The organism is Ruegeria sp. N4, from assembly GCF_056531425.1.
Genome location: NZ_JBQFLT010000001.1, coordinates 898,433 through 954,178, shown reverse-complemented (window position 1 = coordinate 954,178; position 55,746 = coordinate 898,433). Strand labels below are relative to the sequence as shown.

General features: G+C 61.5%; 53 protein-coding genes, 1 tRNA gene, 1 pseudogene and 1 riboswitch (2 of these 56 only partly in view). Of the genes and pseudogenes, 17 read left to right on the top strand and 38 right to left on the bottom strand.

Annotated features, from left to right (window positions below; translation table 11 throughout):
* Positions 1 to 353, top strand: the 3' portion of a protein-coding gene (locus ACR0LW_RS04765; RefSeq protein ID WP_480881723.1) for an SOS response-associated peptidase. Its footprint begins 313 nt before the window's first position; 353 of the gene's 666 nt are visible here — the last part of the coding sequence; the start codon falls outside the window, past its left edge; its stop codon occupies positions 351 to 353.
* A gap of 47 nt (positions 354 to 400) precedes the next feature.
* Positions 401 to 1,453, top strand: a complete 1,053-nt coding sequence (mnmH, locus tag ACR0LW_RS04760) for a tRNA 2-selenouridine(34) synthase MnmH (protein WP_480580495.1) — start codon at positions 401 to 403, stop codon at positions 1,451 to 1,453.
* On the opposite strand, the gene selD is transcribed toward mnmH, so the two are convergent.
* From selD to ACR0LW_RS04725, 7 genes are read right to left on the bottom strand one after another with little or no spacing between them, the layout of a single operon-like run.
* Complete coding sequence (selD, locus tag ACR0LW_RS04755) at positions 1,444 to 3,603, bottom strand: selenide, water dikinase SelD (RefSeq protein ID WP_480881722.1); 2,160 nt, start codon at positions 3,601 to 3,603, stop codon at positions 1,444 to 1,446. The two genes, mnmH and selD, sit on opposite strands and share 10 nt — an antisense overlap.
* 5 nt (positions 3,604 to 3,608) lie before the next feature.
* Positions 3,609 to 3,995: a Na+/H+ antiporter subunit G gene (locus ACR0LW_RS04750; protein WP_170524815.1), complete on the bottom strand. Its 387-nt coding sequence runs from the start codon at positions 3,993 to 3,995 to the stop codon at positions 3,609 to 3,611.
* Between the two features lie 7 nt (positions 3,996 to 4,002).
* Positions 4,003 to 4,272: a K+/H+ antiporter subunit F gene (locus ACR0LW_RS04745; RefSeq protein ID WP_170524812.1), complete on the bottom strand. Its 270-nt coding sequence runs from the start codon at positions 4,270 to 4,272 to the stop codon at positions 4,003 to 4,005.
* Positions 4,269 to 4,766: a Na+/H+ antiporter subunit E gene (locus ACR0LW_RS04740; RefSeq protein ID WP_170630878.1), complete on the bottom strand. Its 498-nt coding sequence runs from the start codon at positions 4,764 to 4,766 to the stop codon at positions 4,269 to 4,271. Before ACR0LW_RS04740 ends, ACR0LW_RS04745 begins: the two co-directional genes overlap by 4 nt.
* Positions 4,766 to 6,289 (bottom strand): monovalent cation/H+ antiporter subunit D, encoded by a 1,524-nt coding sequence (locus ACR0LW_RS04735; RefSeq protein ID WP_480881721.1) that lies wholly within the window; start codon positions 6,287 to 6,289, stop codon positions 4,766 to 4,768. Before ACR0LW_RS04735 ends, ACR0LW_RS04740 begins: the two co-directional genes overlap by 1 nt.
* On the bottom strand, positions 6,286 to 6,645 hold the full coding sequence (locus ACR0LW_RS04730) for a Na+/H+ antiporter subunit C (protein ID WP_170449386.1): 360 nt from the start codon (positions 6,643 to 6,645) through the stop codon (positions 6,286 to 6,288). Before ACR0LW_RS04730 ends, ACR0LW_RS04735 begins: the two co-directional genes overlap by 4 nt.
* Positions 6,645 to 9,515 carry a monovalent cation/H+ antiporter subunit A gene (locus ACR0LW_RS04725; RefSeq protein ID WP_480881720.1) on the bottom strand — a complete coding sequence of 957 codons (2,871 nt, stop codon included), beginning with the start codon at positions 9,513 to 9,515 and terminating at the stop codon, positions 6,645 to 6,647. Before ACR0LW_RS04725 ends, ACR0LW_RS04730 begins: the two co-directional genes overlap by 1 nt.
* A 220-nt stretch (positions 9,516 to 9,735) precedes the next feature.
* On the opposite strand from ACR0LW_RS04725, the gene ACR0LW_RS04720 reads away from it, so the two are divergent.
* Positions 9,736 to 10,206 (top strand): rhodanese-like domain-containing protein, encoded by a 471-nt coding sequence (locus tag ACR0LW_RS04720; RefSeq protein ID WP_170524806.1) that lies wholly within the window; start codon positions 9,736 to 9,738, stop codon positions 10,204 to 10,206.
* Positions 10,206 to 11,030: an alpha/beta fold hydrolase gene (locus ACR0LW_RS04715; protein WP_170524803.1), complete on the top strand. Its 825-nt coding sequence runs from the start codon at positions 10,206 to 10,208 to the stop codon at positions 11,028 to 11,030. Before ACR0LW_RS04720 ends, ACR0LW_RS04715 begins: the two co-directional genes overlap by 1 nt.
* Here the strand turns inward: ACR0LW_RS04715 and mdoH are convergent, their stop codons facing one another.
* The 13 genes from mdoH to cbiE all read right to left on the bottom strand — a co-directional run bounded on the left by mdoH (position 11,031) and on the right by cbiE (position 25,724).
* Positions 11,031 to 12,899, bottom strand: coding sequence for a glucans biosynthesis glucosyltransferase MdoH (gene mdoH / locus ACR0LW_RS04710; RefSeq protein WP_480872261.1), 1,869 nt, complete (start codon positions 12,897 to 12,899; stop codon positions 11,031 to 11,033). It lies immediately after the preceding gene.
* Positions 12,896 to 14,395 carry a glucan biosynthesis protein G gene (locus ACR0LW_RS04705; protein ID WP_170622067.1) on the bottom strand — a complete coding sequence of 500 codons (1,500 nt, stop codon included), beginning with the start codon at positions 14,393 to 14,395 and terminating at the stop codon, positions 12,896 to 12,898. Before ACR0LW_RS04705 ends, mdoH begins: the two co-directional genes overlap by 4 nt.
* Positions 14,392 to 15,609 (bottom strand): OpgC family protein, encoded by a 1,218-nt coding sequence (locus ACR0LW_RS04700; protein ID WP_480881719.1) that lies wholly within the window; start codon positions 15,607 to 15,609, stop codon positions 14,392 to 14,394. The genes ACR0LW_RS04705 and ACR0LW_RS04700 overlap by 4 nt, the downstream gene beginning before the upstream one ends.
* Before the next feature lie 28 nt (positions 15,610 to 15,637).
* Positions 15,638 to 17,008: a tetratricopeptide repeat protein gene (locus ACR0LW_RS04695; RefSeq protein ID WP_170524795.1), complete on the bottom strand. Its 1,371-nt coding sequence runs from the start codon at positions 17,006 to 17,008 to the stop codon at positions 15,638 to 15,640.
* Positions 17,009 to 17,187: 179 nt separating this feature from the next.
* Entirely contained in the window at positions 17,188 to 18,372 is a 1,185-nt protein-coding gene (locus ACR0LW_RS04690; protein WP_480881718.1) for a CaiB/BaiF CoA transferase family protein, read from the bottom strand.
* On the bottom strand, positions 18,359 to 19,978 hold the full coding sequence (locus ACR0LW_RS04685; protein WP_480881717.1) for a thiamine pyrophosphate-binding protein: 1,620 nt from the start codon (positions 19,976 to 19,978) through the stop codon (positions 18,359 to 18,361). Before ACR0LW_RS04685 ends, ACR0LW_RS04690 begins: the two co-directional genes overlap by 14 nt.
* Positions 19,979 to 20,057: 79 nt before the next feature.
* Positions 20,058 to 20,516, bottom strand: coding sequence for a DUF302 domain-containing protein (locus tag ACR0LW_RS04680; protein ID WP_170449407.1), 459 nt, complete (start codon positions 20,514 to 20,516; stop codon positions 20,058 to 20,060).
* An 82-nt stretch (positions 20,517 to 20,598) separates the two neighbouring features.
* Positions 20,599 to 21,342, bottom strand: a complete 744-nt coding sequence (cobF, locus tag ACR0LW_RS04675; RefSeq protein ID WP_480881716.1) for a precorrin-6A synthase (deacetylating) — start codon at positions 21,340 to 21,342, stop codon at positions 20,599 to 20,601.
* Entirely contained in the window at positions 21,335 to 22,063 is a 729-nt protein-coding gene (cobA, locus tag ACR0LW_RS04670; RefSeq protein WP_480881715.1) for a uroporphyrinogen-III C-methyltransferase, read from the bottom strand. The genes cobF and cobA overlap by 8 nt, the downstream gene beginning before the upstream one ends.
* Positions 22,060 to 23,382, bottom strand: coding sequence for a cobyrinic acid a,c-diamide synthase CobB (locus ACR0LW_RS04665; protein ID WP_480881757.1), 1,323 nt, complete (start codon positions 23,380 to 23,382; stop codon positions 22,060 to 22,062). Before ACR0LW_RS04665 ends, cobA begins: the two co-directional genes overlap by 4 nt.
* On the bottom strand, positions 23,369 to 24,163 hold the full coding sequence (gene cobM / locus ACR0LW_RS04660) for a precorrin-4 C(11)-methyltransferase (protein ID WP_480881714.1): 795 nt from the start codon (positions 24,161 to 24,163) through the stop codon (positions 23,369 to 23,371). The genes ACR0LW_RS04665 and cobM overlap by 14 nt, the downstream gene beginning before the upstream one ends.
* Complete coding sequence (locus ACR0LW_RS04655) at positions 24,160 to 24,528, bottom strand: cobalamin biosynthesis protein (RefSeq protein ID WP_480580525.1); 369 nt, start codon at positions 24,526 to 24,528, stop codon at positions 24,160 to 24,162. Before ACR0LW_RS04655 ends, cobM begins: the two co-directional genes overlap by 4 nt.
* Positions 24,525 to 25,724 (bottom strand): precorrin-6y C5,15-methyltransferase (decarboxylating) subunit CbiE, encoded by a 1,200-nt coding sequence (gene cbiE, locus ACR0LW_RS04650; protein WP_480580527.1) that lies wholly within the window; start codon positions 25,722 to 25,724, stop codon positions 24,525 to 24,527. Before cbiE ends, ACR0LW_RS04655 begins: the two co-directional genes overlap by 4 nt.
* Between cbiE and ACR0LW_RS04645 the strand changes: the two genes are divergently transcribed.
* A complete protein-coding gene (locus ACR0LW_RS04645; protein ID WP_480580529.1) occupies positions 25,723 to 26,454 on the top strand; it encodes a cobalt-precorrin-6A reductase in 732 nt (243 codons plus the stop codon). The two genes, cbiE and ACR0LW_RS04645, sit on opposite strands and share 2 nt — an antisense overlap.
* Here ACR0LW_RS04645 and cobJ read toward each other — a convergent pair.
* The 7 genes from cobJ to ACR0LW_RS04610 are packed head-to-tail and all read right to left on the bottom strand — an operon-like array spanning position 26,445 to position 34,491.
* A complete protein-coding gene (gene cobJ, locus ACR0LW_RS04640; RefSeq protein WP_480580531.1) occupies positions 26,445 to 27,209 on the bottom strand; it encodes a precorrin-3B C(17)-methyltransferase in 765 nt (254 codons plus the stop codon). The genes ACR0LW_RS04645 and cobJ overlap by 10 nt on opposite strands.
* Positions 27,206 to 27,934, bottom strand: coding sequence for a precorrin-2 C(20)-methyltransferase (locus ACR0LW_RS04635; RefSeq protein ID WP_480881713.1), 729 nt, complete (start codon positions 27,932 to 27,934; stop codon positions 27,206 to 27,208). The genes cobJ and ACR0LW_RS04635 overlap by 4 nt, the downstream gene beginning before the upstream one ends.
* Entirely contained in the window at positions 27,931 to 28,560 is a 630-nt protein-coding gene (locus ACR0LW_RS04630; RefSeq protein WP_480580533.1) for a precorrin-8X methylmutase, read from the bottom strand. Before ACR0LW_RS04630 ends, ACR0LW_RS04635 begins: the two co-directional genes overlap by 4 nt.
* Entirely contained in the window at positions 28,560 to 29,681 is a 1,122-nt protein-coding gene (locus ACR0LW_RS04625; RefSeq protein ID WP_480881712.1) for a cobalamin biosynthesis protein CobG, read from the bottom strand. Before ACR0LW_RS04625 ends, ACR0LW_RS04630 begins: the two co-directional genes overlap by 1 nt.
* Positions 29,678 to 33,055: a cobaltochelatase subunit CobN gene (gene cobN / locus ACR0LW_RS04620; protein WP_480881711.1), complete on the bottom strand. Its 3,378-nt coding sequence runs from the start codon at positions 33,053 to 33,055 to the stop codon at positions 29,678 to 29,680. Before cobN ends, ACR0LW_RS04625 begins: the two co-directional genes overlap by 4 nt.
* Before the next feature lie 3 nt (positions 33,056 to 33,058).
* Complete coding sequence (gene cobW / locus ACR0LW_RS04615) at positions 33,059 to 34,114, bottom strand: cobalamin biosynthesis protein CobW (protein WP_480881710.1); 1,056 nt, start codon at positions 34,112 to 34,114, stop codon at positions 33,059 to 33,061.
* A complete protein-coding gene (locus ACR0LW_RS04610) occupies positions 34,111 to 34,491 on the bottom strand; it encodes a DUF1636 domain-containing protein (protein WP_170735228.1) in 381 nt (126 codons plus the stop codon). The genes cobW and ACR0LW_RS04610 overlap by 4 nt, the downstream gene beginning before the upstream one ends.
* A 93-nt stretch (positions 34,492 to 34,584) precedes the next feature.
* Positions 34,585 to 34,804: riboswitch (cobalamin riboswitch) on the bottom strand.
* 103 nt (positions 34,805 to 34,907) lie between these two features.
* Here ACR0LW_RS04610 and ACR0LW_RS04605 point away from each other — a divergent pair.
* A complete protein-coding gene (locus tag ACR0LW_RS04605) occupies positions 34,908 to 35,900 on the top strand; it encodes an NAD(P)-dependent oxidoreductase (protein ID WP_480881708.1) in 993 nt (330 codons plus the stop codon).
* Between the two features lie 50 nt (positions 35,901 to 35,950).
* Here the strand turns inward: ACR0LW_RS04605 and ACR0LW_RS04600 are convergent.
* Positions 35,951 to 36,024: transfer RNA gene (locus tag ACR0LW_RS04600), tRNA-Cys, on the bottom strand.
* A 228-nt stretch (positions 36,025 to 36,252) separates the two neighbouring features.
* On the opposite strand from ACR0LW_RS04600, the gene ACR0LW_RS04595 reads away from it, so the two are divergent.
* From ACR0LW_RS04595 to ACR0LW_RS04585, 3 genes are all read left to right on the top strand, one after another.
* Positions 36,253 to 36,906, top strand: coding sequence for a protein-L-isoaspartate O-methyltransferase family protein (locus tag ACR0LW_RS04595; protein WP_170449561.1), 654 nt, complete (start codon positions 36,253 to 36,255; stop codon positions 36,904 to 36,906).
* Positions 36,907 to 37,001: 95 nt separating this feature from the next.
* Positions 37,002 to 38,420 (top strand): TolC family outer membrane protein, encoded by a 1,419-nt coding sequence (locus ACR0LW_RS04590; protein WP_170449564.1) that lies wholly within the window; start codon positions 37,002 to 37,004, stop codon positions 38,418 to 38,420.
* Positions 38,421 to 38,494: 74 nt separating this feature from the next.
* The gene (locus ACR0LW_RS04585) at positions 38,495 to 39,283 is read left to right on the top strand and encodes a hypothetical protein (RefSeq protein ID WP_480881706.1); all 789 of its coding nucleotides are present in this window, start codon (positions 38,495 to 38,497) and stop codon (positions 39,281 to 39,283) included.
* 4 nt (positions 39,284 to 39,287) lie between these two features.
* On the opposite strand, the gene ACR0LW_RS04580 is transcribed toward ACR0LW_RS04585, so the two are convergent.
* Positions 39,288 to 40,745 (bottom strand): cobyric acid synthase, encoded by a 1,458-nt coding sequence (locus tag ACR0LW_RS04580; RefSeq protein WP_480881704.1) that lies wholly within the window; start codon positions 40,743 to 40,745, stop codon positions 39,288 to 39,290.
* 61 nt (positions 40,746 to 40,806) lie between these two features.
* On the opposite strand from ACR0LW_RS04580, the gene ACR0LW_RS04575 reads away from it, so the two are divergent.
* Positions 40,807 to 41,376: a cobalamin biosynthesis protein CobQ gene (locus ACR0LW_RS04575; protein ID WP_480872283.1), complete on the top strand. Its 570-nt coding sequence runs from the start codon at positions 40,807 to 40,809 to the stop codon at positions 41,374 to 41,376.
* A 66-nt stretch (positions 41,377 to 41,442) separates the two neighbouring features.
* Here the strand turns inward: ACR0LW_RS04575 and ACR0LW_RS04570 are convergent, their stop codons facing one another.
* Entirely contained in the window at positions 41,443 to 41,763 is a 321-nt protein-coding gene (locus ACR0LW_RS04570) for a DUF6280 family protein (RefSeq protein ID WP_037310273.1), read from the bottom strand.
* A gap of 218 nt (positions 41,764 to 41,981) precedes the next feature.
* Here ACR0LW_RS04570 and efp point away from each other — a divergent pair, with 218 nt between their 5' ends.
* A complete protein-coding gene (gene efp / locus ACR0LW_RS04565; RefSeq protein WP_170449576.1) occupies positions 41,982 to 42,545 on the top strand; it encodes an elongation factor P in 564 nt (187 codons plus the stop codon).
* A gap of 51 nt (positions 42,546 to 42,596) precedes the next feature.
* On the opposite strand, the gene ACR0LW_RS04560 is transcribed toward efp, so the two are convergent.
* Together ACR0LW_RS04560 and ygfZ are read right to left on the bottom strand one after the other, a co-directional pair.
* Positions 42,597 to 43,538, bottom strand: coding sequence for an ABC transporter transmembrane domain-containing protein (locus tag ACR0LW_RS04560; protein WP_170735215.1), 942 nt, complete (start codon positions 43,536 to 43,538; stop codon positions 42,597 to 42,599).
* Between the two features lie 111 nt (positions 43,539 to 43,649).
* Positions 43,650 to 44,387 carry a CAF17-like 4Fe-4S cluster assembly/insertion protein YgfZ gene (ygfZ, locus tag ACR0LW_RS04555; protein ID WP_480881756.1) on the bottom strand — a complete coding sequence of 246 codons (738 nt, stop codon included), beginning with the start codon at positions 44,385 to 44,387 and terminating at the stop codon, positions 43,650 to 43,652.
* Between the two features lie 73 nt (positions 44,388 to 44,460).
* Here ygfZ and ACR0LW_RS04550 point away from each other — a divergent pair, with 73 nt between their 5' ends.
* Positions 44,461 to 45,135 carry a TIGR04283 family arsenosugar biosynthesis glycosyltransferase gene (locus ACR0LW_RS04550; protein WP_170628447.1) on the top strand — a complete coding sequence of 225 codons (675 nt, stop codon included), beginning with the start codon at positions 44,461 to 44,463 and terminating at the stop codon, positions 45,133 to 45,135.
* 7 nt (positions 45,136 to 45,142) lie between these two features.
* Here the strand turns inward: ACR0LW_RS04550 and ACR0LW_RS04545 are convergent.
* Positions 45,143 to 45,889 (bottom strand): annotated as a pseudogene (locus tag ACR0LW_RS04545) (hypothetical protein); the annotation flags it as partial.
* Positions 45,890 to 45,993: 104 nt separating this feature from the next.
* On the opposite strand from ACR0LW_RS04545, the gene ACR0LW_RS04540 reads away from it, so the two are divergent.
* On the top strand, positions 45,994 to 46,764 hold the full coding sequence (locus ACR0LW_RS04540) for an alpha/beta hydrolase (RefSeq protein WP_480881701.1): 771 nt from the start codon (positions 45,994 to 45,996) through the stop codon (positions 46,762 to 46,764).
* A gap of 91 nt (positions 46,765 to 46,855) precedes the next feature.
* Entirely contained in the window at positions 46,856 to 47,695 is an 840-nt protein-coding gene (locus tag ACR0LW_RS04535; protein ID WP_480881699.1) for an EamA family transporter, read from the top strand.
* 6 nt (positions 47,696 to 47,701) lie between these two features.
* On the opposite strand, the gene ACR0LW_RS04530 is transcribed toward ACR0LW_RS04535, so the two are convergent.
* The 4 genes from ACR0LW_RS04530 to ACR0LW_RS04515 form a co-directional block, all read right to left on the bottom strand.
* Positions 47,702 to 47,983, bottom strand: coding sequence for a hypothetical protein (locus tag ACR0LW_RS04530; RefSeq protein WP_170519658.1), 282 nt, complete (start codon positions 47,981 to 47,983; stop codon positions 47,702 to 47,704).
* Positions 47,984 to 48,302: 319 nt separating this feature from the next.
* Complete coding sequence (locus ACR0LW_RS04525) at positions 48,303 to 49,073, bottom strand: hypothetical protein (protein WP_480881696.1); 771 nt, start codon at positions 49,071 to 49,073, stop codon at positions 48,303 to 48,305.
* 39 nt (positions 49,074 to 49,112) lie between these two features.
* The gene (gene parE / locus ACR0LW_RS04520; RefSeq protein ID WP_480881694.1) at positions 49,113 to 51,071 is read right to left on the bottom strand and encodes a DNA topoisomerase IV subunit B; all 1,959 of its coding nucleotides are present in this window, start codon (positions 51,069 to 51,071) and stop codon (positions 49,113 to 49,115) included.
* A 139-nt stretch (positions 51,072 to 51,210) separates the two neighbouring features.
* Positions 51,211 to 52,203, bottom strand: a complete 993-nt coding sequence (locus ACR0LW_RS04515) for a Hint domain-containing protein (RefSeq protein ID WP_480881692.1) — start codon at positions 52,201 to 52,203, stop codon at positions 51,211 to 51,213.
* A 198-nt stretch (positions 52,204 to 52,401) separates the two neighbouring features.
* On the opposite strand from ACR0LW_RS04515, the gene ACR0LW_RS04510 reads away from it, so the two are divergent.
* Positions 52,402 to 53,010 carry a peroxidase-related enzyme gene (locus ACR0LW_RS04510; RefSeq protein ID WP_170628458.1) on the top strand — a complete coding sequence of 203 codons (609 nt, stop codon included), beginning with the start codon at positions 52,402 to 52,404 and terminating at the stop codon, positions 53,008 to 53,010.
* Between the two features lie 3 nt (positions 53,011 to 53,013).
* On the opposite strand, the gene ACR0LW_RS04505 is transcribed toward ACR0LW_RS04510, so the two are convergent.
* Complete coding sequence (locus ACR0LW_RS04505) at positions 53,014 to 53,895, bottom strand: alpha/beta fold hydrolase (RefSeq protein WP_480881691.1); 882 nt, start codon at positions 53,893 to 53,895, stop codon at positions 53,014 to 53,016.
* Positions 53,896 to 54,015: 120 nt separating this feature from the next.
* Here ACR0LW_RS04505 and ppk2 point away from each other — a divergent pair, with 120 nt between their 5' ends.
* Both ppk2 and ACR0LW_RS04495 read left to right on the top strand, forming a co-directional pair.
* Entirely contained in the window at positions 54,016 to 54,939 is a 924-nt protein-coding gene (gene ppk2, locus ACR0LW_RS04500) for a polyphosphate kinase 2 (protein ID WP_170449603.1), read from the top strand.
* A 115-nt stretch (positions 54,940 to 55,054) separates the two neighbouring features.
* A protein-coding gene (locus ACR0LW_RS04495) for an MATE family efflux transporter (RefSeq protein WP_170452993.1) crosses the window boundary here: on the top strand, positions 55,055 to 55,746 show its 5' portion. 673 nt of this gene lie beyond the right edge of the window; 692 of the gene's 1,365 nt are visible here — the first part of the coding sequence; the start codon lies at positions 55,055 to 55,057; its stop codon lies beyond the right edge, outside the window.

Genomic DNA, 55,746 nt, shown 5'->3' with positions numbered 1-55,746 from the left:
AATGGACCAAGACGGAACAGGGCACCCGTCTGCCCTGGTATATTCATCGCAAAGATGGGGCTCCCATCGCGTTTGCAGGGGTCTGGCAGGATTGGGGCCCTGATGACGCCCGGCAATCCACCTGCGCCATCGTCACCACGCAGGCAAACCAAAACCTGTCGGCCATTCACCACCGGATGCCCTTGATCCTTGAACCAGACGATTGGTCCTTGTGGTTGGGTGAGGCAGGCAAAGGTGCCGCGCGGCTGATGACGCCCGGAGCCGAGGATGTGTTGGAGTTTCACCGGGTCGACCCGGCCGTCAATTCCAACCGCGCGTCCGGCCCCGAATTGATCGAGGCAATCGAAGAATGAGCGCTGACAGGCTTTCCATAGGTCGCGCGGACAGCTAGATCGTTGCCATGGCTTTGAAATTCTCTGATCTCACACAGCTTTATACGCATGGGTTCGACACCGTGATCGACGTGCGCAGCCCGGCAGAGTTTGCCGAAGATCACCTGCCCGGTGCGATCAACCTGCCTGTTTTGGACAATGAAGAACGCGCGCGGGTGGGAACGATCTACAAACAGCAAAGCCCGTTTCTGGCCCGCAAGCTTGGGGCCGCGTTGGTGTTTCGGAACGCGGCCAATCACATCGAACACAGGCTCAGCCATCATGAGGGCAACTGGCGTCCACTGGTCTATTGCTGGCGCGGCGGTCAGCGCTCGGGCTCATTCACATGGACATTGCAGCAGATCGGGTGGCGGGCCGAAGTGGTAGAGGGCGGGTATCGCACCTATCGCCGTTTGGTGAATGCCTATCTGTATGACCAACCGCTGCCGTTTCGGCTGGTGGCGTTGGATGGATATACCGGGACCGCCAAAACCGACCTGTTGCATTGTCTGAACCAGCGAGGTGTTCAGGTCGTCGATCTGGAAGGTCTGGCCAATCATCGCGGGTCTTTGCTGGGGGAAAGGCCGGGCGGGCAGCCCAGCCAGAAGGCTTTTGAATCCGCTCTCTCTGCCGCTTTCTGCGCTTTGGACCCGGCACGCCCGGTTGTGGTCGAGGCGGAGTCGTCCAAAATCGGAGAGCGCATATTGCCGCCCAGCGTCTGGACCGCGATGTGCAACGCGCCGCGCATTCACGTCAGCGCCCCGATTGAGGCTCGCGCTGCCTATCTCGCCCGCGCATATGACGACATCCTGTCGGACACCGAACGTCTGCGCGACCGGCTGTCACCGCTGCGCCTCCATCGTGGGCACGAGGTTGTTGATGGGTGGTTGCACCTGATCAATGCCGGGGACAAACCGGCCTTGACCCGCGCCCTGATGGAGCAGCATTACGATCCCGCCTACACCAAGTCCCGACGGTCTTTTGCGACCGACACACTGGCGCAGATCGAGGTCGCGCGCTTAGATGAGCCGGGCTTGAATGCGGCAGCCGCCCGGATCGAACGGGCTCTGGATCAGCTTTGAAGCCGCAGGCCCGATGCTTCGGTCAAGTAACCGATGCGCACCGCCGGATAACCGGCGTTTTGCAGGTCTTCCAACACCGCGTCGGCATCGTCAGGCGCGATGGCTGCCAGCAACCCACCTGCGGTTTGAGGGTCGAACAACAGCGCCGCCTTGCCGTCCGAGGGAAGTTCGGGCGCGATTGATCTGTTATCCGCGAACAAGGTGGAATGCATACCGCTGTCGCTCAGGTCCAAGGCCCCGGGCATTGCAGGAACAGCCTCCAGATCCAGAACCGCGCCACAGCCCGAGGCGTCGCACATGCCCTTCAGGTGACCCGCCAAACCGAATCCGGTGACGTCGGTCATAGCATGAGCGTCGGCCAGAATATGCGACGCAGCGCCCTGCGGTTGCGTCATGATCTCGTAGGCTTTTGCCACGCTGGCACCATCGGCGCGCTGCGCCATTTCCGCAGCCATCATGACGCCGCTGCCAATAGGCTTGGTCAGGATCAGCACATCCCCCGGTCGGCCACCGGCCAGAGTGATCGGCGTATCCCGGCACAAACCCGTCAGCGTAAACCCAATCGTCATCTCATCGCCCATCGAAGAGTGACCGCCGACAATCTCGGCCCCGGCCTTTCGCATGACCTCGTTGGCGGTGGTCATGATCTCGCTCAGGGTGCGTTCCTGTAATGCTGCGGACATGCGGGGCAGGATCAGTGTCGCCGTCGCAGCCTGCGGTTCGGCCCCCATGGCCCAAATATCCCCCAAAGCATGCACCGCCGCGATACACGTCATCAGCACCGGGTCATTGGTCATGCTGCGCAAATGGTCTGAGGTCATGACCTGCCGCACCCCACCCGTCGTCAAAAGCGCAGCGTCGTCTCCGGGCAGGGGCGTCACGTCGGTCCGGGTTGGATCAGGCAAAGCCGCCAGCGCCTGTTGCAATGCACCGCGCCCAACCTTGGCCCCGCAGCCGCCGCACATGGGTTTGTCGCCCAGTGCCTCCGTTACTCCTGCCGCATGATCGCGCGGCAGTTCCGGGGCTTGCATCGCGGGAAGATCGCGGAACTTATTCATAAAACTCTGATCGATGTGGTTCTTCCACCGCCACATCAATGCGCCGCTGAACGAGGTGCCCAGCCGCTCGCCCAATGCGGATTTGCCGCCCAGAGAGATCAGTTTCAGGTAATCCTTTTGCGGCATATAGCGCCGCATCGTCCCGGCCCCCAGCGCCGCCCGCAGGTTGTGAAACAGAACCGGGGCTTCACGCACCGCATAAACGCCCGCCTTGGGGCGTGGGTTTTCCGTCAGATGGGCACAGTCCCCAGCGGCGAAAACGGCCGGATGGCTGGATTGAAGGTGGCCGTTCACCCGTATGAACCCGTCCTGCAGGTCCAGCCCGGTGCGGGTGATCCAGTCATAGGGGCGGGCCCCTGCGGCTCCGGTTACGAACTGGGCCTCGATCTGGCGACCATCCTGCAACGCCACATGATCGGCGGCGATTTCCTTGATCGCGGTCTGTTCCAGCACCTCGACGCCAAGCCCGGCCATTGCCCGGCGGATCGTCGCGGCGGCTTTGGGTCCGGTCGCTGTCAGGGCCGAGGCATTGTCGATCAGCGTCACCTGCGCCGCGCGCTTGCGGGATTTCAAGGCATGGGCCATGGCCATGGCCAGCTCGACACCCGCAACCCCTCCGCCGATCACGGCAACCGATGCGGGGCCGCTGCCATCCAGATACGCAGCCCAACGGGCGGCGAAAGGGCCCAAGGGTTTGGCAGGCACCGCGTGTTCGGCAAAGCCGGGCAGGGCGGGCATGTCCGAGGTAATCCCGACGTTGACCGAGGCCACGTCGAACGCCACCGGCGGACGCCCCGGTACATGAACGCAGCGCTGTGTGGTATCGATGCCATCGACCGCCCCCAGAATGACCCGCGCACCGGCAAATCGGGCCAGTTTTACAAGGTCGATATCCAGTTCCCACCGGGCATAGTGCCCCGCGACATAGCCGGGCAGTATCCCGGAATAAGGCGCGGTCGGGCCAGGGTTGATTACTGTCACCCGTGCACCGGGCAGCGGGTTCATCCCCCATTTGCGCAGCAACAGCGCGTGGGTGTGGCCTCCGCCAATCAGAACCAGATCACGGGTCAGGGGCAGCGGAGGTCTATTCATCAGGATCAGTTCGTACTGTGGTCAGGGACGTCTTCGACCTGCTCGACCGCGTGGGTGGCCCAAAGCTCATCCTCACCCGCGTCCGGCAGATCCTCGGGCTTTTCATGGCGATGTATGTGCCATTTGGCAATGAACAGGGCCGTGATCGGGGCGGTCAGGAACAGAAACAGGGTGATTAGCAACTCGTGCAGGGAAAGTTTGCCTTCCAACAAGACAGAATGCGCGATCGAGGCCAGCAGCACGCCGCCAACCCCCAGCGTGGTCGCTTTGGTGGGTGCGTGCAGACGCGACATCGGGTCCTTCAGTTTGATCATCCCGAAAGAGCCCACAAAGCCGAAGATGCCAGACATGATCAGGAAGGCTGCAATCAGAAGTTCGACGAGAAAAGTCATGCCGCCCTCACTCGATAATATTGCCGCGCAGCATAAAGCGCGCGTAGGCCACGGTTGAAACAAAGCCCAGCATGGCAATGATCATGGCGGCTTCGAAAAAGATCTCGGTACCCTGATCCAGACCGTAAAGGATCATCAGGGCGATGGTGTTGATCACCATCGTGTCCAGTGCCAGAACGCGAGTGCCGACGCCATCGGCGGTGATGATCCGCCACAGGCACATCATGATTGCTGCTCCGAAACAGGCGAAGGCAAACCAGATCGCATAGTCAATCATTCGAAAATCTCCTTCAGGCGGCGCTCGTAGCGGTGCTTGATCTGGTCGCGGACCGCGTCGGGGTCGGGCGCGTCGAGGCAGTGCACCAGCAGGTTATGCCCCTGCGCTGACAGATCGCAACTGACGGTGCCGGGCGTCATGGTGATGGTGCCGGCCAGAACGGTGATCGCCTCGGGCGTGCGCAGTTCCAGCGGGATACAGACCCAGTTGGGCTGGCGGTCCCCGTCGCGCTTGAACAGGATGATCCGGGCCACGGTGATGTTGGCCATCACGATGTCCCACAGAACGACCAGCATGTATTCAACGACCATCGGCCAGTTGCGCAGCTTTGGGCGGTCGGGCCAGTAGGGTTGAGTAATAAAGGGAATGATGATCCCCAGAATCAGCCCGAAGACCAACGAGTTCAGCGACGGTTTGTTGGCCAGCAGCATCCAAACCACCGTCAGCAGGAAGGTCAGGTGCGGGTGCGGGAATACGCGGCGTAGCAGCTTGATCATTCTTCCCCTCCCAACACGGCCGAGATGTAGTGCTCGGGCGTGAACAGTTGTTCAGCGGTTTTGCTGGTGTAGGTCAGTGCGGGCCCGGCAAATATAGTCAGCAGGATCAGCCCGGCGACCAGACCGCAGACGGATGTAAAGGCCAGTCCGGGTTGCGGCTCGGGCGCGGTTTTGGGGGTGTCGTCATCTTCCGGTGTTGATGCATCGTGGCTTTTCCAGAATATCAACGAGCCTGCGCGCGCCAGTCCGACGATGGTGACGAAGGACCCGATCAGGATCACGGCCCAGACCCATCTCGCATCCGGCGCCCCGCGCGAGGCATCCAGCACCAGCAGCTTACCGACAAAGCCCGACAGCGGCGGCATACCGGCCATGGCAATGGCCCCGACAAAGAACAAGGCCGAGATCAGCCCGGTCTGCGCCATCGGTGCTTTGGGCATGATCGCGCCGCCCCGTCGTTCCATCACCAGATCGGCGACAAGGAACAGCAGCGCCGTGGCGAGCGTCGAATGGAACACGTAATACAGTGCGGCGGCGCTGGCCTGAGGCGCGAACAGCGAGATTGCGATCAGCAGCGTCCCCATCGAAGCAATAGCGCAGAAGGCCACCATCCGCGCGATATGCTGCGATCCCAGAATGCCGATAGCCCCGACCGCAAGCGTGATCAGCGCGGCGGGTTGCAGCCAGTCGCCGACCAGCCCTTGGGTCGCCTCGACCTCGGGACCGAAGGCCAGCGTATACATCCGGATGATCGAGTAGGCGCCGACCTTGGTCATGATCGCAAACAGCGCGGCCACCGGCAGCGGCGCGTTGGCATAGCTGGCTGGAAGCCAGAAATGCAGCGGCAAAACGGCGGCCTTGATGCAGAAGACCAGCAGCAGCAGCACCGCACCGACGCGCAGCAGAGCGGTGTCTTCGGGCGGGATCTCGGCCACGCGCAGGGCGATATCGGCCATGTTCAGTGTGCCGGTCACACCGTAAAGCGTGCCCAGAGCAAACAAGAACAGGGTCGAGCCCAGCAAGTTGTAGGCCACATATTGCACACCGGATTTCAGCCGCACGGACCCGCCGCCATGGGTCATCAGACCGTATGAGGCGATCAGCAGAACCTCGAAGAACACAAACAGGTTGAAGGCGTCACCGGTCAGGAAGGCGCCGCAAACGCCCATAAGCTGGAAATGGAACAGGGCGTGGAAGTGTTTCCCCCGTTCATCCCAGCCCGAAGCGATAGCGTAGAGCACAATGGGCAACGCCAGCAAAGCGGTCAGCAGAACCATCATCGCCGAAAGCCGGTCCAGCACCATGACGATGCCGAACGGCGCGGGCCAGTTGCCAAGCTCATAGACCTGAATCTCCCCTCCCGCTGCCTGGGCGGTGACGGTCAGGGCAATGCCCAGCAAGGCAACGACGCCCGAGACCGAGAAGATGCGTTGCAGGTCCAGATGATAGCGCAGGACCATGATAATGAACGGGGCCAGGATCGCGGGAAGGACGATCGGCGCAACGATCCAGTGGTTCATGCGTCTTCCTCCGGCGCGTCCACGCTGTCGCTTGCGCTCATGTCGATATGGTCATCTTTCGAGGACAGATAGGCCGACAGGGCGATCATCACGATCACCGCCGTCATCCCGAACGAGATCACGATGGCCGTCAGCACCAGGGCCTGGGGCAGCGGGTCGGTATAGGGGACGTCTTCGTATTTGTTCAGAACCGCAGGCGCATTCAGGGCCAAACGTCCGGTGGCAAACAGGAACACGTTCACCGCATAGGTGATCAGCGACAGGCCAAGAATGACCGGGAATGTCCGTCGGCGCAGGATCAGGAAGATCCCGGCGGCGGTCAGAATGCCTACGGCAGAGGCAACCAGCGCTTCCATCAGGCCTGCTCCTTCTCTTCTACTTCGTCCTGTGGGGCATCCCGCAGCGGGTTGATATCCATCGGGAATTCCTGCGCCATGCCTGGTCGCCAAGCAAAGCGCGACAGGCTGTCCAGTGCCAGCATCACGGCCCCCAGAACGGCCAGGAACACGCCCACGTCAAACAGCATGGCGGTGGCCCATTCGAACTCTTCCAGCGGGGGCCAGTTGATGTAGCCGAAGTCGCTGGTTAGGAAAGGACGCTCGTTGAACCAGGCCCCCAGACCGGTGGCGGCGGCGATCAGCACGCCCCAGCCGATGGTGCCGTGATAGTAGAACCTTTGCCGTTCAATCGCCCAGGTATAGCCGCTGGCCATGTATTGCATCAGGAACGCAATCGCGACGATCAGACCCGCAATGAAGCCGCCCCCGGGCTGGTTGTGCCCCCGGAAGAAGATATAGGCCCCGACCATCAGCGCGATGGGCATCATCACGCGGGTGACGACCACCATCATCAGCGGGTGTGAATCCCCCGATTGCGGCCAGTGCGGTTTGCGGTTCAGCAAGTAGCCGCGCACATTGGTGCCCAGAACCGCCTCGGTCAGGGCAAAGATGATCAGCGCGGCAATGCCCAGAACAATGATCTCACCAAAGGTATCAAAGCCCCGGAAGTCGACCAGAATGACGTTCACCACATTGGTGCCGCCACCGCCTTTGTACGAGTTCGCCAGATGGAACTCGGAAATCGTCGGGAAGGCGAAGTCGCGCAGCATGATCGCATAGATCAGCGCCCCGGTTCCTACGCCAGCAACCACGGAAATCGCCGCATCCCGCCAGCGCCGCGCGGCGGAACTGTCCCATGGCGTTTCTGTCGGCAGGAAGTTCAGCGACAAAAGCAGCAGGATCATCGTCACCACTTCGACCGAGATCTGGGTCAGCGCCAGATCCGGTGCCGACAGATAGTTGAAGGCAACCGAAACGATCAGGCCAACAACGCCGATCAACACCAGCGAGAGCAGACGGTTGCGATGGAACCACATGATGCCCAGCGTCGCGCCGACCAGACAGATCCAACCAATGATGGGAATGATCTGCGCGGGAATCGGAACACGGGTTTCGACACCAATGGTTCCCGTCGAATAGGCGTAATAGCCAAGCCCCACGGTGAAGGCGACGAAAATGATGGCGTAACGGCTCAGGACCCCATTGTGCAGCTCATCCGTCATCCACTGGCTGAGGCGCGTGAAGGCGTTGATGACGGCCTCGAAAATCACCTTGGCCTCGGGGCGGGGCAGAGCGTTCCATACATACTCGCCCCGTTTGTGCAGCGCCAACAGGAACAGACCGCCCAGCGTGGCCACGACCGACATATACAGCGCCGGAGTAAACCCGTGCCACAGTTTCAGTGAGTAATAGGGCAGTTTCTCGCCCCCGATCACAGCACTGGACACGACGGCCACCAATGGGCCGACGATAGCGGCGGAATAGAAGCCGATCAGCACAACCAGAACCACAAGGAACGCCGGGGCAATCCACAGCCCGACAGGCGGATCATGCGGATGCGCGGGGTAATCATCGCGCTGCGGTCCAAGGAACACATGGCTGACGAAGCGGAAGGAATAGGCGGCAGAGAACAACGCCGCCAACAGGGCCAGACCCGGCACCAGATAATGCGAGTTCAGCCATGTGGTGTGTACGGTTTCCTCCAACATCATCTCTTTCGAAAGGAACCCGTTCAGCGGCGGCAGGCCAGCCATCGACAGCGCGGCGATGGTGCCGATTGTGAAGGTGATTGGCATCAGGTGGCGCAGACCGCCCAGCCGTTTGACGTCGCGCGTGCCGGTTTCGTGATCGACGATACCGGCGGTCATAAACAGGGCGGCTTTGAAGGTCGCGTGGTTGATGATGTGGAACACGGCGGCCACGGCGGCGAACTTAGTGCCAAAGCCCAGCAGCATGGTGATCAGGCCCAGGTGCGAAACGGTTGAAAACGCCAGCAGCGCCTTCAGGTCATCCTTGAACAGCGCAATCACCGCCCCCAGCAGCATGGTCACCAGACCGGTGGTCGCGACGATGTAGAACCACGCATCGGTGCCCGATAAAACCGGCCACATCCGGGCCATCAGAAACAGGCCTGCTTTTACCATCGTCGCCGAGTGCAGATAGGCCGAAACCGGCGTCGGTGCGGCCATCGCGTGCGGCAACCAGAAATGGAACGGGAACTGTGCCGACTTGGTGAAACAGCCCAGCAGGATCAGGATCAGCGCGGGCATGTAATAGGGCGAGGCCTGTATCAGTTCCTTGTTCTGCAGAATCACACTCAGATCGTAGGACCCCACGATATTGCCCAGGATCAGCATCCCGGCGATCATCGCCAACCCGCCGCCACCGGTGACAGCCAGCGCCATTCGCGCGCCCTGACGGCCTTCGGGCAGGTGTTTCCAATAGCCGATCAGCAGGAAGGAACTCAACGAGGTCAACTCCCAGAAGATCAACAAAAGCAGGATGTTGTCGGACAGAACGATCCCGACCATCGCGCCCTGAAACAGCAGCAGATAGGTATAGAACTGCCCCATCGGATCTTCGCGCGACAAGTAAAACCGCGCATATAGGATGATCAGCAGACCGATGCCCAAGATCAGCAGGGCAAACAGAAAACCAAGCCCGTCCAGCATGAAGTTCGCGTTCAGCCCCAGGCCCGGTATCCAGTCGTACCGGGCGGTCACGACCTCACCTCGCATGACCGAGGGGATGTGGATCAACAACCCCATCAGGGCCAGGAAGGTGGTCAACCCAGCGGCCGAGGCGGCTGCGTTTCGTCCCGCCCGGATCAGGAGGGCTGGAAACACAGCTCCGATAAAGGGAAGGGCCGCGATGAGGAATAGGGACAAGTGCGATACTCCGGTCTGAGCGGTCAATATGATTGAATTGGTAAGGATAATTTATTGACTGTCCAAAAATTGCAAGGTTTCGAACGGCCTCAAAAGATGTATTCCGGATGTGATTAACCTGCGTAATAATGACGCGAACTTGAACGGGTGGCCGGTTTTCCGCGCAGCACCGGCCCCGCTGCTGTGTTAGAAAACACCCGTCAGCGCAGGAGGGCGCCGCATGGCAGACAGGACAAACCGGACCCGAAGGTGGGTTTTGCTGGGTGGTGGGGCCGCCATCGCAGCAGGGTTTGCGATACGGGAATATCGTCTGATCCCGCAGGATTATTCGGGCGGTCAGCTGGACGTATCTCAGGCGCATCAGCAGGCGGTTTCGGGCGATGTTCTGCTGGTGGATATCCGCACACCGCGCGAATGGCGCGCAACCGGCATCGGGCAGGGGGCGCAGCCGCTGGATATGCGGCGGGACGATTTTGTTCAGGCTTTGACGACGTTGACGGGCGGAGATCAATCCGCCCCCGTTGCCCTGATCTGCGCCCGCGGGGTCCGCTCAGCCCGGCTGAGCAACCAACTGACCGAGGCGGGGTTCACCAATATCATCGATGTGCCCGAAGGCATGCTGGGGTCTGCCGCCGGGCCGGGCTGGGTGCGCGCCGGGTTGCCGGTCGAAGCTTATACCGAGGGGACGTGATGGAAACGAAATACTGGCTGTCTTTTTGTTTGGCTTGCGCAGGAAGCTCGGCCCTTGCCGATTGTGGTCCGGATCAAGGGACCTGCCAGACGCCGTCGGGCGAATATCACATAGAATTGCCCAACGCCGAAAACCCGCCATTGGTGGTTTTCCTGCATGGCTATGGGGGCAGCGGTGCCGGAACCATGAGAAACCGCGCTATGGTGGACCCATTGCTAGAGCGTGGCTATGCCGTCATGGCTCCGGAAGCGCTGGAACGACCGGACAGGGGCGGCACCAAAAGCTGGAACTTCTATCCGGGCTTTGGGGATCGTGATGAAACCGCGTTTCTTAGCGAAACGGTCGAAGATGCGGCCGCGCGCTTTGGCATCGACAGTGAACGCGCGATACTTGGCGGGTTCTCGGCTGGTGGCTTCATGGTGAATTACCTGGCCTGCGCGGCACCCGATACATTCTCGGCCTATGTGCCCGTCTCGGGCGGGTTCTGGCGTCCGCATCCCGAAGCCTGCGAAGGGCCGGTTCGGATGTTCCACACCCATGGTTGGACCGACAATGTGGTCCCGTTAGAAGGGCGTCTGCTGGGCGGCGGGCGCTTTCATCAGGGCGATATCTTTGCGGGCCTCGAAATCTGGCGCATCGCCAACGAATGCGAGGATACGAAGCCCAGCGGGTTTTCGACCACCGGGCAATTCATGCGGCGCAACTGGATGGGATGCGCCGAAGGCAGTGCGCTGGAATTTGCGCTGTTTCCCGGCGGTCACAACGTGCCAAGTGGCTGGGCTGACATGATGCTGGACTGGTACGAGGGGTTGCCCGGCGGCTGATTACTCCGCCGGGGTCATTGTGCCTTTGCCTTCGATCAGCCGCTTCAATTCATCCCGGTGACGACGGGCCGAGCGGGTGATGGCCGGTTCGGCAAAATCCTCGCGCATGCCAACCATGCGGCGGGCGGTACCGGCGGACACGCCGCTGAGCGCAGACAGCGGGATCGCCAGTGCTAGGCTGATCGCAATCGGGGCCAGCCAGACCGAGACCAGACCGGCCAGAATACCAACGCTCAGCGCGATGCCGCTGATGGTTTCCAGCGTGTGGCACAGGATCAGGGTGCGCAAGGAATAGCTGCCGCCATCGCGTGCCTGTGGCGACCAGCCCCTTTGAATGCCCAAGGCGGTGCGGAACACGGCGATCATCTGCTGCACCATCAGGATCGGTGCGTAGAGGATCGACAAGATGACCTCGAACAGGAACGAGGTGAAGAACCGCCGCCAGCCGCCGAAATCGGAATAGCGCACACCGCTGAGGGGCAGGGCGGCCACACCCAGAACCTTGGGGGCCAGCAGCATGGCGTACATGACCAGAATGATCAGCACGTGGCGCGTCTCGGTCATTTCGGGCCATTGCGGGAACAGCGGATTATCGGGGCTGAAGTAATGCAGAACCGAGGCCTCTTCGCCCTGACCGATCAGCGCCCACATCAGCAGCAGCGCAAACCACAAAGGCGACATCAGATATCCAACCGCCCCATGGAACATGTGAAACCGCGAGACCGAGCGGAACCCGCGCGAGCCCAGAAGTTTCAGATGCTGCAGGTTGCCCTGACACCAGCGGCGATCCCGCATGGCGTGGTCGATGAGTGTGGGTGGGGTTTCTTCGTAAGACCCCCGGATGCGCGGCAGGAACCGCACAGCCCAACCGGCGCGGCGCAGCAGACCGGCCTCGACGAAATCGTGGCTCATGATCAGCTTTTCCTGCCCGGTCAAGGACCGCAGCTTGGGCAGACCGGCACATGTGGCGAAGGCCCTGGTGCGGATGATGGCGTTGTGGCCCCAATAATTGCCCTCTTGCCCGCACCAGCGGGCCAGACCTTCGGCAAAGGCGATGCCATAAACGCCATTGGCAAACTGCTGCATCCGGGCAAAGACCGACTGCGCGCCGATCAGTTGCGGGTAGCTTTGGATCAGGCCTGCGCCCGGGTCGCGCGCCAGCGAATCCGTCAGGCGGGCGATGGCGCGGCCGGTCATCAGGCTGTCGGCGTCCAGAACCAGCATCGCGTCCCAATCCGCGCCCCAGCGGCTGACCCAATCGGCGATATTGCCAACCTTGCGGTCCGTGTTCTGAGGACGGCGGCGGTAATAGAGCTTCAGGTCCGGGGCCAAGGTCGTGCGCAGCGCTTCGATACTGGCTTGCTCTTGCGCGGCGATATCCGGGTCGCGCGTGTCCGACAGGATGAACATCGCGTATTCATGCTGACCGCCCCGCGCGCGCAGTTCTTCCAGCATGGTGCGGGCATTGCCCAGCACGAACCACGGGACCTCATTATAGGTCGGCATCAACAGGGCCACGCGCAACGGTTGCGCGCGTTCCCGTCTGACCGGACGGTCCTGCCGGGACAGGGAAATCATGCCCAGAAGCACCGTGCAGACGGTGAAGGAAATCCAGAAGAAGTTGAACGAGATCAGTGCCAGCAGAATGCCTTCGACCAGATTGATCCCCTCGGCCCCGAACCAGTCGCTCATGACCCAGAGCAGGCCCAGCGTTGCCGCCATGGCGGGCGAAAAGGCCAGCGCGCGCCAGAACCCGGCGGATCGGCGTTTGCCCGACGGCACCCCGGCATCGCGGAACCCCGCGCGGAAATCCTGCGCGGGCATGGCCAAGGGCGCCTCGGGCGGCATGATATGCAGATCGCGGCTCATGTGGTCCAACGGTACAGCCAGACTTCGGAGGCCGGTTGCTTGCCCACCAGCAGCTGCGCGCGCAGTTCAACATAATCGCGGTCGCCGGGCTGGAACGAGAAGGCCAGACGCACACCGCCTGTGTCCGGGTTGCGTTGCAACACGCCGTCCGAGGTTTCGGCATGGGGCGAATTGGCAAAAATGCGAATGGCGTCCAGATCGTCGAACAACTCGCTGGGTTCGAAATCGATCACGGCCAGACGGCCTTCGCCAAAGGTATTCTCACCCATCGCCGTGTTGATGACACGCGGCATCGAGGTGCGCTGCGGCTCTTCACCCCAGATCAGGCGATAGCTGAGGTCCACCTGACTGCCTGCAGCATAGGGTTCCGCCGGACGCCAATAGGCAACGATGTTGTCATAGATTTCCTGATCGGCCGGAATCTCGACCAGTGTGACGGTGCCCTTGCCCCAGTCATCCCCCGGTTCGACCCACAGGCTGGGGCGCTTGTGATAATTCGCCTCAAGATCCGCATAGTCCGAGAATTCGCGCTTGCGCTGCATAAGACCAAACCCTTTGGGGTTGGTGTCCACGAAAGATGAGATTTGCAGGCGCGTCGGGTTGGCCAGAGGCCGCCAGATAACCTCACCCGCGCCATTGCGGATCAGCAGCCCGTCGCTGTCGTGCACGGCGGGGCGGAAATCGTCGAACCGGCTGTGGTTGGTCTGATCAAACAGGAACATCGAGGTTCCAGGCGCGATGCCGACGTGATCCAGCTCGGTGCGCGGGAACAGGGTGGCTTCGACATCCATGATGCAGTCGGCACCGGCGGTAACGTTGAAACGATAGGCCCCGGTCACGCTGGGGCTGTCCATCAACGCGTGGACCACCATGTTGCGCTGGCCCGGTTCCGGGCGTTCCAGCCAGAAGCGGATAAATTCCGGGAATTCCTCACCATCCGGATCGCCGGTTTTCAGCGCCAGACCGCGGGCGGACAGACCGTAAACCTCGTGCAGGCCGATGGCGCGGAAATAGCTGGCCCCCTGCCAGACGCAGAACTCATCTGTTTTGCCGGGGCGGTGCATTTCGGTGCGCAGGCGCAGGCCCGAGAAGCCCAGCGTGTCGTCGATAGGCAGGGTCGGAACCTCATCCGACTTGTCGAACATCGCAAGATCGAAGGCCACCGGTTTGGTCATGCCATTCTCCACCGTCGACACTTTGACCGTGCGCGGGAAGTACAGGCCCGGCGTGAAGAAATCGACGTTGAAGGGGGTCTCGGTCTCGTACCAAAGGGCGCGATCCAGACGGAACCGGATCGAGCGGTATTGCTGGTACGTCAGGTCCTGCCATTCCTGCGGCACCATCTCACGCTCGGCAAAGGGGCGGCTGGCCAGTTCACGGGCCAACTCGATCACATGATCGCGGTCAAATGGCACGTCTCCGCCCGAGGCAAAGGTGGCGGGCGCCAGAAACAGCGCGGAGGTTGAGGCCAGAAATGCGCGGCGCGTCAAAGTCATTTCTTAGATTTCCACGGATGAGATTTGAACCAGCCGGCCAGATAGGCCACTGCAATGATCATGGCAAAGCCAATCATGTTGGCGGCGAAAACGGTGGCACCATCCCGCCCAGCCTGATCCAGCGCAACGCCGATCAGACGGGCTGCCGCCATCGAGAAGACGAACACCGCAAGCGATTGCTGGCCGACCTTGGTCACCAGCTTCAGCACCACCTGCCAAACCCGTGCGCCGACACTGTGGCCCGAGGCGATCAGGCGGTGGCCATGCTCACCCGCGACGACCCAGCCCAGATAGGCCAGCGACAGGAAGTGGATGTAGCGGAACAGGCCAAACTCGGTCTTGCCGCGCAGTTCCTTGGTCAGGGGCCAGATCTCGTGGATTTCTTCGGCCAGGCCGGGGGCTGCAGATTGCACCCACAAGAACACTTTCCACGACCCGATAGGCGCGGACAGAACCAGAAACGCAATCGCCGCCCAGATCAGTGTTTTTGACACCGGCGGGGCAGGGATCCAGCCTCGCATGAAGGCAAAGCCGGTGAAGAACAGCAACTGCCAGCCGAACGGGTTGAAGAACCATTGCCGGTCCGACCAAGGCTCGGCCGGAAGGGCAAGCGCGCCGGTCTGAGCCACCAGCCAGATCGACACCGAAGCCAGCGCGACGGCCCAGAACCCGATGCGCGACAACGCCATGAACAGCGGCATCATCGCCAGCACGACCAGATACATCGGCAGGATGTCAAAGTAGTTGGGCACATAGGTCAGGGTGAAAATCCCGACCATCTGCGGCAGCGGATCGTTGAAGAAATGCTGCAGGTTCAGGGACGAGACGTAGTTCTTTGTAAACAGGCCGGAATTATCCAACGCCGCCATGGTCATGGCGACAAAGAAGAACAGACAGATATGCGCCCAATAGACCTGCCAGATGCGGAACGCCACGCGGGCGGTGCCCATCCACCAACCCTTGCGCAGAAACGCGCCGCCAAAGGCGATGGCCGAGGCCATGCCGGAACAGAACACAAAGATCTCGGTAGCGTCGGAAAACCCGAAGCGCGCCGGAATCCAGCTTGTCCAGGGGTTGCCGGGGATATGGGCAACCAGAATGATGAACATCGCGATGCCGCGATAGAAATCCAGTCGCGGGTCGCGCACGGTTGCCGGATCGGCCACCGGGGCCGCCACAGGCGCAAAATCAGAAGCGGGCGATGCAGTCGCCATACGTTTTCTGTCCTTCTTGGTCTTTTTGTTATTCGGCCGGGACGCTTTGAGCGTCTCCGCTGTCGCGGGCCGCGTCGATCAGGGCGCGGCGCGCAAGTGCGTAATTGTCCTCGCCCCCGGCACGTTTGGCGCGCCGGTCGTCCAGGATGCGCTCCACCGCGTCCAGACGCCCGGCGCGCAGGCCGGAATCGATTGTGATGCGCTCGAATACATCACGTTGTGCGTGGCTGCCACCTGCCATTTGCATGCCAGCGCGCGCGGTCGACAGGAAATCGAAGGCCGCGCCATAAAGCCCGTCGCCGAAGGCCTCCAGGCCCTTGGCCGCAGCAATGCCCGGATCGGACATGCGGATCGGGGTGTCCCCCTGATTGCGTTGCGCATCCTTCTGAATGCGCTGCAACATTTTGCCCGTCGCGTCCGCGCGGTTGTCACCGGTCAACGCCAGCAGGTAATGCAAGTCGGCAAAGATCAGGCAGCCATCCTCGGTCCGCGCGGCGCTGAGGTCGGCGAGTTCTTCCCAGCGGTTGCCGACATCGATGCCCTCAAGCTCCAACCGGGACAGCAGCGAGGTTGCGTTCGAGATATCGCGGTAATCGTCCGTCTTGTCCTTGCGGATATGCTGATCATACAGCGCCATCACCTGATCGACCTGACCCAGATCCAGATGCATCAACGCCTTGTGCCACCAGACGTGATAGCGGAAGTTGTTGCAATGCGCCCAGGCGTCCTCGCGCCCGGCAAGCCAATCCAGACCCAGTTGCGCGTTGCCCGTCATCTCGTGGACGTGAGCGACAGCATGCAGACCCCAGGCATCGTCTGACACCATCCACAGTGCCTGACGACCGGCAATCTCGGCCTTTTCATAGGCGCCAGTTTCTTCCAGCGCGAAGGAATGGCAGCCCAGCAAATAGCCGCGTCCGGCATGATCCGGCTCATAAGCGGGCAGAACCCGTTCAATCGACCGGCGCATTCCCGCCGAGTCGCCCAATACAAACCGCGTTGCATGGCTGAGTTTCATCGCCAGCGTGTCGGTAGGATGGGCGCACAGAACCTCTTCGAATTTCTGCACAGCTTGCGAGGGCAGGTCGGCCAGATAGAGCGACAAAGCGTCGACATACAGCTTCTCACGCGCCGACACGGTCTGGCGTGTCATTGCCGTGTTGGCTGCGGCCAAAGCCTCGGTCGCGACGGGCAACATCTCGCGCCGACCCAGCAGAACCATGAACAGACCCTTGATCGCATGACCCAATGCGAAATCCGGCTCAAGCTCGAGCACTTTGCCCAGATGCTGAGGGGTGATTGCCGCGTGCGCCATGAACCCAAGCAGAACACCATCCCACGCTTCGACGGCTGCCGGGTGGCTGAGGGTGTTCATTTGTCCAAAAACGTCTTGTTTCATACTTGGGTCCAATCTGATTGCGATATTTGACACTGTTCGATTTATCAGAGTGTGCGGGCGCGTCGTAACAGTATCGACCCTGCTCTCGAATTGGTGAAAAGCCGTGTGCGCAAAAATTGAAAAAAACCGCCGATTCAAGGGCATGTTTCAGCAACTTGCCGCCGAAATGGGCAAGTGTTTCAGTCTTCGAAGGGGTTTTCAGCGCCTAAAACTGCATCAGTATCCGCACCGAACGCCGGCGGGGCATGCCGATATGTTACAGGCGTGCGTGACAGGTTCAGGGGATTCCCGATCAGTTTCACCTCGGCAGGATCGGCCTGCATGGCGATCTGCATGCCACGGGCCGCCACCTGATCCGAGGCAAAAACCTGATCCAACGTCCGCACCGGGCCAACCGGCACTTTGCGGGTTTCAAGCTCGGAAATCACCGTGGCCGTTGCCTGGGATTTCATTGCCGGACGCAGCACCGCGTTCAGGGCATCGCGATGTTCAAGCCGCGCGGGGTTGGTTGCAAAACGCGGATCGTCGGCCAGTTCGGGATGCCCGATGAAATCGCAGAAGCGGCGGAACTGGCTGTCATTGCCAACTGCCAGAATCACGTGGCCATCGGAGGTTTCATAAACCTCGTAGGGCACGATATTGGGATGCCCGTTACCGCGCCGCTGGGGCACATCGCCCGAGGTCAGATAGTTCACGCCTTCATTGATCAACCAGGCCACCTGCGAATCCACCAGCGCCAGATCGATCTGCTGGCCTTCGCCGGTCAGATCGCGGTGACGCAGCGCCGCCAGAATGCCGACAGTCGCATACATGCCGCACATGACATCGGCGATGCCAACACCCACTTTCATCGGCGCGCCATCGGTATCGCCGGTCAGCGACATGATCCCACCATAGCCTTGCGCCATCAGGTCATAACCGGGCTTGCTGGAATTGGGTCCGGTCTGCCCGTATCCGGAGATTGAGCAATAGACGAGTCCCGGAAGATCCTGAGACAAGCTGTTGTAATCCAGCCCGTATTTCGCCAGCCCGCCGGGCTTGAAGTTCTCGATCAGAATATCGGCATGCGAGGCAAGGCGTTTGATTTCAGCCTGTCCCTCGGGCGTTGCGATGTCGATGGCAACGGATTTCTTGTTGCGGTTGGCCGACATGAAATAGGCGCTCAGGTCCGAGCGGTTGCCATCCCCATCCGCAACATACGGAGGGCCCCATTGCCGCGTATCGTCCCCGCCGGTCGCGGGGTTTTCGATCTTGATGACGGTTGCACCCAGATCGCCCAGCAATTGCGTGCAGGTCGGTCCGGCCAGAATGCGCGACAGGTCCAGAACCTTGACGCCCTTCAGCGGTCCTTCAGATGCGGCCATCATACCCTCCACGATCAATCTCGGCGGCGATCACAGTAAAGCGGTCGGCCTTCATCGCCTCGTTCAATGCTGCGCGCAGTTCTGCGCGGTTGCGCACGGTATGTCCATAGCCGCCAAAGGCGCGGCCCATCGCGGCAAAGTCGTGGCGGTCGAAATCAACGCCCCGGTTGCCCATCTGGCGCTGGCGCTGTTTCAACTCGATCAGGGCCAGCGAGGCATCGACAAAGACCAGAAAGATCGGGTTGCCCCCCATCTCGGCGGCGGTCGAAAGCTCTCCGGCGATCATCAGGAATCCGGCATCGCCCGAAAAGCTGATCACCGGGCGGTCAGGTTCGGCCAAGCTCAGGCCCATCGCCATCGGAAGGGCGCAACCCATTGTGCACAAAGCAGAAGACTGGATCAGCCCGCGCGGCTCTTGGCACTCCCACATCTGGCTCAGCAGGATACGGTGTGCGCCGCTATCGGCCGAAGCCAGCGTGTTTTCGGGCAGCACGGCGCGGGTTTCGGCGATCACACCCGCAGGGCCCCATTCGTCGTCCTGCGGGAAGGCTTGCGCCAGCGCGGCCTTGACCTGAGCGGGCTCTCCACCGGGCCACGTGGCGCGGGCCGGGTTGCCTTTGGCAATCGCCTCCAGCGTCTGGCCGGTATCGGCCACCAGATTCAGGCCGGCCTGATGCATGTAGTGATCGTTCACCACGGCCGAGATGTCGATGACGCGCTTTTCGTCCGGATCCCAGATCTCGCGCCAGCCGGGGCGCATTTCGATGGGGTCATAGCCAAGGCACAGAACCAGATCGGACTGTTCGATCAGCGGCACCAGATGTTTGTCGGCCAGAGGCGACAGCCCCGCGCCGCCCAGACACAAAGGGTGATCCTCGGGGATCACGCCCTTTGCCTTGTAAGTGGTGACAAAAGGAATGCTGAAATGTTCTAGAAACGCCTGAACCACACTGCGCGAGTCGTCATACAGCACATCCAGCCCGATGATCGCGACGGGACGTTCGGCCTCGGCCACCCAGCGGCGGGCCTTGGACAGGCAGTCGCCTTCCGGGGCTACAGCCGCCACCTTGGCCAGGCGGCGGCGTTTGGGCGAAGACATACGCGCATCCGCAACCGAGATTGGCACGTCGATATGGACCGGGCCGGGGCGGGGCTGATTGGCCAGAGAGACTGCCTTATCCGCAATGATATCCGCGCCTTCGGCGGTCATCACATAGGTGGCCTTGGTGATCGAGCGGTAGACCTGTGAATGGTCCATGACCTGATGGGTATAGGTCAGCGCCTCGTCTGCATCCACACAGCCGGTCAGCACGATCATCGGCACCCGGTCCTGAAACGCATTGGCCACCACGTTGATCCCGTTCATCGCACCCGGCCCGATGGTCGCAACCAGAATGGCGGGCGCGCCGTCGCGGTGATGCATGGCCTCGGCCATGAAGCCCGCGGCGTTTTCGTGCTTGGTCAGATGGAAGGTGATGCCCGCCTTTTCCAGCGCATCAACCAGCGTCAGAACCTCGCCGCCCGGCATCCCGAATGCGTGGCGGCAACCCGCCTCGTACAGCCGTTGGGCCAGAAGGTCCGCAGCGCGGGGGGACAGGTCCTGCATCAGTCATGCTCCGAATTAGCCAATGGGAAGCAAATGTCTGACATCCCTAACAGAGGCAAGCCGGATCACGCCAGTGTGACTATTTGACTGCGGAATCCGCGATGGATTGAAACTTTGCGTCCAATTCTTCGGCAATCGCAGACAGCGCCGCGCCGCCTTCGTCAGCGTAAGGCTGGAAGACAAAGCTGGGTGTTTTGTAAGACAAGGTCGCCGTGCCATCGTCATTTTCGGTGACGTAAAACCGGATCGGCGCTTCGATCATCGCAGCGGTCGAGGTTTCCAGAACGCGCACGGCAAAATCGTTGTTGAACACGCCGATCACGCGGTTGCCGGGGATGGTAATCCCACGCGCCGCAGCGGCCTTGGTCGGACCGGCCTGCGTGACCACGATCAGCCCATTGGCTTTCACTGCCGCTTTCGTGTCAGCGACCAACGCCTCATAGGATTTTTTGCTGTCAAACACGGCCCATCCGGGCAAAGGCTCATCCGCAAAGGCGGGCAGAGCCAGCAAACACGCAAACGCAACGACAGGTTTCATCGCAGGCCCTCCGTCAACTTGGCTGCCTGCTTGATGCCAGAATTCGCGTGTCGGCGCACTCACATTCTTGTGCCGTTACCTGTTAGTCAGCGCGTCGCTTCAACAGATAGATATCCATGATCCATCCATGTGCGGCCCGATGTCTGGCGCGATTGGCCAGAATCTCTTCTGCAACGTCGGCCAGCGGTCCGTGGATCAGGATCTCTTCCTTCATTCCGACATAGGCGCCCCACCAGATGTCATACTCGGCCATGTCCAGTGACTGGAACGAACACTCTCCATCCAGCATGACGGCGACATTCGACGCGCCAAGGGGCCAGCCCTCGTCCCGCAAGCGCCGCCCTGTCGTGACGACATAAGGCGCGCCGATCTCGTTGATCGGGATCGCATGGGCCGCCGTCAGCGCTTGCAACGCGGTGATGCCGGGGATCACCCGCTTGTTCGGCTGCGGATTCAGCCGGGCCGCGATGCGCAAAGAACTGTCATAAAGCGACGGGTCGCCCCAGATCAGCAGGGCAACCTTGCTGGCCGTCGAATGGGCCGAGATCACCTTTTGCCAGCGCAGGGCGATGGCGTCGTGCCACTCATCCACGCCTTGCAGATAACCGTCCTCGGACCGCCGTTTGGGAATGTCGAAATAGGCGATCTGCGGCGAGGTGTCAGTGACCGTGGCGATGATCTCTTCGCGCAACCCGGCCAGATCGGCCTTGTTCTCACCCTTGCGCGGGATCAGGATCAGATCGGCCTCGCGGATTGCCTCAATGCCTTGCCGGGTCACATGATCGGGGTTGCCGGTGCCGATCCCGATCAGGGTCAGATCATACATCATCCAACTCCGCCAATGGACCATAAAGGATCAGGGCAGGGGCCGTGCCGATTTCGGATTTCAGCGTGTCCGCAAGCGCCCCGATGGTGGATCGATGCAGCACCTGTTCTGGGGTCGACACGGATTCCGCCATCAGCGCGGGCGTGTCCAACGGCAGGCCATGTGCATGCAGCGCCTCGACCAGCAGGGGAAAGGTGCGCTTGCCCATGAACACAACCGTCGTGGCCATTCCATCGGCCAAAGCGGGCAGGTTCAGATCGTCCGGTAACTGCCCGCTGACATCATGGCCGGTGACAAATTGCACCCGCCGCGCCGTCAAGCGACGTGTCAGCGGGATACCAGCAGCGGCGGCTGCCGCGACAGCCGAGGGGATGCCCGGAATGACCTCGTACTCGATCCCGGCCTCGCGCAATGCCACCAGTTCCTCCTCCAGCCGCCCGAACAGCCCGCCATCGCCGGATTTCAACCGCACCACGCGCTGACCGGTCTGCGCATATTCGACCAGCAAGCGGCTCACATGATCCTGCTTGGGCGAGGGGCGTCCGGCGCGTTTGCCGACGCCGACCAGATCCGCATCCTCGCGCGCATGCGTCAAAATCGGCCCACTGCTCAGGTCATCGAACAGCACCGCGTCGGCCTTTTGCATCCGGTCCACGGCCTTGAGCGTCAACAGCTCCGGGTCGCCGGGGCCTGAGCCTACGAAAGAGACAAAACCGCTCATGCCGAGGCCTCGGCAATCAGGTGAAAGAACGTGCCGGTGACGTTGCCGCGCACCGATCCGGTTTGGGGGCCTTCGGTTCCCTCGGCATCAAACACCCGCGCCAAGGGGGCATCGGGCTGTTCGACAATCGAGGAATAGTGGAACTCATGCCCCCGCAGGGCTGTCCCTGCCGCAAGTCCCGGCATCGGGGCCAGAAGTTCAGCCCGGCGATAGCCCAGATTGAATTTGCGCTTTTCGTAAGATGTGACCAACCCAAGCAGCCCGGCCATCCTGTGCCGCGTACCGTCCTTGTCGATCAACCCTTCGCCCAACGCCATGTACCCGCCGCATTCGCCGTGAACCGGTTTGGTTTCCGCGTGGCGCCGCAGTCCGGTCAGGAAGGTATCAGCAGCAGCAAGCGTTCCTGCGTGCAATTCGGGGTATCCACCCGGCAACCAGACCAGATCGGCATCCGCCGCCGGGGCCTCATCCGCCAAAGGCGAGAAGGGCAGCACCTCGGCCCCGGCCCTGCGCCAGCCCTCCAGCAAATGTGGGTAGGTAAAGGAAAATGCCGCATCCTGTGCTAATGCAATCCGCTGGGCCGGGGGGCGCGGCAGCGCGGCTGACGATGGCCCAGCTGGGCCTGAGGAGGCCGCCCGCTTGATCGCTTCCAGATCTACATGCTCACGCAGGAAGGCCGCATATCCGGCGATGGCGCTTTCCAGATCGGGATGTTCGACGGCCTGGATCAGGCCCAGATGCCGTTCGGGCAGGGTCAGATCACCGCGTCTTGGTAGCACGCCCAGAACCGGCAGCCCCGCGCGTTCCATGCCCAAGCGGGTCAGACGCTCGTGGCGCGGGCTGGCACAGCGGTTCAGGATCACGCCGGCAAAGGGCAAGTCGGGGGTGTACATCTTGAACCCCAGCGCCGTCGCCGCCGCCGATTGCGCCTGTCCGCCCACATCCAGCACCAGCACCACCGGCCAGCCCATCCGCTGCGCTGTCTCGGCGCTGGACCCATGCCCCAGCTCTCCGGGCTTCGCGACGCCATCAAACAACCCCATCGAGCCTTCGGCGACCACAATATCCGCCCCGTCCGCCTGCGCAGAGATCGCGTTCAACAGCGGATCGCCCATCGCCCAACTGTCGAGGTTGAACGAGGCCCGCCCCGCCGCCGCCCGGTGAAAGGCCGGGTCGATATAGTCGGGGCCACTTTTGAACGGTTGAACGGTCAGGCCGTCCTCGGCCAACGCACGCAGAAGACCCAACATAACGGTGGTCTTACCGGTGCCGGAAGACGGGGCCGAGATCAGAATGCCCGGAGGATTAGTCATCACCATGGCTCCAGCTTGACCACGGGCTGTCCGCGCCTTGCGGGCGATACCGGCGGTCATAGGTCTTGGAATACAGGCAGCTTTCGTCGAACCCTTCGCCCGCCAGCGCTGGTCCGACCATGATCAGTGCAGTGCGCGAGATGCCCTCGTCCAGTGCATCTTTCAACGTTTCCAAGGTCGCGCGGATGATCCGCTCATCCGGCCAACTGGCGCGGTAAACAACGGCCACCGGGCAATCCGCGCCGTAGGCCGGGGTCACGTCAGCGATAACCTTGTCCAGATTGCCAATCGACAGGTGAACGGCCAGCGTGGCCCCTGTGCGGGCGAAGTTCTCCAACGTCTCACCTTCGGGCATCGAAGATGCACGGCCGGGCGTCCGGGTCAGAATCACCGATTGCGCGAGGCCGGGCAGGGTCAGTTCAGTGCCCAGAGCCGCCGCCGCCGCGGCAAAAGACGGCACGCCGGGCGTGACGCTGACCGGAATGCCCATCTCTTTCAACCGACGGATCTGTTCCCCCATCGCGGACCAGACCGACAGATCGCCTGAATGCAGCCGGGCCACGTCTTGCCCCGCTTTATGGGCCGCTTCAATCTCGGTCATGATCTGGTCCAGATCCATCGGCGCGGTATTCACGATCTTCGCGCCTTCGGGGCAATGGCTCAGGATCTCCTCCGGCACCAGCGAGCCAGCATAAAGGCACACCGGGCAAGAGGCGATGATATCGCGCCCGCGCAGGGTCAGCAGGTCGGCGGCACCCGGTCCGGCACCAATGAAATGAACGGTCATGTCTGTCCTCCGATGGCAATGGCGCAGGTGGCCAGCCGGTCGTCTGAGATGTGTCTGGGTGTAAGCAGCCGCGCGCCGAACCCGGCGGCAGCCAAAGCGGATGCTTCGGCCACGCTGCCGGTGCCATAGCTGGCGCGGCTGCGGGCTGAGCATGTCAGGGTGCGCTGTCCGACCAGGTCAGCGGGTGCAACAAGGTGCAAGGGCAGGTCAACGATTGCCGCAAAGGCGTCCAACGCGGCGTGGCCGTCCTTGTCCGCAACCGTCGCCAGCGCATCCACGGCATGGCCCGAGGACGCCTGATCGTAGGCCGCTTTCAGGCTGTCCACCGTGGCGGAGCTGGAAAAACCAAGACCGGCGACGATCATAGGGTCACGCTCCACTGCACCACAGGGTAGGCGGATTTCCATCCGCGCCGAGGGCCCAGAGCGCCCGCCTGCGCCAATTCAATCCGCAGCAAGTCGCCGCCAAGGGCCTCGTGCCATTGGGCAAGCAAAGCCTCGCTTTCCAGCGTCACGGCATTGGCGACCAGCCGCGTGCCCGGTTTCAGGTTGTCGCGCAGCCAGACCAGCAAGGCCTCGGACAGCCCGCCGCCAATAAAAACCACATCAGGCATGGCCAAGCCGGGCAGAGCGTCGGGCGCGGTGCCATGGACGACCTCCAGCCGATCCTGCCCCAAAGTGTCCGCGTTGCGCCTAATGCGGTCTGCACGCTCGGCCAGCGGCTCGATCGAGGTTGCGGTCAGGGTCGGGTCGCACATCAACCATTCGATGCTGATCGAACCGGTTCCGCCGCCGATGTCCCACAGATGCTCGCCCCGTTGCGGTGCCATCGCGGACAGGGTCAGCGCGCGGATGGGTCTTTTGGTGATCTGACCATCCGTTTCAAAGATGTCGTCCGGCTTGCCGGATGCTTTGGGGAACGCCAGTCCGGGGCCGGTGACCTCAAGCCCGACACAGACCGGGTGATCGAACGTGCCCAGCAAGGCTTCGGTCAGCGTAACGGTTTGCGTGTTTTCGCGTGGCCCGCCCAGGGATTGCATCACATGCAGCGCGCTGTCGGCGAAACCTGTTTCGGTCAGATAGGTGGCCAATTCAGCCACCGCCTTGCCATCGCGCAGCAGCAAAATGGCACGCAACCCCGCCGCCAGATGCGGTCTCAGCCGTGTCAGCGGCGCGGCGTGCAGCCCAAAGGTCAGCGTGCTTTCCAGCGGCCAGCCCAGCCGGGCGGCGGCCAGCGAAAAGGTGGATTGACCCGGCAGGGCAGTCCATTCGCCCGCGTCAAAGGTTCTGGCAATGACCGAGCCCGCACCGAACCAGAACGGATCGCCCGACGCCAGCACAACCGTTGGCTGCCCGCGCAGTCCCGTCAGTATCGGGATGCCATCGGCAAACGGCACGGGCCATTCGATCCGTCCAGCCTGTGTTTCGGGGATCAGCGACAGATGACGGGGCGGGCCCATGACGACCTCGGCCCGATCCAGCACTTGACGACTTGCGGGCGGCAGGCCATCCAGTCCATCTTCGCCCAGCCCCAGAATGGTCAGCCACGGAGCCTTATTCATGCCCAACCTCCTGCTTCTTGGCGGCACGACCGAAGCCAATGCGCTGGCCCGCAGCCTTGCCGAAAGGGGGGTGAGCGCAATCTACTCTTACGCCGGGCGTGTGGACAATCCTCGCCCGCAACCTTTGCCGGTGCGCGTCGGCGGGTTCGGAGGGGCCGACGGACTGCACAGCTATATCTGCGACAACGCGATCACGCATGTCGTGGACGCAACGCATCCCTTTGCCGCGCAGATGAGCCGGAATGCCATCGCCGCCTGCGAAGCCGCAGGTGTTCCGCTGGTTTCGTTGACCCGACCGGCCTGGGTTCCGCAGCACGAAGACCGCTGGCAGCATGTTCCGGACATTCCGGCGGCTGTTGCTGCGCTTGAAGGCCCCGCTCGGCGCGTCTTTCTGGCTGTGGGCCGGATGCACCTGCAGGATTTCGCTGCCCAACCCCACCATGACTATTTGCTGCGGCTGGTTGACGAACCTGACAATGTGCCGCTGCCTAACGCCGATATTGTTGTCTCGCGCGGGCCGTTCACGGTTGAGGGCGACCTTGCGCTGATGAAACGCCACGCCACCGAACTGGTGATTTCGAAAAACGCAGGCGGCACCGGCGCGCGCGCCAAGCTGGACGCCGCGCGGGCGCTGGGCGTGCCAGTCCTGATGATCGACCGGCCCAGCCTGCCGCCCCGGCAGGAACTGTCCTCGGTCGTGCAAGTTCTGGACTGGCTGGCTCATCCCTGACCCTCGGCCAGAGTGAACCTTGGCGTGTAGACAATCGGCGCGCCGTCGCGTTCGATCACGCGCGTCAGAGAGGATCCGACAATCACAACCGTCTGCATGTCGGCCATATCCGGTGTCGCCTCGGCCAGCGTTGAGATTCGGATTGCTTCATCTGCCCGGGTCACGGCCCGTGCGAACAGGATCAACCGTTCTGGCTCACATTCTTCCCGCAGGATTTCCAGCGTTTTTACAAAACCTTCCGGGCGGGACTTTGAGCGCGGATTATAGAACGCCATGGCGAAATCGCCCTGTGCCGCAAGGCGCAGGCGCTTTTCGATCAGGGACCATGGCTTGAGGTTGTCGCTCAGGTTAATGGCGCAAAAGTCATGGCCCAAAGGCGCACCCGCACGGGCCGAGGCGGCCAGCATCGCGGTGATGCCGGGCAGTACGTCTACCGGAATATCACGCCATTCACGCGGCCCGTTTTCCATCGCCTCGAACACTGCCGCCGCCATGGCAAACACGCCCGGATCACCCGACGAAACCACGACCACGCGCTTCCCTTCTGCCGCCATTTGCAACGCATGTTGGGACCGGTCGATTTCGACACGGTTGTCGCTGGCATGCAGGGTCAAGCCCTCACGGTCGGCAACGCGGGCGACATAGGGAATGTAGCCGACAACATCAGTGGCCTTGGCCAGCGCTGTGGATACTTCGGGCGTCACCAGTTGTTCATCACCAGGGCCCAGCCCGGCGATCTTGACCCATCCGCTCATGGTCGCCGTCCTTGGCCATGCACGATGATAATCGAGAAATAAGGGGTAATGCCGTCCCCGTCCTCGGACAGCTTCCGCACCCGTTGATTGGGCATCTGCGCAAACTCGACGATCCAGGCCCGGTCAAAAAGACCCGCTGTCTTCAACGCCCGTTTGACCTTGTCGATATTGCGCCCGATCTTCATCACAACCAACGCATCGGTTTGCGCCATACGTCGCGCCAGATCATCTTCGGGCAAGGTTCCGACCAGCACGGTCAGCACATCATCGCCCCATGTGATCGGGTCGCCCGTTGCCGTCCACGCGCCGGACATGCCAGTGATTGCAGGCACCACATCTACATCAGCTTCATCGCGTAAGCGGCTGTAAAGATGCATGAATGACCCGTAGAAGAACGGATCACCCTCACACAGAACAACAACGTCCTCGCCTTTGTCGGCCAGCGTTTTCAGATGCCGTGCGCAATCTTCGTAGAAAGCGGCGAGCAATTCGTTATAGCGCGGGTCTGTCACGGGAATTTCCGTGGTAACAGGGTATTCCATCGGGAATTCCACCGCGTCTCCGGGGATCATGCCGTTGACGATCTTGCGCGCCTGACCGCTGCGGCCTGGCTTGCGGAAAAACGCCACGTGGCGGGCATTGCGCAGCAGCCGGTCGGCCCGGACGCTCATCAGATCCGGGTCGCCGGGGCCGAGGCCCACGCCGTATATCTTGCCCGTGCTCATTCGGCGCGGCTCGCGATGGCGTTGATTGCGGCCACGGTGATCGCGCTGCCGCCCAGACGGCCCTTGACGATGCAGGACGGCACCGGCTGCGCCTCCCACAAGGCGTCCTTGGATTCCATCGCGCCGACGAAACCCACCGGGCAGCCGATGATGGCGGCGGGGCGCGGGCAGTCGGGGTCTTCCAGCATGTTCAGCAGGTGGAACAGGGCGGTCGGCGCGTTTCCGATGGCGACCAGAGCGCCCTCCAGATGCGGCCGCCACAGCTCCAGCGCAGCGGCGGAGCGGGTGTTGCTCATCTCAGCCGCCAGCGGGCGCACGCGGTCGTCATGCAGGGTGCAGATCACCTCATTGTCGGAGGGCAGGCGGAAGCGGGTCACACCTTCGCTGACCATCCGCGCGTCGCACAGGATCGGCGCACCATTTTCCAGCGCGGTGCGGGCGGCGGTCACGAAACCGGGCGAGAAATGCACGAACTCTTCCAGCCCAACCATACCTGCGGCGTGGATCATGCGGACGGCGACCTGCTCCTCGTCGGTATCAAAACGGGCCAGATCGGCCTCGGACCGGATGGTGGCAAAGCTCTCCTTGTAGATCGCCGCGCCGTCGGTTTCGTATTCATAGGGCATCAGGTCAGGTCCATGGTCAAAAGTGTTTCGGGGCTGAGCCCGCGCTGACAGGGCTCATCCCCTGCGCGGCCCCGTTTGACAAGATCAAATCGTCCGTTCTGGCCGACCAAAGTGACGTCGGCAGGGGCCATGCGGGCGCATCCCTTGGCGCAGCCCGAGACATGTAGGCTGCCGGGAACGCGCGCAGCCAGGGCGCGGGCGATATCGCGGGTTTCCACTTGCGCTTGCGGGCAAAATGGCGCGCCGGGGCAGGCGTCGGTGGTCATCAGCGGGTCGGTGCCATTTGTTACAAAGTCCGGGGCAGGTATCGCCGCCCCGCCTTCCAGCAGGATCAGCCGCCACGGGGTGACACGCAGGGCTGTTGCGCCGCTATCGTCAATCAGATCATAAAGCTTGCGGGCCGGCAGCGACCCAAAAGCTGCGCCATACAGCGCACCCAGTTCACAGGGGCCGGGGTGCAGTTTTTCACCGACCGGGCCGGGTGCGTGTCCCTGCCATTCCTGCGGCAGCGCGTCGATGACCCGTGCCATGCGGCGCGTCTCGGGCGTATATGTTTCTGCAAACCACCGTGCCAAAGCGATGACATGGTCAATGGCATCGGCCTCGGCCACAGGTCGCCCGGTCTCGCAGCCGTCGGCGCGCAGGATCAAACCGTCAACGCCGGTTTCCAGACGAATATCCGCCGAATCCGCGCTCAGCAGTCGCGCGGGTCCGGTGTCGATGGCAAAACCGAACTTTGCGGGCAGGGCAGGCAGTTCTGCCAGCCGGTCAATCAATTCCTGCGTCAGCTGCGCGGTCAGATCACCCGCCTGATACAGCGGTGTGACCAGAATATTGCGCCGCACCTCGATGCCCGGTTCGGCATCCAGCAGGTCCAGCGCCGCCAGTTCCTTGAGCAGCGGCTGGTGGTCATAGTCCTCGACCCCCCGCAGTTGCAGATTGGCGCGGTTGGTCAGGTCGATGGTGCCATTTCCAAACCGATCTGCAAGGTCGCACAGACCCAGCGCCTGATCGACCGTCAGACGCGCCAGCCGGGGCCGTACCCGCACCACCAGACCGTCGCCCGACATCATCGGGCGGTGCGCGCCCGGGCACCAACCTTGAACGATTGGGGCGCTCATCCCAGTCCCTCCAAATCCGCGCGGATCGAGTTCCGGCGGGTGTTCCAAAGCCCCGCCTCCAAAAGGGCGCGGAACCGGTCCTGCATGGCCTGATGCGCCTGCGGGTTGGCCTCGGCCAGAAAGGCATCGACCTCGGCGTCTCCCAGCGTCGCGTCGTGATACAGATCGAACAGATGCGGCGCGACCGTGCCCGACAGATGCGCGAAGGACGCCATGTGATCCAATGTCGCCGCGATCTCGGCAGCGCCCCGGAACCCGTGCCGCTGCATTCCGGCGATCCAAGCAGGGTTGGCGGCGCGGGCATGGACAACGCGGCTTATCTCTTCGGGCAGGGTGCGCGCGCGAGGATTTTCAGGGTTGGTATTGTCCAGATGGTACAGCTGCGCCTCGCCGCCCGTCACCTTTTTGGCCGCCGCAAATCCGGCCTCGTGCGTGGCGTAATCGTTGGCCAGCAGCAGGTCGGTCTCGGTCAGGTCTTGCAGGTGGACAAAGCTGTCAGCATTGGCGACCTGCCGAGTGATGCCGTCGATATCCTGCGCGATATGCTCACCTTCCAGCGCATAGGAACTGGCCTGCAGCCATGCTTCACCCGCCTGCGCGCGGGCCTCATCCGTGTAAATTTCAGACAATTGCGTCATGTTCACGCCATAGCTGCCCGGCGCGGGGCCAAACACCCGCGCAGCCGGGGCCTGCCCGGCATAGGGGTTCCAGTCCGGTGCCTCATCCCGGTCGGCCAGTGCCCGCACCGCTTGACCATAAAGCGCCGAAAGCGTCGGGAACACATCGCGAAACAGGCCTGAGACGCGCAGGGTCACGTCCAGACGCGGACGGCTGAGGTCGGTGATCGGCAGAACTTCGATGCCCGACACGCGCTCGGACCCCTTGTCCCAGACCGGCTTGACGCCCAGCAGGTGCAGCGCCATGGCGAACTCTTCCCCGGCGGTGCGCATGGTGGCCGAACCCCAGAGATCGACGATCAGCCCCTTGGGGTAATCGCCCTCTTCCTGCAAGTGCCGCCGCACCAGTTCCTCGGCCAGTTTCACGCCCTGTGTATAGGCCGCGCGGGTGGGCACGGACCGTGGATCGGTGGTGTAGAGGTTGCGCCCAGTAGGCAGCACATCCGACCGGCCGCGATAAGGGGAACCCGAAGGGCCAGCTTCGATCCGTTTGCCCGCCAGCGCATCCAGCAAAGCGGTGCGTTCTGCATGGGCCGAGGGCGCGGGGTCGAAATTGCCGCTCACGTCGGGCACCCGGCCAAAGATATGCAGCCCGTCGCCGAACTGGCTTTCCTTGATGTCGCAGACAAAACGGTCGATGCGGGTGATCGCCTCGGCGGTGCAGGTGGCCTGATCGAGGCCGAGGTCGCTTTCCAGCCCGATGGCCTGCGCCTCATCCCGGATATCCTCTTGCAGGCGGTCGCGGCGCTTGGGGTCCAGCCCGTCGGCGTTCGAGAACTCGTCCAGCAGCGATTCCAGCCGCACCATCCGATCCGGCGTGCCGCTTTCCTTCATGGCGGGCGGGATATGGCCCAGCGTGACGGCCCCGATCCGGCGTTTGGCCTGCGCGGCCTCGCCGGGGTCGTTGACAATGAACGGGTAGATCACCGGCAGATCGCGGATCAGCGCCTCGGGCCAGCAGCCCGAGGACAGGGCGACGGATTTGCCGGGCAGCCATTCCAGCGTGCCATGCGCGCCGACATGGATCAGCGCATCCGCACCCAGCCCTTTGCGCAGCCACAGGTAAAACGCCACATAGCCATGGCGCGGGGTGCGCGAGAGGTCGTGGTAATCGTCATCGCGCAGCTCGGGCGTGCCGCGTTCCGGTTGCAGCGCGATCAGGGCCTTGCCACGGCGCAGGGCGGTGAAATGGAAGGCTTGGTCGGTACAGGCCGGGTCATCCTCGGGCTTGCCCCAGACGGTTTGCAGATCGCTGCGCAGGGTTTCGGGCAATTCGGCCAATGCGGTTAGGTAATCCGTCAGCGGCCATGAAATCCGGGCATCAGGCAGTTCGGATACGAAGTCTTCACCTGTTTCCCGGGGCGGCAGCCCCGGATCGCGCCCGACCCGCCCCCCAGGGCGGGCGCGATTGCGCCCACCCTCGGGCCGGTCGCGATCCTCAGTGCTGTATCCCTGCGTTTGTAGGTCATCCAAGATAGCCTCAGCCGAGGCCAGCGCGTCGAGGCCCACCGCGTGGGCCATCTGCCAGTCCTTGCCGGGATAGGTGGACAGAACCAGAGCAGGAATCTGATCGGCTTTGGGTTTGTCGTGCAGGGCCAGCCAGCCGGATACACGGTCGATGATCGCTTCGATCCGCTCGGGCTCGGCCCGGTGGGCGAAACGGGAATATTCCAGATGCGGGTCGCGCTTGCCCGGTTCCTTGAACGAGGCAATGCCTGCTGAGATCCGCCCGTCCACCTCGGGCAGTACCACGTGCATGGCGAGGTCGGCGGGGGACAGCCCGCGTTCCGCCTCGGCCCATGCCTTGCGGCGCGAGGTGGCCAGCGCCACCTGAAATACCGGCACGTTGGCGGCGTCCAGAGGCGAGGTGCCCGACGCGCCTTTGCCCGAGAATGAGGTGGCGTTGATGATGGCCGACGGGGCCAGCGCCACGACCTGCTCACGCAGCCAATCCGCCGCTGCGGGGGCTTTCAGCGATGGGGCGAACAGGCCCACTGCCTCGAATCCACGCGTGCGGAGGCTGCGGATCAGGGCCGCGACCGGGGCGGTGTCGGCTGAGGTCAGATAGGCCCGGTAGAAGGTGACAAGGATGCGTTTCGCGTCACCCGTGAATGCCGTATCCACCGGGATCACGCCGCGGTCCGGGCACCACGCGCCGCATTCGGGCAGCGTCTTGGCCCCCATCACCGGCCCGGCATAAAGCCCCGCCGCCAGCGCCATCTGCGCCAGGGCGGCCTGCGCCGCCACCTCTCCGCCGGTGTCGCACAGATGCGCCAGCCGCCGCAGGGTCGAGACGGGCAGGGTGGAATAGTCATCCAGCCGCGTATCCTCGCGCCCATCCGCAGGCAGCACCGCCAGCGCAATGCCTTTGGTCTGCGCCAGTGCCAGAACCTGTTGCAAGCCATAGGACCAGTAAGGCACACCACCGATCAGGCGGATCAGGATACCCTTCGCGCCTTCCAGCGTTTGCTCCACGTAAGTGTCAACCGACAGAGGATGCTTCAGCGCCGTCAGGTTCGCCAGCCGCATCGTCGGCATCCGCCCCTCGGGGCCGCCACCGCGATGCCAGCCCGCCGCGAAAGCGCCAAGGTCGCTGTCCGAGAAGGACAGCACCACCAGATCCGCCGGGCTCTGGCCCAGATCGGTCGGGGTCTCGGTTTCCTCTAACCCGTGGCTTTCGCGGAAGACGACGTGCATGGCTTACTCGGCGGCCTCGGTGACGCCTACGAGGATATCGCGGATCGCGGCCTCTTTGATGTCGTCATGCTCGGCAATCACGACCAGACGTGAGCGACGGTCCTCGCCGGGCTCCCACGGGCGGTCATACTGGTGGCGGACGCGCGCGCCAACGGCCTGCACAAGCAGACGCATGGGTTTGCCCTGAACGGCGGCATAGCCTTTGACGCGCAGGATGTTCAGTTCCTTGGCCAGACGTTCGATCTTGGCTACCAGATCGGCGGGATCGGTCTGTTCCGGCAACTCGACGATGATGCTTTCGAAATCGTCATGCTCGTGGTCATGGTGGCCGTCGTGATGCGAGGGGCGCGCGTCCATGTCATCTTCGGCGGCGGCCTCAAGGCCCAGCACGACGCGCACGTCCACGGCACCTTCGGCCACTTCAACCACGGGCAGGGGGCGCGGGGCTTCGGCAGCGATGACCTCTTTGGCTTTCGCCACACCCTCAGGACCGGCCAGATCGGGCTTGGTCAGCAGGATGATGTCGGCGCAGGAGATCTGATCCTCGAACACCTCGGACAGGGGCGTTTCGTGGTCGATCGAGTCATCGGCCAGCCGCTGGGCATCCACCGCTTCAACATTCGGGGCAAAACGACCTGCGGCCACAGCCTCGGCATCGGCCAGAGCGATCACGCCATCCACGGTGATTTTCGACCGGATATCGGGCCAGTCGAACGCCTTGAGCAGCGGTTTCGGCAGGGCGAGGCCCGAGGTTTCGATCAGGATGTGATCCGGGCGCGGCTCCAGCGCCATCAGCGCCTCGATCGTGGGGATGAAATCATCGGCCACGGTGCAGCAGATGCAGCCATTGGCCAGTTCCATGATGTTTTCCGCCGGGCAATCCGGGATGGCGCAGGATTTCAGGATGTCGCCATCAACGCCCACATCGCCGAACTCGTTGACCACCACGGCCAGACGCTTGCCCTGCGGGTTCTGCATCAGATGCTTGACCAGCGTGGTCTTGCCCGAGCCCAGAAAGCCGGTGATCACAGTGACGGGGAGTTTTTCGAGATTGCTCATTTCAGGGCTCCAATCGGGGGAATGCGCGAGGCGCAGTTCTTGCGGAAATGTTCGGGGCGCTCGCGCCATTTGACCAAGCCGTCCTCGGTGGCCAGATACTTGGTCGCTCCGTCGACGATGACGTCAACGTGATCGGTTTCATTGAGGTTCTCGTACACAAAGGTCCAGCGATCCGGCCCGCCGCGCAGCACGATGGAACAGCCCTGATCGCAGTTCGACAGGCATTCGACGGCTTTCAGCGTGACGCCCTCGGGCAGGTCCGCCTGTTCCAGCGCTTTGTGCAGCAATGTGCCAGGGCGCTGGTCATCATCCTCGATGGGCAGACCCCGGCGGCACGTGGTGCAAACCAGCAGCTCGACCGGCGCAGTCTCGGTCATGTCTCTCATCCCCCCAAATCCTCTTCGCGGGGGACGGGGTTTCATGCGGGCCACGCGATGCACATGGACCCGACACCGGAACACCCCGCCCGGTTTCAACTTCGGGTGCTGGCAGGTCTCCCGGCTTGCGGATGTCAGAGGCCCGGTTCGTCTGGCTCCTCTGTCGGATGTCCCGCCTTCCCGGCCTGGCAGGCCAGTGGCATTGGGCACCCTCTCCGGTCACGGTCGCGGGGGCGGCTGCGTTTGGCGGATAAACCGTTGACGCATTCCCTTTTCATCGGCTGTCGCCGACACCAACGACAGGGACATGCGGCACGTGTGGGCAGGTTGTCAAGCGCGATGCGACCACCATCGCGTGGCTAGGATGAAAAGCGACCTGCCAGCGTCGCTGGGCGGCATGACGCGGTGCCCGCGACATGGTCGCATACCGGAAAACACGCAGGGAGACGCGAATAATGAAAGTTGGGTTCATCGGACTTGGAAATGTGGGCGGAAAACTCTCGGGCTCGTTGCTGCGCAACGGGATCGACCTGACGGTCCATGACCTGAATGCAGACCTGGTGGAAGAATTCGTCGAAAAGGGCGCAAAGGCCGCCGAAAGCCCGGCCCAGCTGATGCACGATTGCGACGCGGTGATCACCTGCCTGCCATCGCCTGCCGCCTCGGACGCGGTGATGCAGGAGATGTTGCCCGAGGTCGGCCCCGGCAAAATTTGGATGGAAATGTCCACCACCGACGAGGCCGAGGCCAAGCGGCTGGGTGCCATGGTCATCGAACGGGGCGGGGCGGCGGTTGATTGCCCCGTTTCCGGCGGATGCCACCGGGCGGCAACCGGCAATATCTCGATCTTCGCGGGTTGCGACCGGGATACTTTTGAGCGAATCCTGCCCTTCCTGACAACGATGGGCCGTCGGGTGTTGCATACCGGCGAACTCGGCTCGGCCTCGGTTCTGAAAGTTCTGACCAACTATCTGGCCACCGCCAACCTGATCACCTGCGCCGAAGCGCTGGTGACCGCCAAAGCCGCCGGGATGGACCTGAACACGACCTATGAGGCGATCAAGATCTCGTCTGGCACCTCATTTGTGCATGAGACCGAAAGCCAGGTCATCCTGAACGGCTCGCGCGATATTTCCTTTACCATGGACCTTGTCAAAAAGGATATCGGCCTGTTTCAGGACGTCGCCGACCGCGCGGGTGTCCCGCTTGAGATCAACCCGATCATGATCAAGATCTTCGAGGACGGCATCGCACGCTACGGCGAACGCGAACTGTCGCCCAACATCATCAAACGCCTGGAAGACGCCACCGGCCTCGACATCCGCGCGCCCGGCTTTCCACCTGAAATGCAGGACGATGAACCTGAAGAACCGGGTTATGAGGTTATCCCGGCGGGGCGCGATTCCTAAGAGGGGCGCGCTTTCGTCTTTGCGTCGCGAGGTGAAGGTATTGAAGGAAGTGGAGGCGAGTACCGGAATCGAACCGGTGTACACGGATTTGCAATCCGCTGCGTCACCACTCCGCCAACTCGCCTTTTCAAGTAAAATCAAATACTTGCCGTGGTGTGACAGGCGTTTTAGCAGCTTTCTTATGGGGCGTCCAGAGGATTGCGTGTAATTTTGGCGCCTGAGGCGGGAAATGCTGATCTGGGCCGGATCACAAACCTGTCGCACGGTCCGGGCTGTGGCAACAGGGCCGTTGCCGGTTGCTGCGGGATGTGGCAAAAGCCAAAAAAACGTGGGAATTCAGACGAGAGATCACATGACAGATTTCGCAACCCGACGCCGCACTATGGTCGATACGCAGATTCGGCCCTCTGATGTCACGAAATTCCCGATCATCGATGCCATGCTGACCGTCCCGCGTGAGAATTTCGTGCCGGATGCGCAGCGCGAGGCAGCCTATGTGGAAGGCATAATCGATCTGGGGGACGGGCGCAGCATGCTGGAGCCTCGGACTCTGGCCAAGATGCTGGACGCCGTAAATATTTGCAAAGATGAGGCAGTTTTGGATATCGCGCCGGGGCTGGGATATTCCACCGCCGTTGCCGCGCGCATGGCCGAACTGGTGGTTGCTGTTGAAAGCGATGAAGCGCTGGCCGCAGAAGCGCAGGATGCCCTGACAGAGGCGGACGCAGACAATGCCGTGGTGCATGTCGGCCCGCTGGAGCAAGGGGCCGAGGAACACGGGCCTTACGACGTGATCATGATACAGGGCGGCGTGCAGCAGGTGCCGGACGCTCTGCTGGGTCAGTTGAAAGACAACGGGCGCATCGCCTGTCTGTTTGTGCAGGATGGTCTGGGCGTCGTTCGGATCGGGCGCAAGGCTGGTGACCGGGTCAGCTGGCGCGACGCTTTCAACGCCAGTGCGCCGACACTGGACAGTTTTTCAGTCGAGTGTGCATTTTCGCTATAGTCGGGCGGTGGTTTTTTCTGCCACCTTGATTAGTTGAAAACGGCAACGCAAACTTCCCGCAGGGCAGTGTAATTTTGATTTGAGAGGATTTGGTGATGCGTGGAACGGCAACTGGTAAGCTGGTCAGGGCCTTGGCGGTGACCGCTGGTCTTGCCCTTAGCGTTATGCCTGTACGCCTGGCATGGGCGGACAACCTGACCGATGCCTTTATCGGGGCGTATAACACCAGCGGTCTTCTTGAACAGAACCGCGCGCTGTTGCGTGCCGCTGATGAAGATGTTGCCATTGCGGTGTCCGCGCTGCGTCCGATCATCAACTGGACAGTGCGCGTTTCGCAGGATTACACGCGGACAACGACTAGCGGTATAGTGGTCCGGAACGAGCCTTCGACATTCTTTACCGGCCTCACGCTGGCCCAGTTGATCTATGATGGCGGGTTCTCGATTCTCGGTAAGCAATCCGCGCAGGAAATCGTGTTGTCCACGCGCCAAAGCCTGATCGATGTCGAGCAGGCCATTCTGTTCCGCGCAGCAAACGCTTATCTCAACGTCGTTCTGCAGGAAGAAACCGTGCAGATTCAGGTGAATGACGTCGATGTGTCGGCCGAGGAACTTCGGGCCTCGCGGGACCGTTTCGAAGTGGGTGAAGTCACGCGCACGGACGTCGCCCTGTCCGAGGCACAGCTGGCCAGTTCCCAGGCCGATCTGGCAGTTGCACGCGGTAACCTGAGCACGGCGCAGGCGGAATATGTAAATGCCGTCGGCAAACTACCGGGGGCGACCGCTGGTCAGCCCAGCCTTCCGTCACTGCCCCGGTCCGAGTCCGAGGCGATCTCGTTCGCGCGCCGCAACCATCCGGCCATTCTTGCGGCCCAGCACGAAGTGCGTGCGCTTGATTTGCAGGTCCAGCAGCAGCGGGCGAATCTGGGGCCGAACGTCACGCTGAATGCCGATGCGGGCATTACGGAAAGCTATGACAATGACGATGACACCGAAAATGCGAGTGTCTCGCTGAACTTCAACCAGCCGATCTATGCCGGCGGACGTCTGGCGGCATCGGTGCGCCGGGCGATGGCCACCCGCGATGCGTCGCGCGCGAACCTTCTGAACGTGCAAAAGGACATCACGCAGGGCGTGTCCGAAGCCTATGCAAACTTTCAGGCCGCTTCGGCCAGCCTGCGGGCATCGACCGAGCAGGTACGCGCCTCGCAGGTCGCCTTTGACGGGATTCGCGAAGAGGCAACCCTGGGCGCACGGACCACGCTGGACGTTCTGAACGCGCAGCAGGATTTGCTGGATGCGCAGCTGAACGAGGTCGCCTCGCGCACCGAGCGTTCGCGCGCTGCCTATCAGCTGTTGCAGGCTCAGGGCCTGTTGACGGCGGAACGTCTGGGTCTGGCGGTGCAGATCTATGACCCGACGCTGTATTATAATCTGGTCAAGAAAGCCCCTGCACAGGTCAGCAAACAGAGCAAAGACCTGGATCGCGTCCTCAAAGCGTTGCGTCGGGACTGACGGGCAATACTATCTGTTGTTCGCTCTGACAGGATTGGCTACACTCGGGCCTGAGGAAAGAGCGGTAGAGCAAAATGACGGACAATGTCGTAAAAGCCGGGATCGAAGACGTTTTGTCTTCGGTCAAACGTCTGGTCAGCGAAGAGGGGCGCAAAGCCCCGTCCTCGGGCGCGCGCAAGCCCGGGCGTCTGGTGCTGACCGAGGCGTTGCGAATCTCAAAACCCGCTCAGGTTGAACAGCCCCCGCTGAAGCTGGAACCGAAATACAGCGCCGAGGAATCGGCGAAACCAATGCTGCTGCGCGCCTGTGACATCGTGAAGGCCGACGCGGCGGCCAATAGCGATGCGCCTCGTCAGGAAGAGGCCACGCCAGAGCCTGAGGCCACCGAAGACCCCGCAACCAGCCTGAGCGCGAAGATCGAAGCGCTGGAGGCTGCGATCGCCCGGACCGAGGATCAGTGGGAACCCGATGGCGACAGTGACGATGCCTATTCGGGGACACCGACTCAGGGCCTCGCCTGGACCACGGATTCAGGGTTCGAAGAGCCCGAGCCAGAGGATGTGCCTGTAGAGCAGGCAACAGACGTTGAGGACACAGTTGCAGCGGCCGAGCCCGAGCAGGAAGAACCGCAACCGGCCACCTTCATTCGTTCGCCCGAAGTCATGCCTGTGGCTGAACCGATGGCCGAAGACGCTGTGCCCGCGCGCGACGTGGCCATCGACGAAGACGCGCTGCGTGACATGATTGCCGAAGTTGTCCGGCAAGAGCTTCAGGGCGTGCTGGGCGAGCGGATCACCCGCAATGTGCGCAAGATGGTCCGGCGCGAGATTCACCGGGCGCTGGCAGCGCAGGAGCTGGAATAGCCGCTCAGCCCCGCTGCGGCGGCTGCGCAAGGTCCAGCAGTAAATCAAGGTTCATGTTCTGCTCTAGGTGATCGGCCAGATCATCCAGCGTTTGCTCGACACCATCCTCATAGGCGGTTTCCGATTTCACACCCAGTTTTGCCAGAAACTGCGCCCGAAACGCGTCGGATGAAAATATGCCGTGCAGATAGCTGCCCAGAATGCGCCCATTGGCGCTGGCTGCGCCTTCGGGGCGGCCCTCAACCTCCAGCCAGGCCCGCGCACAATCCGGGCCTTCCGTTTCACCCATATGAATCTCGTACCCGCTGACCGGTTCGCGATTGGGCAGGGCGCAGGCTTCGGTCAGCGTGACATGCTTTTTTCCGGCCATGACAGTGTCCACATCCAGCAGGCCCAGCCCTTCAACCTTGCCCGGCCGACCGTCCACCCCGTCGGGGTCCGAGATTGTTCTGCCCAGCATCTGATAGCCGCCGCACAGGCCAAGAACATGCCCGCCGCGGCGTACATGGGCGAGAAGGTCAATATCCCAGCCTTGCGCCCGGAAATAGGTCAGATCGCCAATGGTGGATTTGCTGCCCGGCAGCAACACAAGGTCGGCATCGCCGGGCAGGGGGCGGCCTGCGGGGATGATCTCGACGCTCACACCGGGTTCGGCAGACAGCGGGTCCAGATCGTCGAAATTGGCCATGCGCTCAAGCTGAGGCACAACGACCTTGCACGCCCCGCCGGTGTGTGAGCGGATGTCCATCATATCCTCGGCGGGCAGCTTCCACGCATCGTGAAACCATGGCACCACGCCCAGACAGGGCCAGCCCGTGCGCGCGGCTATATCGTCGCGGCCCTCATCAAACAGCGACACGTCGCCCTTGAACCGGTTCACGGCAAAGCCCTTGATCATCTCAAGATCGCCGGGGTCCAGCACGGCCTGAGTACCAACGATCTGCGCGATTACACCGCCCCGATGAATGTCTCCAACCAGCACCACCGGCACACCGGCTGCGCAGGCAAAGCCCATATTGGCAATGTCGCCTTTGCGCAGGTTGGTTTCCGCCGGGCTGCCCGCGCCTTCGATCAGCACCAGATCTGCGTCGCTGCACAGCCTGTCGAAGCTTTCCAGCGCGGCCCCCAGCAGTTTGGATTTGTCCTTGCGGTAATCCCCGGCCTTCATCGTGCCTGCGCGCTGGCCCTGAACGATGATCTGCGCGCCGGTGTCGGTTTCAGGCTTCAACAGGATCGGGTTCATATCCGTATGCGTCGGACGGTTCGCAGCCCACGCCTGCAGGGCCTGAGCGCGCCCGATCTCGCCCCCGTTTTCGGTCACGGCGGCGTTGTTGGACATGTTCTGAGGTTTGAACGGAGCCACCCGCAGCCTACGTCGCGTATAAGCGCGCGCCAACCCGGCCACCAATACCGATTTTCCGACATTGCTGCCGGTGCCCTGAATCATGATGGCGCGAACCATGGTCGTCTCCTATACCTTGTCGCGCAGATGACCTGATTTAAGGCCAAAGGGAAAGCCCCGGATGAACACGCCAGCGCATCTTTTGATCGGTGCTGCCGCCTTTGCGCGGCCCGCACGGGGGCGCATCCTTTGGGCGGCGGTGTTGGGATCACTGCTGCCGGATCTGTCCCTGTATCTGATGGCGGGGACGTCGCTGTATATCCTGGGCATCCCGCCACAGGTGGTGTTTGACGAACTTTACTTCTCGCCCGCTTGGCAAACGGTCTTTGCCATCGACAACTCATTCATTCTGTGGGGGTTGGCTTTGGCGTTGGGGTTGTGGCGGGGCTGGTCGTTTCTGACGGTGGCCGCTTCCGCGGGACTGCTGCATCTGGTGATGGATTTTTTCCTGCACGCGGGCGACGGGCGGCCTCAGTTCTGGCCGATCAGCGATTGGGTCTTTCACAGCCCGGTCAGCTATTGGGACAGTGCCCATCATGCGCTGTGGGTGGCCCCTGTATCCGCCATGATCTGCCTGTTGGCCTATGTCGCCTTGTGGCAGCGCGACCTGTCCATCACGGCAAAGCTGTTCTTTGCCCTGCTGCTGATGGCCGAGGTCTGGGTGTTGCGGCAGTGGTTACTGTTTTTCTGACCCCGCAACAGAAAAGCGCGCCCCTGTTGGCGGAGCGCGCTTTTTCAAAGGGAAGTCGCCCGGTGTCTAGGCAGCTTCGGCCTGCTGAGCGGCATTGCGACGCTCGCTTTCTTCACGCGACAGCGCGACCGAGGTCCGCACGCCACGGCCAACGAACTCCATCAGTCCGCTGACAACCCGCTCATTCGGGTCGATACCGGCGCAGGACAGCACCTCGCGCCCATCGCGCGAGCGTGCCCAGCGGGCGATCTGTTCGGGGCCATTGCCGTATTTCTTGTCATCGGCGATAGCGTCATCAAGTGCAGCCAACACAACGGCCGCGAAAAGTTTGCGTGCACGATTGCCTTGCTCGTTGTTAAAGGCAGTGCCGTCAACGAAATCTCTCATCTCGTCTTCCTTGTTGTTCTTGCTCTTGCATTTTCGGCGTGACGGTCCTTATGACCTATTAGGTGCGATTCGGATACACCTAAAATGCATAGTTGCGTTGCGTCATGTGCATGGCTTGCTGCAAGTGCAGCACTAGGTCTCGTTGTCTTGTCAGGGTTGGTCCTGCCAGATATAGGGACCGCAACTGACGCATCAACCGTTTGTGAAGGATTTATGTCATGCCCAAGATAAATGGGAACGAAATTCGCCCCGGCAACGTGCTTGAGCATAACGACGGGCTGTGGGCGGCTGTGAAAGTGGATCACGTAAAGCCCGGTAAAGGCGGCGCTTTTGCCCAGGTCGAGCTGCGCAACCTGCGCAACGGATCGAAGCTGAACGAACGGTTCCGCTCGGCGGACAAGGTCGAACGTGTGCGTCTGGAGCAGAAGGATCAGCAGTTCCTTTATGAGTCCGACGGGATGCTGGTGTTCATGGATGCCGAGACCTATGAGCAGATCGAACTGCCTGCTGATCTGCTGGGCGAACGCCGCCCGTTTCTGCAGGACGGCATGACCATCGTGGTCGAATTCTACGAAAGCGAGGCGCTGAACGCCACGCTGCCGCAAAAAGTGACCTGCAAGATCGTCGAGACCGAGCCGGTGGTCAAAGGTCAGACCGCTGCGAACTCGTTCAAACCGGCGATTCTGGACAATGGCGTCAAGGTCATGGTGCCGCCTTTCATCGGGCAGGATGAGATGATCATCGTGAACACCGAATCCATGGAATATTCCGAACGCGCGTAACGCTGCGTTCGTGGACCAAGAGACCGCGCTGGCACCCGCCCGCGCGGTTTTCTATTTTCTGTGCATCCGCCGATAGCGGGTCGGGTCCGGGCCGAAAAGCTCTAGCATCAGTTCGTATTTGATGCGGTTGGCGCTGACCTGCCGGTAGAAAGCGATCAGAAAGGCCGTGGGCCCCTGGATGCGTCCCAGCCCGCTGACGGCGGCGACCACGGTGCCCACATCGGTTCTGCCCTGCAGAACCAGCCAGCCGCCCAGCATCAGCACCCCGACCGTGCCCGCGCCGTTGATGACGCTCAGCAGGAACTTGGCGGACAGTTTCCACAGGAACATCCTTCGCCGGGTTTCGTAGATATCGTCGAACATCGCATCGATGTCTTTTTCGACGGCCTCAAGGTCTTCGACCGTCAGGCTGTCGGTGGCACTGCGCAGAATTTGTACGCGCCGGGCGACGAAGACATTCACTTTGCGCTGGGACAGCAGGACAATGATGATCTGCGGCACAATCATCGAAAACGCGATCATCCCAAGCCCCGGCTGGGTGGACGAGATATAGCCGATCACGCTGATCAATGTGCCGATCTGCACCACAGGGTCCGAGAACGCACCGCCTGCGAATTTACCCAACTCTTCGGCCTCGGCCGAGATGGCCGTGCTCATCGCGCCCTTGCGGACTGTTTCACCGGATTCGTTCAAATCGGTCGAGCGCCAAAGCAGCCGTTGTCGGATCATGCGAATGAGGTCTTCGCCCAGAGTGCCCGCGCGGTAGCCCAAAACCCATTTTAGCCCGAGGCTCAGCAGGATGACCCCCATCATGCCCAGACCCAGCAGGATCAAGCGCTCGGTTCCTACATCGTCCGAGGTCAGGTGGTTGATGATGTCGCGCTGAAACTCAAGGGGTACGGCTGCCAGCGCCGCAACGGCCAAGGACAGCACGATCAGGATGATCTGCCGTCCGGCACTGGCGCGCCAAATCGCGAGGTAAAGCTGTAGCATGCGGGCATCCGGGTGGTTCCGTTGCCCGTACTGTGACAGTGGGAAGTGTTACGTCAAACCGGCAGGGTGTGCATAGCAACCCAAGCGTAACGGATCGGCAACAGCGTCGGATCAATCCGCCAGAGTGACGGAAGCGTCTGCGGCTTGCATCGGCCCGCTTGCGCGGTCAAAGCGCAGATAGGCAATGGCGTGGTCGCCGGATCGGGTGAACAGGGTGCCCACCGGTTTGCCATTGGCAGTGATCTCGGTCCCGGCGGACGCATCGCCAGTGATCCGGACGCGGCGCAGCCCCTTACGCAGTTCGGTTTTGTGCTTCATGCGGGCGGTGACTTCCTGACCGACATAACAGCCCTTTTTGAAATCCACGCCGTTCAGACCCTCGAACCCGGATTCCAGAATGTAGCTGTCCGGTGTCAATTCCACCCCGCTTTCGGGGATACAGTGGCGCACGCGGATCGCGTCCCAATCGGTACCGTCATCGTTTTCGGGGCTGTCAGAGTATGCGCGCCAGCCCATATCGGCATGGCGCGGATCGGGCAGGGCGCCGTCCGGTGCAGGCCCGGTACCGTGTTGCAGGTTCAGGCCTGACGGTTCGATTGTCACATCCGCCCGCAGCTTGTACATGCCCAGCCGCTTGGCCAGCCCATCCGCCATGTCCTCGGCCACGTCCAGCAGCACAGCATCGCCGTCACGCTTCAGGAAGAAGTCCGCCAGATACTTGCCCTGCGAGGTCAGCAGCGCCGCATAAACCAGCCCAGTGTCCAGCCCGCCGATATCGTTGGTGATCAGGTCCTGCAAAAAGCTCTCGGTGTCCGAGCCGGTCAGGCGCAGGATGCGGCGATTGGGCATGGCAGGGTCCTCGTCATTTGCCTTGGCCTCGTGATATAGGAAGTTCCGCTGCCAAGACCAGAGGTTATCCGCCGTGCCCGCCCCGATCAGCATCGTGATCCCCACGCTGAACGCTGAAACCGCGTTGCCCGCCTGCCTTCAGGCCTTGATGGAGGGGCTGCACGCCGGTTTGATCCGCGAACTGATCATCAGCGATGGCGGATCCACCGACCAGACCTTGAATATAGCTGAGGAAGCCGGGGCCGAGGTTGTCGAAGGACCTGCCTCGCGCGGGGGGCAGCTCAGGCGCGGCTGCGCGCTGGCCAAGGGCGATTGGGTGTTGGTTTTGCATGCAGATACGGTGTTGGATCCGGGGTGGACAAAACCTGTGGCGGATCATTTGGCGTCCAAATCGCCGGGGGCGTTTCGGTTGGCGTTTCGGGCCAAGGGGTTCGCCCCGCGTTGGGTCGCCGGTTGGGCCAACCTGCGCAGTCGCCTGTTCAGCCTTCCGTATGGCGATCAGGGGATGCTGGTCCCGCGCGAGATGTACCTGCGGGTCGGCGAATACAAAGATCAACCGTTGATGGAAGACGTCGCCCTTGCCCGCGCCCTGCCGCGGATCACGTTGTTGGACGCACACGCCGTTACGAGTGCGGAACGCTATGAGCGGGCGGGCTGGCTGCGGCGGGGTGCTCGGAATCTGTGGACTCTGGCCCGGTATCTTCTTGGGGCCGATCCGGAACAGCTGGCGCAGGCGTATCGGCGATAAGGGTCGTGCGCAGCTCGACAATGGATTTCCCCAACCGGAAAGGTGCTGCGAAACTGACCAGACATAGGGCGACGATCTGCAGGACCAGAATATGCGCGTTGGCTTGCAGATATTCCCATTCGTCTTTCAGCTTGCTGACCTGCTCGATCAGGTCGTCATAGCTTTGGGCCAGGATCAGATAATCTCCGGCAATCGCGGGCACCTTGCGGCGCATGTTGTCGATGGCGGTTTGCGTTTCGTCATCCATCGAAGTGAAGACCAGAAACTGGTCGATATCGAACGCATCGGCCTTGGCGGCCATCTGCTCCATCTCGTCCTTGTCGTCCCGACCGAACAGGAAATGCAGCCCTTGCAGCGGGGCGACCTCGTTCGTGACTTCGATGAACAGGGGCAGATCTGCGTTGCTGGCGGTTGAGGCCGACAGAAACTCGACCTTCTCGCACAGAACGCCTGTATCCGGGTCATAGGCGGGGTCACAGAACCGCAACCGGAACCGCGCAGCGTCGCGGTCAAAGGCTGATGAGGCCGCAAATGCCACGTCAATCTGCCGATCCAACCGAGAGCTATCCGCCGTATAAAGACCCGCCAGAACTGCCACCAAGGCCCCGATGCCGCCCAACACGACCCAGACCAGATCAGCCAGTTTCCAAGCCCGGTGCCCCGCTGGCTTGCGGAACAGAAAGCCTGTTCCGACCGATCCGATCAGAAAGAACAGGATGAGCAGTGGCAACTGGTTTTCGGTCACAAATGTCATGGGGCTGAGTTTAAGTGGTCCACCCCCTCACGCAACAGCGATCACGCGCAGTTGTTTCGTTTTACAGGATGCTCATACTGGACGCGCTGAGGTGGGAGATTTTCATGACCAAACACATCGTTCTGATCCACGGCGCGTTTGCAGGCCCATGGTGTATGGAAGATTACGCAGGTTTCTTCCGTGATCGCGGCTGGACCGTCCACACCCCTGCGCTGCGCTATCACGGCGGTGACCCGAAGGCTGAACCGGATCCGGGCCTGACCGATGCCAGTGTCACGGATTATGCCGATGACATTGCCGAGTTCGTTCAGGGATTGGACAGCAAACCCGTCCTTCTGGGCCACGCGATCGCGGGCGTCGTGGCGCAGCAGGTGGCCGCGCGCGGCTTGGCCAGCGCGATTGTCCTGATAAACCCAAATGCCGCCTGGGGAACGTTGCCCGAAACCGACGACGAACGCGCCGTCCCGCGCGCGTTGATGGAGGGTGGGGCGTTCTGGAAACAGCCCATGCGGGTCGAATTCGACCTGATGGCCCCCTTCGCGCTGAACAAGATGCCCGAGGCACAACAACACGAGGTGTTCGACCGATTGGGCGCGGAAAGCGGGCGGGTGATGTTCGAGATGTTCTTCTGGATGTTCGATGACCACCACGCCATGAAGGTCGATATCGACAAGGTCGACTGCCCGGTACTGATCGTTTCCGGCACCGAGGATCGGGCTGTGAACCCCAACACCTGCCGGGCGCTGGCGAAACTGTATGGAGACCGCGCGACTTTCCTGCCGGTCGAAAACCACGCGCATTTCCTGTTTATGGAGCCGGGGTGGGAGCGTCCAGCCGCACAAATCGCCAATTGGCTGCAGGAAAAGCTGGGTTAGGCCACACATCCCGTATTGAGATCGCCCAAACGCTGTGCAAACTCCGCGATTGACCCAATCAGGGCCAATACTCAGCGCGGAAGGTTCAGGCGTGACCCTGTTTGTCATCCTCATCATTCTCACGGCGGCTTTGCTGCACGCGGTCTGGAACGCCATCGTCAAAACCGCCGCTGACCGGACCACGACGCTGGGCCTTGTGGCGTTTGGGCACGTCATTCCGGCCTCGGTGATGATCCTGCTGCTGCCGCTGCCGAGCGCCGAGAGCTTCATCTACATCGCCCTCTCAACCGTCGTGCATTTCGGCTATTACTTCATGCTGGGCAAAGCCTACCAGCACGGCGACCTCAGCGTCGTTTACCCCATCGCGCGCGGCATCGTGCCCGCGCTGGTGTCGCTCTGGGCCATGCTGCTGGTGGGCGAGGTTCTGCCCCTGCAAGCCTGGGCCGGGATCGCCCTGATCGCGCTGGGCATCCAACTCAGCAGTTGGAGCGCCCTGCGCTCCGGCGTCGGGCGCAGCGCGCTGGGCTTTGCGCTGGGCACCGGGTTCTGCATCTCGATCTATTCGGTGGTCGATGGGATCGGCGTGCGGCTGTCGGGCAATACGCTCAGCTACTGGGCCTGGGGCGCATTTCTGCACCTGTTCATCGCGGGGTTCGTAGGGGTGCGAAAGCGGGACACGCTGGCGGCACTGCCCGCCAAGGTCTGGATGATCGGCATCCTTGGCGGGCTGGTGTCGATGACGGCCTATGGTCTGGTGCTTTATGCCAAGAACTTCGCCCCGCTGGGCGCGGTCTCGGCCCTGCGCGAAACATCCGTCATCTTCGCCGCCTTGATCGGGTTCATCTTCCTGCACGAGGGCAACTGGCTCCGCCGTCTGGGCGCAGCCGTCCTGATGGCGGGCGGCGTCGCCCTGATCGGACTGGCCGTCTAACAGGCGTTACTTGCTGACCTGAAACGTGCTTTGCGGCTTCCAATGCATCGGCCCGGCCTCGCTGGGGACGCAACGCAGCAGCCGTTCCTCACGCGTGTTGACGGTGGGTGTGACGGTATTGTCACCGCTGATCACGATGAACGAGTCCATCGAATAGGCCATGCCTTCGTAATAGCAAAACCGGGTCTCGGCCCCATCCGGGATCGGAGAAGCGGTGCTGAGCATCTGCTGCGCGGCGGCTGCCGAGGCCAGCAGGCCAAAGGCCAGCCCGAGGGTTAGTGTTTTCATGTCGTCCTCCCGTTCGAAAATCTGTTCGTGGTCAAATTGGGTCTTGGACGCCCGGAGCCTCAAATGTCGTTCTTGGATGACGGGTTGAGGGTAAGTGTGAAGGGGATCAACGGGTTAGGCAAGGGGGTTGCGGTGTGCCGGGCTGAAGCCCGGCCTACGCGTTGTGGAGATGTGCTGCGCTGCCCGTCCAATGCTTGATGCTTTGAACCAAGCACGCGCCCAACCAGCCCGCGATCAAAAGGCGCGGCGATTGTAGGATGGGTGTTTACACCCATCATTGAACGGTAGATTTGCCAAGTGATGGGTGCAAGCACCCATCCTACGCTTGCTGGTATTTGTTTAGTCTCGCTAGGAAGGCATCAATATCAGCTTTGTATTTTTGCGACTTAATCGTTTTGGGGCGCACTACAAGCCCGCGTTCGCGCACGTTTAGGACACCTTTGTCGTTCGTCTTCCCCCAAAGCAATCCAGATAGTTGCGCAAGTAGCTTAGCACCTACTTTGTCTTTCTCCGGTTCATTAATCACCCAACGAAAAGATCCTACTACTATGTCGGTGACAGAGTTTAGGTGGGACATGCCGTTTTGCGTAGTTCCAACTGCAATTACGCGATCTAACTTCTTTCGTGTGCCGGCTTCACTTTGAACACCCAACTCTGAGATTTCTCTCAGAAACTTATTCTGATTGTAGTCTTCAGTGTGGTCGAAGTGCGCAGAACCAGGGATGCTACCACTTTCCTTAAGAAATTGGTCAAACTTGATGAGTAGTGTGTTCACAGCAAATTTTAGTCGGTCCTCGTGCGGCTTTCCTTTCGCAATAGCATGGGGAATGACATAACAGCAGGCTTTGCAATCGTTTTTGACGGCAAGGCGTAGGATTTCTGCCTTAATCGCCGTGTGTTGTTCCCGGCTTACATCGTCGGGCTTGGTGCCGGTTGAGAACTTCAAACTATCCCCATTGCGGAAGCCGTGTTTGCCACGAAGCTGGGATACTCTGTTAGAAATGTTAAGAAGGTTTTTTGCGGGAAAGAAAACGGAAGCGTAAACGAGAAACTCTCGTTGACCATCTTGGTCCGCTTCGTCAGCGTACATAAGGTACAATTACGCCTCCTGAAAAGTGCTTTTTAAGTATTAAACATCCAACTCCTCCACAAACCGCGCATTCTCCTGAATATATTGGAACCGCAGTTCGGGCTTCTTGCCCATCAGGCGCTCGACCAGGTCGCCGGTTTCGCCGGGTTCATCCTCATCAATCGTGACGCGGATCAGTTTGCGGGATGCCGGGTCCATTGTGGTCTCTTTCAGGTCCTTGGCGTCCATTTCGCCAAGACCCTTGAAGCGCGAGACGTCGATCTTGCCCTTGCCGCCCAGACCTTTCTCAAGCCACTCGTCACGCTCGGCCTCGTCCAGACAATAGACGCGTTTGGCGCCCTGCGTCAGGCGGTACAAAGGCGGGCAGGCCAGATACAAATGGCCCGCGTCGATCATGGGGCGCATCTGGGTGAAGAAGAAAGTCATCAGCAGCGAGGCGATGTGCGCCCCGTCCACATCCGCGTCGGTCATGATGATGACCTTGTCATAGCGCAGGTCGTCGACGTTGAACTTGGTGCCAAGCCCCACACCCAGCGCTTGGGTCAGGTCGTTGATCTCGGCGTTCGTACCAAGTTTCGAACTGGCCGCACCCAGCACGTTCAGGATTTTACCGCGCAGGGGCAGAAGGGCCTGTGTTTTGCGGTCGCGGCCCATTTTGGCGGACCCGCCCGCCGAGTCGCCCTCGACAATGAATAATTCCGTGCCGTCGCGTGTTGAACTAGAACAGTCCACCAGCTTGCCGGGAAGACGAAGTTTCTTAGTGGCGGACTTGCGTTGTGTTTCCTTCTCGGCCCGTCGGCGTAGACGTTCTTCGGCTCTCAGTATCAGGAAGTCGAGAATGGCGCCGGCGGATTTCGTGTCAGCCGCCAGCCAGTTATCGAAATGGTCGCGGACCGAGTTTTCGACCAGCCGTTGCGCCTCGACCGTGGCCAGACGGTCTTTGGTCTGACCCACGAACTCGGGCTCGCGGATGAAGCACGACACCAGCGCACAGCCGCCGGTGATCAGGTCATCGCGGGTGATCTGTGCGGCTTTCTTGTTGTTGATCAGCTCTCCATACGCCTTGATCCCCTTCAGGATCGCAGCCCAGAACCCGGCCACATGGGTGCCGCCTTCGGGCGTGGGGACGGTGTTACAGTAGGACTGGATGAACCCGTCGCGCGAGGGCGTCCAGTTGATCGCCCATTCGACCTTGCCGGGGGTGCCGAATTTCTCGTTGAAGTCCACAGTACCCGCGAAAGGTTGCTCGGCATAGGTGGACGAGCCGTCCATCGTCTCCTTGAGGTAGTCGGACAGTCCGCCGGGGAAGTGGAAGGTTGCCTCGGTTGGCGTTTCCCCGTCGTCGATGGCGGATTTCCAGCGGATTTCCACGCCAGAGAACAGGTAGGCCTTAGAGCGGATCGATTTAAACAGCCTTGCGGGCTTGAACCGGTGGTGGCCGAAGATGTCGGCATCTGCGTGGAACGTCACCGTGGTGCCGCGCCGGTTGGGGGCCGCGCCGATCTTTTCGACCGGGCCCAGAGGGACACCGCGCGAGAACCGTTGTTCGAACAGCGTCTTGTCGCGCGCCACCTGCACGACCATCGAATCCGACAGAGCGTTCACCACCGACGCACCCACACCGTGCAGACCGCCCGAGGTCTGGTACGCTTTGCCAGAGAACTTGCCGCCCGCGTGCAGGGTGCACAGGATCACCTCAAGCGCGGATTTGTCCGGGAACTTGGGGTGCGGGTCGATGGGAATACCGCGCCCGTTATCGCGCACGGTCAGGGCGTAATCTGCGTGCAGCTCAACCTCGATCCGGTTGGCATGGCCCGCCACCGCTTCGTCCATCGAGTTGTCGAGGATTTCGGCCACCATATGGTGCAGCGCACGCTCATCCGTGCCGCCGATATACATGCCGGGGCGTTTGCGGACCGGTTCCAGACCTTCCAGCACCTCGATGGACGAGGCGTCATAGGTAGTGGTCGCGTCAGGCGTCAACAGATCGTCGGGCATATGGGCTGCTCTTGCTTTTGAGTTTCCCCCATTATGGCAGGGGATGTGGTTCGGGGGAAGAGGGCCACGAGGTGTTGTGGAGAAATTGCTTACGATCACCGTCGAACTTGGATCGACGGTGTGCCGTCCCTTTCAAACGCTAAAGCGGAATGGGAGTTCCGGTGGGCGAGGTCAGATCAGACCGCAGCAAACGCGCCTCATGCGGTTTCAGGACAGGTAGGGCGGTTTCGCTGAATGGACCATTGGGCGTCATGAGCTCGGGAAACAGTTCCAGAAGCTCTTGCCGGGTGGCACGTGTCATGGCGTCAAGGCTTGTGTCGCCGGGAAAGAATGTCTCGGACCAGACGCCTTCGACACGGACAAGTTCGTGCTGGTCGAACAGGATATGAACATAATCCACGTCCCGGTCCGGCGGCAGTTGAGAGATCGCGTCGCCGGTTACAAGACCCTTGGCCGGGGCCAGCATCAGGTCGTCGCCGAAATACAGCTGAGCATTGTATGACGAGACAACGATCCGGTGTTGCGGCGAAACCAGCAGGTCGCGCGCCGGGCAGCCGTGCGAAAAACTGTTGGCCCTGATGCGAATGGGGCAAAATTCCGGTTGTCTTCTCAGGTCGCGCACCGACAGATGCCGCCGCCCGATCCACCGGACAGGGCGGCTGCTGCCATCCGCAACGATCACGGGGTCGCCGGGGCGCAGGGTCTCGATCGGCCTGTCTCCGGACGGGGTCAGGATCAGCGACCCGGCAGTGAAGCAGACGAAAGAGGGCAGGGTGTCATAATCCACCGGCGGGGCGGTAATGATCGAATTGTTGGTGTTTTCGATCGTGTCGCCGACATCCACATTGCCTGAGGTGACAATGATGTATTGTGGGTCGGAAAACTGAATCAGCGTGAATGTGACCGGCGATCCGCCAATGTCTCCGCTATAGGTTTCAAAGGTCTGAAAGTTTGTTGAATCACCGATGAACCCCGGAACGCTGGATACATCCAACTGCTGACTGCCATCGGCATCGGGGTCTTCCAGCATATCGTCATCGTCAATAACGGCGACCTGAAAGGAATTCAGGACGGTGACATCCGTAAAGCCAAGCGGGTCGTTATCTATTTCTAGAATCGTGACAAATTTCATTCTGCCAACTCGCGCGGTACAACTTTTTCAACAAATAGAACTCTACAATACACGACATAGGTGTGAAAAAACACATTTCAGTCGTGTTTTGCGATCGCCGGGGGCTGGAAGGGATGTTCAGGCGATACACGCTCTTCTCGGGCGTGGGTTCTGTTGTTTATATGTTGCCTGAAACTCTCCAAAACGGGCAGGCCGCGTATGAGCTGGATCAGAACAATTCCCTTTGCCGAAGCCACGGGGAAGCTACGAACCCTTTACGAGCGGGTCACGGGGCCCGACAACAATGTGGACAACATCATGATGGCGCATTCGCTGCGGCCACATTCGATGGAAGGCCATATGGCGATCTACAAAAACGTGCTGCATCATTCGGGCAACACGGTGCCGAAGTGGTTTCTTGAGACGCTTGGTGTCTGGGTCAGTTCGCTCAATCAATGCAGCTATTGTGTCGAGCATCATTTCAACGGCTTGCAAAGGCTGCTGAAGGACCCGGCGCGTGGCGATAAGATCCGATCAGCGATCGAGCAGCGTCGTCCCGATGATGCGCCGCTGAACGCGGCGCAGATTGCGGCGATGGGGTATGCGCGAAAGTTGACCGAAGCTCCGGCGGAAATGGTCGAGGCGGATGTGATTGCCCTGCGGGAGGCCGGGTGGGACGATGGCGAGATCCTCGAGATCAACCAGGTCTGCGCCTATTTCTCTTACGCAAACCGCACGGTTCTGGGGCTGGGCTGCTCGACCAAGGGCGATGTGCTGGGCCTGTCGCCCAACAATTCGGATAATCCTGACGATTGGGGGCATCGGTAAGGTTTACGAGGGATGTCCGAGCCAGCCCAGAATCGCCTCGGCCACGGCTTTGGGGTTCTGGTGGTGCAGCCAATGATCGGTGCCCGGAATCGCGATCCGCGTCAGGTCTGGTGCAAAGTCCTCCAACCCATCTGTTGTTTCGGGCAACAGGGCCTTGTCCTCTGGGCCCCACAGCAAAAGATGGGGGCAGGTGATATGAAGCCGGTCCAGCGGCAATTCAGGCAGGTTGGTTAGCGGTTCACCCGGTTTGGCCACGACCAGAGGTGAGGCGCGGTACCAGTTCAACATCGCCTCCAGCCGTCCGGGGCGCGCCCACTCGGCCCGGTAGTCCTCCATCCGGTCATCGGACAGCCAGTCAAGGCCCATACCATGGCGGAAGAACCGCTCTAGCCTGGCAAAGCGGTTATCGGCCAGCTTTTGAACGGCATCGGACGCGCGCAGATGGTTGATGTATTGCGAAGCCTCGGATTGCGCGCCGCCCGCCGCCATGGCCCGCTGAAACGGAACCGGATGCACACCGTTGGCGATGATCAGATGGCTGACCAGATCAGGCCGGAACATCGCCAACCCGTAGGCCACCGATGCACCCCAGTCGTGCCCAAAAACGGCAACTGGTGCACCCAGGTGTTCGATCAGCGCCGCCATGTCACCGACCAGCTTTGAAAGCGCATAGTGCCGAACGCCTTCTGGCGCCCAGCTTTGTCCGAATCCGCGCTGATCCGGTGCGACGCAGAGGAAGTGATGTGACAGATACGGGGCAAGATCGGCCCACGCACCGCCATATTCCGGAAACCCGTGCAGCATCAGCAACGGAGGATTACCCTTGCCGCCCCATGTTCGGACAAAAAATGTCTGGCCGTTCAGATCGGTGAAGCTGCTGTCCAACTCTTACTCCTGCGACTTCGGAACAATCGGCGCTTTCGGGCATCAGTTTGATACCAATCAAAGCGCATTTCCACTGTTTCTGCTAGGGCTTCTACAGGATAGTGAAAAAGGAAAATGTGCATGGACGCAGTGGCTCAACTCGATCTGAAATCCGTTCCGAACCAGCAGGTTCCGCCCCAAAACACGCAAAACTCAACACCCGGCCCGGAAGAAATCCGCAAGGCGTTCGAAAGCGGGAAATACCCCTATGGGCGCAAGATGGCCCGTCCGGCCTATGAAAAGCAAAAGGCGCTGTTACAGGCCGAGTTGCTGAAGGTGCAGCTTTGGGCACAAGAGACAGGGCAGCGCTTTGTCCTGTTGTTCGAAGGGCGCGACGCCGCCGGCAAGGGCGGCACGATTAAACGGTTCATGGAGCATCTGAACCCGCGCCAGGCGCGCGTGGTCGCGTTGAACAAACCGACATGGGAAGAGAAGGGCCAGTGGTATTACCAACGCTACGTGCAGGAATTGCCGACAGTCGGCGAAATGGTGTTCTACGACAGATCCTGGTACAACCGGGCAGGTGTCGAGCGTGTGATGGGGTTCTGCACGCCCAACGAGTATCTGGAATTCATGCGGCAGACACCGGATCTGGAGCGGATGCTGGTCCGCTCGGGCATTCAGTTTTACAAATATTGGTTCTCGGTCACGCAGGACGAGCAACAGCGCCGGTTCAAAAGCCGCGAAACCGATCCGTTGAAGCAATGGAAGCTGTCGCCCATCGATAAGGCAAGCCTGGACAAATGGGACGACTATACCGAGGCGAAAGAGGCGATGTTTTTCTACACCGATACCGCTGATGCGCCCTGGACCATTGTCAAATCGAACGACAAGAAACGCGCGCGTTTGAACTGTATGCGCCATTTCCTGTCGACGCTGGACTACCCCGGCAAGGATCATGAGATCGTTGGCGAACCCGATCCCCTGATCGTCGGGCAGGCCCATCACGTCATCCACCGGTCCGAGCATATTCTGGGTACTGCCCTGCACCCCGAGACGCGCTGAAGGTTCCCCCTGTTTCGCGTTGCACCGATGGCAGGCAGAGGCCGGATTAGTCTCAATTTGAAATTTGCTTGATCTGGTCTTGTCCCGGCGTCAAGCCGGGCATATGGCTGGTCGGATGAACAAGGTGATGACATATCCGGCCCATTTCAAGGCCATTGCTGTTCTGGGCCTGCCGTTGGTCGGTGGACATCTGGCGCAGTTTGCCATCGGCTTGACCGATACGATCATGCTGGGCTGGTACGGGGTCGAGGCTTTGGCGGCGGTGACGCTGGCCAGCAGCTATTACTTTGTTTTGTTCCTGTTCGGGGCCGGGTTCGGCTGGGCCGTCATGCCCATGGTGGCCACCGCTGCGGCCGAAGAGGATGAGACCAGCATTCGCCGCTCGACCCGGATGGGGCTGTGGCTGTCACTACTGTACGCGGCGCTGATGATGCCGCTGCTGTGGTGGTCGCACCCGATCCTGATCGCCTTGAAACAAGAGCCGCAAGTGGCTGAAACCGCAGCGGAATACTTGCGTGTGGCCGGATGGGGTCTGTTCCCGGCGCTGCTGGTGATGGTGCTGAAATCCTACCTTGCGGCGCTGGAACGGACGCAGATCGTTCTTTGGATCACGGTCGTCGCAGCGGTCGTCAACGGCCTGACCAATTATGCGCTGATCTTCGGCAATTGGGGCGCGCCCGAGCTTGGGGTCATGGGGGCGGCGATCGCCTCGATCGTGACGCAGGTCGTGTCGCTGGTGGCGGTTGTGATTTATGCCGTGAAAGTGCTGCCGGAACACAGCCTGTTCCGCCGGTTCTGGCGGCCCGA

Excerpts from the sequence above, each read along its gene's own strand:
- mnmH (WP_480580495.1), top strand. The coding sequence starts at position 401 with ATGGCTTTGAAATTCTCTGATCTCACACAGCTTTATACGCATGGGTTC.
- selD (WP_480881722.1), bottom strand. The coding sequence starts at position 3,603 with ATGAATAGACCTCCGCTGCCCCTGACCCGTGATCTGGTTCTGATTGGC.
- ACR0LW_RS04750 (WP_170524815.1), bottom strand. The coding sequence starts at position 3,995 with ATGACTTTTCTCGTCGAACTTCTGATTGCAGCCTTCCTGATCATGTCT.
- ACR0LW_RS04745 (WP_170524812.1), bottom strand. The coding sequence starts at position 4,272 with ATGATTGACTATGCGATCTGGTTTGCCTTCGCCTGTTTCGGAGCAGCA.
- ACR0LW_RS04735 (WP_480881721.1), bottom strand. The coding sequence starts at position 6,289 with ATGAACCACTGGATCGTTGCGCCGATCGTCCTTCCCGCGATCCTGGCC.
- ACR0LW_RS04730 (WP_170449386.1), bottom strand. The coding sequence starts at position 6,645 with ATGGAAGCGCTGGTTGCCTCTGCCGTAGGCATTCTGACCGCCGCCGGG.
- ACR0LW_RS04720 (WP_170524806.1), top strand. The coding sequence starts at position 9,736 with ATGGCAGACAGGACAAACCGGACCCGAAGGTGGGTTTTGCTGGGTGGT.
- ACR0LW_RS04715 (WP_170524803.1), top strand. The coding sequence starts at position 10,206 with ATGGAAACGAAATACTGGCTGTCTTTTTGTTTGGCTTGCGCAGGAAGC.
- mdoH (WP_480872261.1), bottom strand. The coding sequence starts at position 12,899 with ATGAGCCGCGATCTGCATATCATGCCGCCCGAGGCGCCCTTGGCCATG.
- ACR0LW_RS04705 (WP_170622067.1), bottom strand. The coding sequence starts at position 14,395 with ATGACTTTGACGCGCCGCGCATTTCTGGCCTCAACCTCCGCGCTGTTT.
- ACR0LW_RS04700 (WP_480881719.1), bottom strand. The coding sequence starts at position 15,609 with ATGGCGACTGCATCGCCCGCTTCTGATTTTGCGCCTGTGGCGGCCCCG.
- ACR0LW_RS04695 (WP_170524795.1), bottom strand. The coding sequence starts at position 17,008 with ATGAAACAAGACGTTTTTGGACAAATGAACACCCTCAGCCACCCGGCA.
- ACR0LW_RS04690 (WP_480881718.1), bottom strand. The coding sequence starts at position 18,372 with ATGGCCGCATCTGAAGGACCGCTGAAGGGCGTCAAGGTTCTGGACCTG.
- ACR0LW_RS04685 (WP_480881717.1), bottom strand. The coding sequence starts at position 19,978 with ATGCAGGACCTGTCCCCCCGCGCTGCGGACCTTCTGGCCCAACGGCTG.
- ACR0LW_RS04680 (WP_170449407.1), bottom strand. The coding sequence starts at position 20,516 with ATGAAACCTGTCGTTGCGTTTGCGTGTTTGCTGGCTCTGCCCGCCTTT.
- cobF (WP_480881716.1), bottom strand. The coding sequence starts at position 21,342 with ATGTATGATCTGACCCTGATCGGGATCGGCACCGGCAACCCCGATCAT.
- cobA (WP_480881715.1), bottom strand. The coding sequence starts at position 22,063 with ATGAGCGGTTTTGTCTCTTTCGTAGGCTCAGGCCCCGGCGACCCGGAG.
- ACR0LW_RS04665 (WP_480881757.1), bottom strand. The coding sequence starts at position 23,382 with ATGGTGATGACTAATCCTCCGGGCATTCTGATCTCGGCCCCGTCTTCC.
- cobM (WP_480881714.1), bottom strand. The coding sequence starts at position 24,163 with ATGACCGTTCATTTCATTGGTGCCGGACCGGGTGCCGCCGACCTGCTG.
- ACR0LW_RS04655 (WP_480580525.1), bottom strand. The coding sequence starts at position 24,528 with ATGATCGTCGCCGGTCTTGGTTTTTCCAGCTCCGCCACGGTGGACAGC.
- ACR0LW_RS04645 (WP_480580529.1), top strand. The coding sequence starts at position 25,723 with ATGCCCAACCTCCTGCTTCTTGGCGGCACGACCGAAGCCAATGCGCTG.
- cbiE (WP_480580527.1), bottom strand. The coding sequence starts at position 25,724 with ATGAATAAGGCTCCGTGGCTGACCATTCTGGGGCTGGGCGAAGATGGA.
- cobJ (WP_480580531.1), bottom strand. The coding sequence starts at position 27,209 with ATGAGCGGATGGGTCAAGATCGCCGGGCTGGGCCCTGGTGATGAACAA.
- ACR0LW_RS04635 (WP_480881713.1), bottom strand. The coding sequence starts at position 27,934 with ATGAGCACGGGCAAGATATACGGCGTGGGCCTCGGCCCCGGCGACCCG.
- ACR0LW_RS04630 (WP_480580533.1), bottom strand. The coding sequence starts at position 28,560 with ATGCCCTATGAATACGAAACCGACGGCGCGGCGATCTACAAGGAGAGC.
- ACR0LW_RS04625 (WP_480881712.1), bottom strand. The coding sequence starts at position 29,681 with ATGAGCGCCCCAATCGTTCAAGGTTGGTGCCCGGGCGCGCACCGCCCG.
- cobN (WP_480881711.1), bottom strand. The coding sequence starts at position 33,055 with ATGCACGTCGTCTTCCGCGAAAGCCACGGGTTAGAGGAAACCGAGACC.
- cobW (WP_480881710.1), bottom strand. The coding sequence starts at position 34,114 with ATGAGCAATCTCGAAAAACTCCCCGTCACTGTGATCACCGGCTTTCTG.
- ACR0LW_RS04610 (WP_170735228.1), bottom strand. The coding sequence starts at position 34,491 with ATGACCGAGACTGCGCCGGTCGAGCTGCTGGTTTGCACCACGTGCCGC.
- ACR0LW_RS04605 (WP_480881708.1), top strand. The coding sequence starts at position 34,908 with ATGGTCGCATACCGGAAAACACGCAGGGAGACGCGAATAATGAAAGTT.
- ACR0LW_RS04595 (WP_170449561.1), top strand. The coding sequence starts at position 36,253 with ATGACAGATTTCGCAACCCGACGCCGCACTATGGTCGATACGCAGATT.
- ACR0LW_RS04590 (WP_170449564.1), top strand. The coding sequence starts at position 37,002 with ATGCGTGGAACGGCAACTGGTAAGCTGGTCAGGGCCTTGGCGGTGACC.
- ACR0LW_RS04585 (WP_480881706.1), top strand. The coding sequence starts at position 38,495 with ATGACGGACAATGTCGTAAAAGCCGGGATCGAAGACGTTTTGTCTTCG.
- ACR0LW_RS04580 (WP_480881704.1), bottom strand. The coding sequence starts at position 40,745 with ATGGTTCGCGCCATCATGATTCAGGGCACCGGCAGCAATGTCGGAAAA.
- ACR0LW_RS04575 (WP_480872283.1), top strand. The coding sequence starts at position 40,807 with ATGAACACGCCAGCGCATCTTTTGATCGGTGCTGCCGCCTTTGCGCGG.
- ACR0LW_RS04570 (WP_037310273.1), bottom strand. The coding sequence starts at position 41,763 with ATGAGAGATTTCGTTGACGGCACTGCCTTTAACAACGAGCAAGGCAAT.
- efp (WP_170449576.1), top strand. The coding sequence starts at position 41,982 with ATGCCCAAGATAAATGGGAACGAAATTCGCCCCGGCAACGTGCTTGAG.
- ACR0LW_RS04560 (WP_170735215.1), bottom strand. The coding sequence starts at position 43,538 with ATGCTACAGCTTTACCTCGCGATTTGGCGCGCCAGTGCCGGACGGCAG.
- ygfZ (WP_480881756.1), bottom strand. The coding sequence starts at position 44,387 with ATGCCCAATCGCCGCATCCTGCGCCTGACCGGCTCGGACACCGAGAGC.
- ACR0LW_RS04540 (WP_480881701.1), top strand. The coding sequence starts at position 45,994 with ATGACCAAACACATCGTTCTGATCCACGGCGCGTTTGCAGGCCCATGG.
- ACR0LW_RS04530 (WP_170519658.1), bottom strand. The coding sequence starts at position 47,983 with ATGAAAACACTAACCCTCGGGCTGGCCTTTGGCCTGCTGGCCTCGGCA.
- ACR0LW_RS04525 (WP_480881696.1), bottom strand. The coding sequence starts at position 49,073 with ATGTACGCTGACGAAGCGGACCAAGATGGTCAACGAGAGTTTCTCGTT.
- parE (WP_480881694.1), bottom strand. The coding sequence starts at position 51,071 with ATGCCCGACGATCTGTTGACGCCTGACGCGACCACTACCTATGACGCC.
- ACR0LW_RS04515 (WP_480881692.1), bottom strand. The coding sequence starts at position 52,203 with ATGAAATTTGTCACGATTCTAGAAATAGATAACGACCCGCTTGGCTTT.
- ACR0LW_RS04510 (WP_170628458.1), top strand. The coding sequence starts at position 52,402 with ATGAGCTGGATCAGAACAATTCCCTTTGCCGAAGCCACGGGGAAGCTA.
- ppk2 (WP_170449603.1), top strand. The coding sequence starts at position 54,016 with ATGGACGCAGTGGCTCAACTCGATCTGAAATCCGTTCCGAACCAGCAG.